Annotated in this window: 61 protein-coding genes (2 of these 61 only partly in view); 32 read left to right on the forward strand and 29 right to left on the reverse strand. The window is 60.2% G+C overall.

The window, feature by feature from the left end; all coding sequences use genetic code 11:
• The 3 genes from atpD to BM225_RS13190 form a co-directional block, all read left to right on the forward strand.
• Positions 1 to 1,411 carry the 3' portion of a F0F1 ATP synthase subunit beta gene (atpD, locus tag BM225_RS13180; protein WP_072704827.1) on the forward strand. Its footprint begins 11 nt before the window's first position, so the window shows 1,411 of its 1,422 coding nt (coding positions 12-1,422); the start codon falls outside the window, past its left edge; it ends in the stop codon at positions 1,409 to 1,411.
• 22 nt (positions 1,412 to 1,433) lie between these two features.
• A complete protein-coding gene (gene atpC / locus BM225_RS13185; RefSeq protein WP_072704830.1) occupies positions 1,434 to 1,832 on the forward strand; it encodes an ATP synthase F1 subunit epsilon in 399 nt (132 codons plus the stop codon).
• A 115-nt stretch (positions 1,833 to 1,947) separates the two neighbouring features.
• Positions 1,948 to 2,298 carry an H-type lectin domain-containing protein gene (locus BM225_RS13190; RefSeq protein ID WP_072704833.1) on the forward strand — a complete coding sequence of 117 codons (351 nt, stop codon included), beginning with the start codon at positions 1,948 to 1,950 and terminating at the stop codon, positions 2,296 to 2,298.
• Here BM225_RS13190 and BM225_RS13195 read toward each other — a convergent pair.
• Positions 2,295 to 3,317, reverse strand: coding sequence for a ribose-phosphate pyrophosphokinase (locus BM225_RS13195; RefSeq protein WP_072704836.1), 1,023 nt, complete (start codon positions 3,315 to 3,317; stop codon positions 2,295 to 2,297). The genes BM225_RS13190 and BM225_RS13195 overlap by 4 nt on opposite strands.
• Before the next feature lie 102 nt (positions 3,318 to 3,419).
• Between BM225_RS13195 and BM225_RS13200 the strand changes: the two genes are divergently transcribed.
• The 4 genes from BM225_RS13200 to BM225_RS13215 all read left to right on the forward strand — a co-directional run bounded on the left by BM225_RS13200 (position 3,420) and on the right by BM225_RS13215 (position 8,939).
• Positions 3,420 to 4,019 carry a 2-hydroxychromene-2-carboxylate isomerase gene (locus BM225_RS13200; RefSeq protein WP_072704839.1) on the forward strand — a complete coding sequence of 200 codons (600 nt, stop codon included), beginning with the start codon at positions 3,420 to 3,422 and terminating at the stop codon, positions 4,017 to 4,019.
• Positions 4,020 to 4,255: 236 nt separating this feature from the next.
• Positions 4,256 to 7,063: a DNA polymerase I gene (gene polA / locus BM225_RS13205; protein ID WP_072704842.1), complete on the forward strand. Its 2,808-nt coding sequence runs from the start codon at positions 4,256 to 4,258 to the stop codon at positions 7,061 to 7,063.
• Positions 7,064 to 7,159: 96 nt separating this feature from the next.
• Positions 7,160 to 7,924, forward strand: a complete 765-nt coding sequence (locus tag BM225_RS13210) for an alpha/beta hydrolase (protein ID WP_177218626.1) — start codon at positions 7,160 to 7,162, stop codon at positions 7,922 to 7,924.
• 82 nt (positions 7,925 to 8,006) lie between these two features.
• Positions 8,007 to 8,939 carry a cation diffusion facilitator family transporter gene (locus tag BM225_RS13215; RefSeq protein WP_072704854.1) on the forward strand — a complete coding sequence of 311 codons (933 nt, stop codon included), beginning with the start codon at positions 8,007 to 8,009 and terminating at the stop codon, positions 8,937 to 8,939.
• On the opposite strand, the gene BM225_RS13220 is transcribed toward BM225_RS13215, so the two are convergent.
• Together BM225_RS13220 and BM225_RS13225 are read right to left on the reverse strand one after the other, a co-directional pair.
• Complete coding sequence (locus tag BM225_RS13220) at positions 8,936 to 9,172, reverse strand: DUF2798 domain-containing protein (RefSeq protein WP_072704857.1); 237 nt, start codon at positions 9,170 to 9,172, stop codon at positions 8,936 to 8,938. The two genes, BM225_RS13215 and BM225_RS13220, sit on opposite strands and share 4 nt — an antisense overlap.
• A 92-nt stretch (positions 9,173 to 9,264) precedes the next feature.
• The gene (locus BM225_RS13225) at positions 9,265 to 9,840 is read right to left on the reverse strand and encodes a DUF1285 domain-containing protein (protein ID WP_072704860.1); all 576 of its coding nucleotides are present in this window, start codon (positions 9,838 to 9,840) and stop codon (positions 9,265 to 9,267) included.
• A gap of 82 nt (positions 9,841 to 9,922) precedes the next feature.
• On the opposite strand from BM225_RS13225, the gene BM225_RS13230 reads away from it, so the two are divergent.
• From BM225_RS13230 to BM225_RS13245, 4 genes are read left to right on the forward strand one after another with little or no spacing between them, the layout of a single operon-like run.
• Complete coding sequence (locus tag BM225_RS13230) at positions 9,923 to 10,930, forward strand: AAA family ATPase (protein WP_072704863.1); 1,008 nt, start codon at positions 9,923 to 9,925, stop codon at positions 10,928 to 10,930.
• A complete protein-coding gene (locus BM225_RS13235; RefSeq protein ID WP_072704866.1) occupies positions 10,927 to 11,796 on the forward strand; it encodes a DUF58 domain-containing protein in 870 nt (289 codons plus the stop codon). Before BM225_RS13230 ends, BM225_RS13235 begins: the two co-directional genes overlap by 4 nt.
• Positions 11,797 to 14,544 carry a DUF4159 domain-containing protein gene (locus BM225_RS13240; protein WP_072704869.1) on the forward strand — a complete coding sequence of 916 codons (2,748 nt, stop codon included), beginning with the start codon at positions 11,797 to 11,799 and terminating at the stop codon, positions 14,542 to 14,544.
• Positions 14,541 to 16,592, forward strand: coding sequence for a hypothetical protein (locus BM225_RS13245; protein WP_072704872.1), 2,052 nt, complete (start codon positions 14,541 to 14,543; stop codon positions 16,590 to 16,592). Before BM225_RS13240 ends, BM225_RS13245 begins: the two co-directional genes overlap by 4 nt.
• Positions 16,593 to 16,599: 7 nt before the next feature.
• Here BM225_RS13245 and BM225_RS13250 read toward each other — a convergent pair whose 3' ends face one another.
• The gene (locus tag BM225_RS13250) at positions 16,600 to 16,968 is read right to left on the reverse strand and encodes a hypothetical protein (RefSeq protein WP_072704875.1); all 369 of its coding nucleotides are present in this window, start codon (positions 16,966 to 16,968) and stop codon (positions 16,600 to 16,602) included.
• Positions 16,969 to 17,004: 36 nt separating this feature from the next.
• On the reverse strand, positions 17,005 to 17,724 hold the full coding sequence (locus BM225_RS13255; RefSeq protein ID WP_072704878.1) for a DUF599 domain-containing protein: 720 nt from the start codon (positions 17,722 to 17,724) through the stop codon (positions 17,005 to 17,007).
• Positions 17,725 to 17,817: 93 nt separating this feature from the next.
• Here BM225_RS13255 and BM225_RS13260 point away from each other — a divergent pair, with 93 nt between their 5' ends.
• The 5 genes from BM225_RS13260 to BM225_RS13280 all read left to right on the forward strand — a co-directional run bounded on the left by BM225_RS13260 (position 17,818) and on the right by BM225_RS13280 (position 23,255).
• A complete protein-coding gene (locus BM225_RS13260) occupies positions 17,818 to 19,266 on the forward strand; it encodes an FAD-linked oxidase C-terminal domain-containing protein (protein WP_072704881.1) in 1,449 nt (482 codons plus the stop codon).
• Positions 19,267 to 19,350: 84 nt separating this feature from the next.
• Positions 19,351 to 20,463: an FAD-binding protein gene (locus BM225_RS13265; protein ID WP_072704884.1), complete on the forward strand. Its 1,113-nt coding sequence runs from the start codon at positions 19,351 to 19,353 to the stop codon at positions 20,461 to 20,463.
• A complete protein-coding gene (glcF, locus tag BM225_RS13270) occupies positions 20,463 to 21,779 on the forward strand; it encodes a glycolate oxidase subunit GlcF (protein WP_072704887.1) in 1,317 nt (438 codons plus the stop codon). The genes BM225_RS13265 and glcF overlap by 1 nt, the downstream gene beginning before the upstream one ends.
• A gap of 102 nt (positions 21,780 to 21,881) precedes the next feature.
• Complete coding sequence (locus BM225_RS13275) at positions 21,882 to 22,661, forward strand: trypsin-like serine peptidase (RefSeq protein ID WP_083595603.1); 780 nt, start codon at positions 21,882 to 21,884, stop codon at positions 22,659 to 22,661.
• Positions 22,662 to 22,790: 129 nt separating this feature from the next.
• A complete protein-coding gene (locus BM225_RS13280) occupies positions 22,791 to 23,255 on the forward strand; it encodes an Hsp20 family protein (RefSeq protein WP_072704890.1) in 465 nt (154 codons plus the stop codon).
• A gap of 57 nt (positions 23,256 to 23,312) precedes the next feature.
• On the opposite strand, the gene BM225_RS13285 is transcribed toward BM225_RS13280, so the two are convergent.
• On the reverse strand, positions 23,313 to 24,281 hold the full coding sequence (locus tag BM225_RS13285; RefSeq protein WP_072704892.1) for an NAD(P)-dependent alcohol dehydrogenase: 969 nt from the start codon (positions 24,279 to 24,281) through the stop codon (positions 23,313 to 23,315).
• A gap of 98 nt (positions 24,282 to 24,379) precedes the next feature.
• Here BM225_RS13285 and BM225_RS13290 point away from each other — a divergent pair, with 98 nt between their 5' ends.
• Positions 24,380 to 25,276 carry a LysR family transcriptional regulator gene (locus BM225_RS13290; protein WP_177218627.1) on the forward strand — a complete coding sequence of 299 codons (897 nt, stop codon included), beginning with the start codon at positions 24,380 to 24,382 and terminating at the stop codon, positions 25,274 to 25,276.
• Here BM225_RS13290 and BM225_RS13295 read toward each other — a convergent pair.
• Positions 25,273 to 26,742, reverse strand: a complete 1,470-nt coding sequence (locus tag BM225_RS13295; RefSeq protein ID WP_072704898.1) for an NAD-dependent succinate-semialdehyde dehydrogenase — start codon at positions 26,740 to 26,742, stop codon at positions 25,273 to 25,275. The two genes, BM225_RS13290 and BM225_RS13295, sit on opposite strands and share 4 nt — an antisense overlap.
• 90 nt (positions 26,743 to 26,832) lie before the next feature.
• Here BM225_RS13295 and BM225_RS13300 point away from each other — a divergent pair, with 90 nt between their 5' ends.
• Positions 26,833 to 27,609, forward strand: a complete 777-nt coding sequence (locus BM225_RS13300) for an alpha/beta hydrolase (protein WP_072704900.1) — start codon at positions 26,833 to 26,835, stop codon at positions 27,607 to 27,609.
• Here the strand turns inward: BM225_RS13300 and BM225_RS13305 are convergent.
• From BM225_RS13305 to BM225_RS13320, 4 genes are all read right to left on the reverse strand, one after another.
• The gene (locus BM225_RS13305) at positions 27,606 to 28,364 is read right to left on the reverse strand and encodes an HTD2 family dehydratase (protein WP_072705380.1); all 759 of its coding nucleotides are present in this window, start codon (positions 28,362 to 28,364) and stop codon (positions 27,606 to 27,608) included. The genes BM225_RS13300 and BM225_RS13305 overlap by 4 nt on opposite strands.
• A 22-nt stretch (positions 28,365 to 28,386) precedes the next feature.
• Positions 28,387 to 28,932, reverse strand: a complete 546-nt coding sequence (locus tag BM225_RS13310) for an NADPH-dependent FMN reductase (RefSeq protein WP_072704903.1) — start codon at positions 28,930 to 28,932, stop codon at positions 28,387 to 28,389.
• A 172-nt stretch (positions 28,933 to 29,104) separates the two neighbouring features.
• Positions 29,105 to 29,785, reverse strand: coding sequence for a YiaD family glycine zipper/OmpA-like lipoprotein (locus tag BM225_RS13315; RefSeq protein WP_072704906.1), 681 nt, complete (start codon positions 29,783 to 29,785; stop codon positions 29,105 to 29,107).
• Between the two features lie 107 nt (positions 29,786 to 29,892).
• Complete coding sequence (locus tag BM225_RS13320) at positions 29,893 to 30,705, reverse strand: methylated-DNA--[protein]-cysteine S-methyltransferase (RefSeq protein ID WP_245780500.1); 813 nt, start codon at positions 30,703 to 30,705, stop codon at positions 29,893 to 29,895.
• Positions 30,706 to 30,832: 127 nt separating this feature from the next.
• Between BM225_RS13320 and nth the strand changes: the two genes are divergently transcribed.
• Positions 30,833 to 31,477 (forward strand): endonuclease III, encoded by a 645-nt coding sequence (gene nth / locus BM225_RS13325; protein ID WP_072704912.1) that lies wholly within the window; start codon positions 30,833 to 30,835, stop codon positions 31,475 to 31,477.
• Between the two features lie 17 nt (positions 31,478 to 31,494).
• Positions 31,495 to 32,484, forward strand: coding sequence for an adenosine kinase (locus BM225_RS13330; RefSeq protein ID WP_072704916.1), 990 nt, complete (start codon positions 31,495 to 31,497; stop codon positions 32,482 to 32,484).
• Between the two features lie 77 nt (positions 32,485 to 32,561).
• Here the strand turns inward: BM225_RS13330 and BM225_RS13335 are convergent, their stop codons facing one another.
• The 7 genes from BM225_RS13335 to BM225_RS13365 all read right to left on the reverse strand — a co-directional run bounded on the left by BM225_RS13335 (position 32,562) and on the right by BM225_RS13365 (position 38,087).
• Entirely contained in the window at positions 32,562 to 33,605 is a 1,044-nt protein-coding gene (locus BM225_RS13335; protein WP_072704921.1) for a threonine aldolase family protein, read from the reverse strand.
• Positions 33,605 to 34,075, reverse strand: coding sequence for a YcgN family cysteine cluster protein (locus BM225_RS13340; RefSeq protein WP_072704925.1), 471 nt, complete (start codon positions 34,073 to 34,075; stop codon positions 33,605 to 33,607). The genes BM225_RS13335 and BM225_RS13340 overlap by 1 nt, the downstream gene beginning before the upstream one ends.
• Positions 34,072 to 35,007, reverse strand: a complete 936-nt coding sequence (locus BM225_RS13345; RefSeq protein WP_072704928.1) for a bifunctional riboflavin kinase/FAD synthetase — start codon at positions 35,005 to 35,007, stop codon at positions 34,072 to 34,074. Before BM225_RS13345 ends, BM225_RS13340 begins: the two co-directional genes overlap by 4 nt.
• 38 nt (positions 35,008 to 35,045) lie before the next feature.
• The gene (locus tag BM225_RS13350) at positions 35,046 to 35,489 is read right to left on the reverse strand and encodes a MaoC family dehydratase (RefSeq protein WP_072704931.1); all 444 of its coding nucleotides are present in this window, start codon (positions 35,487 to 35,489) and stop codon (positions 35,046 to 35,048) included.
• Between the two features lie 122 nt (positions 35,490 to 35,611).
• Complete coding sequence (locus tag BM225_RS13355; RefSeq protein ID WP_072704934.1) at positions 35,612 to 36,487, reverse strand: TIGR01459 family HAD-type hydrolase; 876 nt, start codon at positions 36,485 to 36,487, stop codon at positions 35,612 to 35,614.
• A 98-nt stretch (positions 36,488 to 36,585) separates the two neighbouring features.
• Positions 36,586 to 37,074, reverse strand: a complete 489-nt coding sequence (locus tag BM225_RS13360) for a DUF2867 domain-containing protein (RefSeq protein WP_072704937.1) — start codon at positions 37,072 to 37,074, stop codon at positions 36,586 to 36,588.
• A gap of 68 nt (positions 37,075 to 37,142) precedes the next feature.
• On the reverse strand, positions 37,143 to 38,087 hold the full coding sequence (locus BM225_RS13365) for a LysR family transcriptional regulator (protein ID WP_338060994.1): 945 nt from the start codon (positions 38,085 to 38,087) through the stop codon (positions 37,143 to 37,145).
• A 116-nt stretch (positions 38,088 to 38,203) separates the two neighbouring features.
• On the opposite strand from BM225_RS13365, the gene BM225_RS22165 reads away from it, so the two are divergent.
• From BM225_RS22165 to BM225_RS13375, 3 genes are read left to right on the forward strand one after another with little or no spacing between them, the layout of a single operon-like run.
• Entirely contained in the window at positions 38,204 to 38,392 is a 189-nt protein-coding gene (locus tag BM225_RS22165) for a cupin domain-containing protein (protein ID WP_245780493.1), read from the forward strand.
• A 9-nt stretch (positions 38,393 to 38,401) separates the two neighbouring features.
• The gene (locus tag BM225_RS22170) at positions 38,402 to 38,680 is read left to right on the forward strand and encodes a cupin domain-containing protein (protein WP_245780494.1); all 279 of its coding nucleotides are present in this window, start codon (positions 38,402 to 38,404) and stop codon (positions 38,678 to 38,680) included.
• The gene (locus BM225_RS13375; RefSeq protein ID WP_072704940.1) at positions 38,677 to 39,048 is read left to right on the forward strand and encodes a hypothetical protein; all 372 of its coding nucleotides are present in this window, start codon (positions 38,677 to 38,679) and stop codon (positions 39,046 to 39,048) included. The genes BM225_RS22170 and BM225_RS13375 overlap by 4 nt, the downstream gene beginning before the upstream one ends.
• Before the next feature lie 65 nt (positions 39,049 to 39,113).
• Here the strand turns inward: BM225_RS13375 and BM225_RS13380 are convergent, their stop codons facing one another.
• Complete coding sequence (locus tag BM225_RS13380) at positions 39,114 to 40,034, reverse strand: manganese-dependent inorganic pyrophosphatase (protein WP_072704942.1); 921 nt, start codon at positions 40,032 to 40,034, stop codon at positions 39,114 to 39,116.
• Between the two features lie 85 nt (positions 40,035 to 40,119).
• Positions 40,120 to 41,121: a TraB/GumN family protein gene (locus BM225_RS13385; protein WP_092464801.1), complete on the reverse strand. Its 1,002-nt coding sequence runs from the start codon at positions 41,119 to 41,121 to the stop codon at positions 40,120 to 40,122.
• Between the two features lie 229 nt (positions 41,122 to 41,350).
• On the opposite strand from BM225_RS13385, the gene groES reads away from it, so the two are divergent.
• The 5 genes from groES (at position 41,351) to BM225_RS13405 (ending at position 44,990) form a co-directional block, all read left to right on the forward strand.
• Positions 41,351 to 41,638: a co-chaperone GroES gene (groES, locus tag BM225_RS13390; RefSeq protein ID WP_072704948.1), complete on the forward strand. Its 288-nt coding sequence runs from the start codon at positions 41,351 to 41,353 to the stop codon at positions 41,636 to 41,638.
• A 45-nt stretch (positions 41,639 to 41,683) separates the two neighbouring features.
• Positions 41,684 to 43,321: a chaperonin GroEL gene (groL, locus tag BM225_RS13395; protein WP_072704951.1), complete on the forward strand. Its 1,638-nt coding sequence runs from the start codon at positions 41,684 to 41,686 to the stop codon at positions 43,319 to 43,321.
• 127 nt (positions 43,322 to 43,448) lie between these two features.
• Positions 43,449 to 43,925, forward strand: coding sequence for a GNAT family N-acetyltransferase (locus BM225_RS13400; protein ID WP_072705384.1), 477 nt, complete (start codon positions 43,449 to 43,451; stop codon positions 43,923 to 43,925).
• A 3-nt stretch (positions 43,926 to 43,928) separates the two neighbouring features.
• A complete protein-coding gene (locus tag BM225_RS21610) occupies positions 43,929 to 44,144 on the forward strand; it encodes a hypothetical protein (protein ID WP_143095390.1) in 216 nt (71 codons plus the stop codon).
• Positions 44,145 to 44,153: 9 nt separating this feature from the next.
• On the forward strand, positions 44,154 to 44,990 hold the full coding sequence (locus tag BM225_RS13405; RefSeq protein WP_072704954.1) for a DMT family transporter: 837 nt from the start codon (positions 44,154 to 44,156) through the stop codon (positions 44,988 to 44,990).
• Here BM225_RS13405 and BM225_RS13410 read toward each other — a convergent pair.
• Positions 44,956 to 45,405, reverse strand: coding sequence for an NUDIX domain-containing protein (locus BM225_RS13410; protein ID WP_072704957.1), 450 nt, complete (start codon positions 45,403 to 45,405; stop codon positions 44,956 to 44,958). The genes BM225_RS13405 and BM225_RS13410 overlap by 35 nt on opposite strands.
• Positions 45,406 to 45,479: 74 nt before the next feature.
• Between BM225_RS13410 and BM225_RS13415 the strand changes: the two genes are divergently transcribed.
• Positions 45,480 to 46,664, forward strand: coding sequence for an alpha-D-ribose 1-methylphosphonate 5-triphosphate diphosphatase (locus BM225_RS13415; protein WP_072704960.1), 1,185 nt, complete (start codon positions 45,480 to 45,482; stop codon positions 46,662 to 46,664).
• On the opposite strand, the gene BM225_RS13420 is transcribed toward BM225_RS13415, so the two are convergent.
• Genes BM225_RS13420 through BM225_RS13430 form a run of 3 tightly spaced genes read right to left on the reverse strand, consistent with a single transcriptional unit; the run spans position 46,657 to position 48,484 of the window.
• Complete coding sequence (locus BM225_RS13420; RefSeq protein WP_072704963.1) at positions 46,657 to 47,730, reverse strand: 5-(carboxyamino)imidazole ribonucleotide synthase; 1,074 nt, start codon at positions 47,728 to 47,730, stop codon at positions 46,657 to 46,659. The genes BM225_RS13415 and BM225_RS13420 overlap by 8 nt on opposite strands.
• Positions 47,723 to 48,211, reverse strand: coding sequence for a 5-(carboxyamino)imidazole ribonucleotide mutase (purE, locus tag BM225_RS13425; protein ID WP_072704967.1), 489 nt, complete (start codon positions 48,209 to 48,211; stop codon positions 47,723 to 47,725). The genes BM225_RS13420 and purE overlap by 8 nt, the downstream gene beginning before the upstream one ends.
• 48 nt (positions 48,212 to 48,259) lie before the next feature.
• Positions 48,260 to 48,484, reverse strand: a complete 225-nt coding sequence (locus BM225_RS13430; RefSeq protein ID WP_072705386.1) for a YdcH family protein — start codon at positions 48,482 to 48,484, stop codon at positions 48,260 to 48,262.
• Between the two features lie 159 nt (positions 48,485 to 48,643).
• On the opposite strand from BM225_RS13430, the gene BM225_RS13435 reads away from it, so the two are divergent.
• Entirely contained in the window at positions 48,644 to 49,057 is a 414-nt protein-coding gene (locus BM225_RS13435) for an Hsp20 family protein (RefSeq protein ID WP_072704970.1), read from the forward strand.
• Positions 49,058 to 49,062: 5 nt separating this feature from the next.
• Complete coding sequence (locus BM225_RS13440; RefSeq protein ID WP_072704973.1) at positions 49,063 to 49,290, forward strand: DUF1150 family protein; 228 nt, start codon at positions 49,063 to 49,065, stop codon at positions 49,288 to 49,290.
• Positions 49,291 to 49,402: 112 nt separating this feature from the next.
• On the opposite strand, the gene trxB is transcribed toward BM225_RS13440, so the two are convergent.
• Positions 49,403 to 50,353: a thioredoxin-disulfide reductase gene (gene trxB, locus BM225_RS13445; RefSeq protein ID WP_072704977.1), complete on the reverse strand. Its 951-nt coding sequence runs from the start codon at positions 50,351 to 50,353 to the stop codon at positions 49,403 to 49,405.
• Between the two features lie 216 nt (positions 50,354 to 50,569).
• Between trxB and BM225_RS13450 the strand changes: the two genes are divergently transcribed.
• On the forward strand, positions 50,570 to 51,070 hold the full coding sequence (locus tag BM225_RS13450; RefSeq protein WP_072704980.1) for an Lrp/AsnC family transcriptional regulator: 501 nt from the start codon (positions 50,570 to 50,572) through the stop codon (positions 51,068 to 51,070).
• Positions 51,071 to 51,513: 443 nt separating this feature from the next.
• On the opposite strand, the gene BM225_RS21830 is transcribed toward BM225_RS13450, so the two are convergent.
• The 4 genes from BM225_RS21830 to lgt form a co-directional block, all read right to left on the reverse strand.
• Positions 51,514 to 51,654: a hypothetical protein gene (locus BM225_RS21830; RefSeq protein WP_177218628.1), complete on the reverse strand. Its 141-nt coding sequence runs from the start codon at positions 51,652 to 51,654 to the stop codon at positions 51,514 to 51,516.
• 132 nt (positions 51,655 to 51,786) lie between these two features.
• Positions 51,787 to 52,542: a peptidoglycan editing factor PgeF gene (pgeF, locus tag BM225_RS13455; RefSeq protein WP_072704983.1), complete on the reverse strand. Its 756-nt coding sequence runs from the start codon at positions 52,540 to 52,542 to the stop codon at positions 51,787 to 51,789.
• A 2-nt stretch (positions 52,543 to 52,544) separates the two neighbouring features.
• The gene (locus BM225_RS13460) at positions 52,545 to 53,612 is read right to left on the reverse strand and encodes a class I SAM-dependent methyltransferase (RefSeq protein WP_072704986.1); all 1,068 of its coding nucleotides are present in this window, start codon (positions 53,610 to 53,612) and stop codon (positions 52,545 to 52,547) included.
• Positions 53,609 to 53,938: the 3' end of a prolipoprotein diacylglyceryl transferase gene (gene lgt, locus BM225_RS13465; RefSeq protein ID WP_072704989.1), read on the reverse strand. The gene runs 540 nt beyond the window's last position; 330 of the gene's 870 nt are visible here — the last part of the coding sequence; the start codon falls outside the window, past its right edge — the gene reads right to left on this strand; its stop codon occupies positions 53,609 to 53,611. Before lgt ends, BM225_RS13460 begins: the two co-directional genes overlap by 4 nt.

The following is a 53,938-nucleotide window of genomic DNA, read 5'->3' on the forward strand; positions in this document are numbered from 1 at the left end:
AGTCGGCAAAATTACGCAGGTCATCGGCGCTGTCGTTGACGTGCAGTTCGAGGATGCCCTTCCGGCAATTCTGAACGCGCTCGAGACTGACAACAATGGTAAGCGTCTGATCCTGGAAGTTGCGCAGCACCTCGGTGAAAACACCGTGCGTACCATCGCAATGGACGGCAGCGAAGGTTTGGTTCGTGGTCAGGCAGTGACTGACCTTGGCCAGCCCATCTCGGTGCCTGTAGGCAACGCAACTCTGGGCCGCATCATCAACGTCGTGGGCGAGCCCATCGACGAAAAAGGTGAACTGGCCGCGACCGAAACCCGTGCGATCCACCAGCCCGCACCTGAATTCATTGAGCAGTCGACTGCTTCGGAAATTCTGGTGACCGGCATCAAGGTGATCGACCTTCTGGCGCCCTACTCGAAGGGTGGTAAGATTGGTCTGTTCGGCGGCGCCGGCGTGGGCAAAACCGTTCTGATCATGGAACTCATCAACAACATCGCAAAAGTGCACTCCGGTTTCTCGGTGTTCGCGGGTGTTGGCGAGCGTACTCGTGAAGGTAACGACCTGTACCACGAGATGATCGAATCGAACGTTATTAAGCCCGACAACCTGTCGGAATCGCAGGTTGCTCTGGTTTACGGCCAGATGAACGAACCTCCGGGAGCACGTGCACGAGTTGCTCTGACCGGTCTGACCCTGGCAGAACAGTTCCGTGACCAGTCCGGTACCGACGTTCTGTTCTTCGTCGACAACATCTTCCGCTTCACTCAGGCGGGTTCGGAAGTTTCGGCTCTGCTCGGCCGTATTCCTTCGGCGGTGGGCTACCAGCCGACCCTCGCGACCGACATGGGCGCGATGCAGGAACGCATCACCTCGACCAAGCAGGGTTCGATCACCTCGATCCAGGCCGTTTACGTTCCCGCGGACGACCTTACCGACCCCGCACCCGCGACCACCTTCGCACACCTCGACGCAACAACCGTTCTGTCGCGTGCGATTTCGGAACTCGGCATCTACCCCGCGGTTGACCCGCTGGACTCGTCGTCGCGTATCCTCGATCCGGGTATCGTCGGTGAAGAGCACTACCAGGTTGCTCGTGACGTTCAGGGTATCCTGCAGAAGTACAAGTCGCTGCAGGACATCATTGCCATCCTTGGCATGGACGAACTTAGCGAAGAAGATAAGCTGACCGTTCAGCGTGCGCGTAAAATCCAGCGCTTCCTGTCGCAGCCCTTCGACGTTGCGAAAGTCTTCACCGGTTCGGACGGTGTTCAGGTTCCGCTGGAAAAAACTATCGCGTCGTTCAAAGCGGTTGTTGCCGGCGAATACGATCACCTGCCCGAAGCAGCCTTCTACATGGTTGGCGACATCGACGAAGTGATCGCGAAAGCCGAGAAGCTGGCAGCTGCTGCCTAAACCCTGCGGAAGGAGGCCCTGAATGGCTGATATGGTTCAATTCGATCTGGTCTGCCCCGAGCGTAGCCTCGCATCGGGCAAAGCCAGCGAAGTACTGATCCCCGGCGCCGAGGGCGAACTGACCGCGGGCCCCGGCCACGAGCCGATGCTGACCACTCTCCGTCCCGGTTTCCTCCGGGCGGAGCTGGAAGGCGGAGCGAAAGACTTCGTTGTGACCCATGGGTTCGTCGAAGTTTCGGCTGAATCGGTTTCGGTGATTGCCGAGCGCGCTTTTGCAGCGGCCGACGTTGCCCGCCCCGATCTGGAAGCGATCCTCTCTGAGGCGCGTGAACGGATGGAGCAGGCGGCTGAGGACGAAGAGCGTCACGGTCTGGAACGCTTTGTTGCCGATCTGGTGCACTTGATCGACCAGATGGACTAACGTCCACCGACACAAACTATACGAAAGGCCCGCCTTGCATTCAGAAGGCGGGCCTTTTAGTTTTTCCGGCTAAGGTTAGTTTTATTTAAATAAGTTACGCGGTATCTGAAGTGGCATGAAGCGTCTCAACACCTTTCAGGTCGGAATCGACAGCGGCGATATTGTGCTCTTTTCGGATTTCGAAGAGGGCGGAGAGATGTGGCGTGGCTCTGGCCCGCGTGACCGCGTGAAAAAGATCAAATTTTCTGCGATCTACCAAGACCCACCGTCAGTGACGGTCGGTCTGTCCCTGTGGGATCTGGACTCGGACACCAACGTGCGCGTCGAGATCGCGGCCGAGAATATCACTGTTCGGGGATTTGATCTGGTGTTCCGCACGTGGGGGGACACCCGAATTGCCCGTGCTCGGGCGTCGTGGCAGGCCATTGGCAGCCTGCCACATGAAGATGACTGGCAGCTCTATTAAGCGCCGTTGCCGTTATACAGGCCTTCGTAGATCGGCACCAGCGTATCGGTTTCGAACAGCGACGAGACCGAAGTACCATTCCAGATGTTCAGGATACCCTGCGCAAACACGGGCGCGGTGGGGACGATCCGGATATTCGGGCAATCGAGGATTGCTTGGGTCGGCTCGATGGTGTCGGTGATAACGAGGCTCTTCATGACCGACTTGCTGACGCGCTCGACCGCAGGGCCGGACATAACGCCGTGGGTGATGTAGCTGTGTACCTCGGTCGCGCCTGCGTCCATCAGAACCTCAGCGGCTTTGCAGAGCGTGCCAGCAGTGTCGCAAAGGTCGTCGACGATGATACATTTCTTGCCAGTCACATCACCGATCACGGTCATTTCTGCGACTTCACCGGGCTTCTCGCGGCGTTTGTCCACAATCGCCAGCGGGGCGTTGATCCGCTTGGCCAGTTCGCGTGCACGGGCCACACCGCCAACGTCCGGCGAGATCACCATGACGTCTTCCATGCTGCCGAAGTGGTGCTGGATATCCAGTGCGAAGATCGGCGCCGCGTACAGGTTGTCGACGGGGATGTCGAAGAAACCCTGAATCTGCGCAGCGTGCAGGTCCATGGTCAGGATCCGCTCGATCCCGGCACGGGTCAGCATGTTGGCAACTAGCTTGGCGCTGATAGGGGTACGGGCCTTGGTGCGACGGTCCTGACGGGCATAGCCGAAGTAAGGGATCACTGCGGTGATGCGGCCGGCCGAGGAGCGGCGCAGGGCGTCAGCCATGATCAGAAGTTCCATCAGGTGGTCGTTCGCCGGCTTCGACGTCGACTGGATGATGAACATGTCTTCGCCACGGACGTTCTCGAAAACCTCGACAAAGATTTCGGCATCGTTAAAGCGTTCAACACGGGCATCGACCAGACCCACATTCATCCCGCGATGCATCGACATACGCCGTGCAATTGATTTCGCGAGGGTCATGTTGGCATTGCCAGAAATCAGCTTAGGTTCGGTGAGAGAGGGCATGAGCTGCGTCCTAGAAGGGGAGTTATGACGGATTCGTGACGTTGGCTTCGCTTAACACGCGGTAACCTTTACGCCAAGCAACGGAAGCATGGGAGGGCTCCAATGCCGCATATCGACTACTACTTTTCAACCCTGTCGCCCTACGCCTACCTCGCCGGACAACGTCTAGAAGAGATTGCGTCCAAACATGGGGCAGGGGTCACCTATAAACCGCTTGATATTATGTCGCTGTTCCCACGCACCGGCGGCGCCGCGCCCAAGGATCGGCACCCCGCGCGTCTGGACTACCGCGCCCAAGAATTGCCGCGACAAGCCAAGAAATCCGGTCTGCCCTTTAATCTGAAGCCGATGTTTTGGCCGACAAACGCCGCGCCTTCGAGCTATGCGATCATCGCTGCGCAAAAAGCAGGTGACGGGGATGTGGGCGCCTTGGTCCATACCATTCTGCGCGCCACATGGGCCGAGGAAAAGGATATCGCCCAAGACGAAGTGGTTCGCGACGCACTGCAGGCTTGCGGTTTTGATCCTAAGCTGGCCGACAGCGGCCTGCTCGTCGGGGCAGAGACCTATGCGGCTAATCTAGAAGAGGCCGTATCACTCGGGGTTTTTGGTTCTCCCTTCTATATTGTCGACGGGACTGAGAAGTTTTGGGGACAGGACCGACTTGATGATTTGGACGCTTTCATGGCAGGGGACCTCTAAGCTCCGATCTAGATGCTATAGTCCGAGGATCTGTATCCACCAAATGTAGTGTGCGAAGGGCAATGATTTGAAATTACAGGAAATAGAGAAATACTGTGTTTTGAGCGCAGGCCCGCTCGTTTCACTGCGCGCAGCACGCTGATCAGCCGCTCGAGTGGCGCCACCTGTTGATCGGCGCTGGAAGAGGCGTTCCGGACGTGGCATTACCTGACCCAACAGCAGGAAGGAGCGCATTCATGAGCACGACATTCGGCAAAGGCTGCCATCTGCACCTCATTGACGGGTCCGCTTTCATTTTTCGGGCCTACCATGCGCTGCCGCCTCTGACCCGCAAGTCAGACGGCCTGCCGATCGGTGCGGTCAGCGGGTTTTGCAACATGCTCCAGCGCTATGTTGAGGGCACGGCTGGGGCGGACGCGCCTACCCACATCGCCGTGATTTTCGACAAGGGCAGCCATACCTTCCGTAATGACATGTACGACCAGTACAAAGCCAACCGCGAGGCGATGCCCGAGGACCTGCGTCCACAGATCCCGCTGACCCGCGAGGCGACTCGCGCCTTCAACATCGCCTGCGAGGAGATGGAGGGCTACGAGGCCGACGACATTATCGCGACTCTCTGCCATCAGGCGCGGGATGCGGGCGGACGTGTCACCATCGTGTCCTCGGACAAGGATTTGATGCAGTTGGTGGGCGATGGCGTCGTGATGTTTGACGCCATGAAGAACAAGCTGATCGACCGCGAAGGCGTCGAAGAGAAATTCGGTGTGGGACCAGAACGCGTCGTGGACGTACAGGCTCTGGCCGGTGACAGCGTGGACAACGTGCCCGGCGCGCCTGGCATCGGGATCAAGACCGCAGCGCTCTTGATCAACGAATACGGAAGCCTTGAGGACTTGCTCGACCGTGCCGAAGAGATCAAGCAGCCGAAACGGCGCCAGACCCTGATCGAAAAGCGAGAACAGATCGAGCTGTCCAAGAGGCTTGTAGAGTTGGACTGCAAAACGCCTCTGGAATTCACGCTGGATGATCTGGAAATCCGCGACCCCGATCCAGAGGTGCTGCTTGGCTTCCTTGCCAAGATGGAATTCCGCACCCTGACTAAACGGATCGCCGACGCGCTGGACGCTGAAGCACCGGTGATCGAGGACAAAGCGCCGACCGCGCCTGACGCAGCCGACGCCGCTCAGGTCGAGGATATTCCTTTCGCGCCCGAGAATTACACCTGCCTGACCGATCCCGCGCAGCTGGAAGAGTGGATCGCAGTCATCCGCCAGCAGGGCTATGTGGCCATCGACACCGAAACCACCGCACTCGACGAGATGGTCGCTGATCTGGTTGGCGTGTCCCTGTCCACCGAGGCGGGCAAGGCCTGCTACATCCCCGTCGGGCACACCACCGGCGATGGCGATCTGTTCGGCGGCGCTGAAAAGGCCGAAGGGCAGATGGACTTCGACACCTGCCTGTCGCTGCTGAAACCAGTGCTGGAGGATGCTTCGGTGCTGAAGATTTTCCAGAACGCCAAGTACGACATCAAGATTTTCCAGAATTACGGGATCACGGTGCAGGGCATCGCGGACACTATGTTGATGTCCTATGCGCTTTATTCCGGTTTGCATGGGCACGGTATGGACGCCCTGTCTGAACGCTATCTGGGGCACAATCCGATCCCGATCAAAGAACTGATCGGCAGCGGCAAATCCATGATCACCTTTGACAAGGTCGATGTGGAAAAGGCGACCCGCTATGCAGCCGAGGATGCGGATATCACCCTGCGCCTCTGGCAGAAGTTCCAGCCCGAACTGCACCGCGAAAAGGTGACCCGCGTGTACGAACGTCTGGAACGCCCCTTGGTCCCCGTGCTGGCCCAGATGGAGCGTGAAGGCGTGCTGGTGGACCGCGACACCCTCAGCCGGATGTCAAACGCCTTTGCCCAGAAAATGGCGATGCTCGAGGAAGAGATCCACGAGCTTGCGGGCGAAAAGTTCAACGTGGGCAGCCCCAAACAGCTTGGCGAGATCATGTTCGACAAGCTCGGATACGAGGGCGGCAAGAAGGGCAAGACCGGCGCCTATGCCACAGGTGCCGATATTCTAGAGGACTTGTCGACCGAGCATGAACTGCCCGGCCGCGTTCTGGACTGGCGTCAACTGTCCAAGCTGAAATCGACCTACACCGACGCGCTGCAAGACCACATCAACCCCGACACGGGCCGCGTGCACACGAGCTATATGCAGACCGGCGCAGCAACGGGGCGTTTGTCCTCGACCGATCCGAACCTGCAGAACATCCCAATCCGGAGCGAAGAGGGGCGCCGCATCCGCGAGGCGTTCATTGCGCCCGAGGGCAAGGTTCTGGTCGCGCTCGACTATAGCCAGATCGAACTTCGGATTCTGGCCCACGTCGCGGGGATCGACAGCCTGAAAGAAGCATTCCGCGAGGGGCAGGACATTCACGCCGCCACCGCGTCCGAAATGTTCGGCGTGCCGCTGGATGAAATGACCCCCGAGGTGCGCCGTCAGGCCAAAGCGATCAACTTTGGCGTCATTTACGGCATTTCCGGCTTTGGTCTGGCCCGCAACCTGCGCATTCCACGCGCCGAAGCGCAGGGCTTTATCGACCGCTATTTCGAGCGTTTCCCCGGCATAAAGGACTACATGGATGACACCGTGACCTTTGCCAAAGAACACCTGTTCGTGGAAACAATGTTTGGCCGCAAAATCCACACGCCCGAGATCGCAGCCAAGGGGCCTCGGGCCGGTTTTGCCAAGCGTGCGGCGATCAACGCACCGATTCAGGGCACCGCTGCCGATATCATCCGCCGCGCCATGATCCGGATGCCTGACGCAATCGCTGATCTGCCTGCAAAAATGCTGCTACAGGTGCACGACGAATTGCTGTTCGAAGTGGAAGAAGGCGCGGTCGATGATTTGATCAAAACGGCCAAGGATGTGATGGAAAGCTCTGCAATGCCTGCTATCCATTTGGATGTGCCTTTGATCGTAGACGCGGGCCGTGGGCGAACTTGGGCCGAGGCGCATTAATCCCTGAAAACTCTGGAACAATCCCCCGAATTTTGTGTTATCTTGCAGGAGATTTGGGGGAGCAGTGTTTTGAAAGTTCCAAAGAATTTTGTATTTTTGCATCGCGGACTCACATTGCGGGCCAGCTTTTATCAGGTGCCTGCTCCGATAGATTACGTGGTCCTGAATCATGGCTTCTCGAGCAACCGGTATGGCACTGGCCGTTTGCTGGTTCAGATCGCCCGCGCCCTGCATGATGAGGGGTACGCAGTGCTGGCCTTTGACCGCTTGGGGCATGGTGAGAGTGATGGTGAATTCTCGGAAATCACAGCCTCGGACGAGGTGCGCCAACTGGAAACCGTTCTCGACACCATGAAGCAACGGGTTGGCCGCCCAATGCACGTCGTAGGACACTCTTTGGGTGGAATGGGTGCCGCTGTTCTGGCCGGTGAACGGCCGGATTTGATGAAATCCCTGAACCTATGGGCTCCGGCTGCAAGCTTTGTCGAGGATATCAATGCGGGCCATATTATGGGCGATCCGCTGCCTGAGAACCCCGAAGAAGAGCTATTCGATTTCGATGGCCAAGGCGTTGGTGCGCCGTTCATCAATGATGCGCGTGCGTTCGATCCCTACAGGGGGCTGGGTAATTACGACGGGCCCGTAAATCTGCACCACGCCGAAGATGATCCAATCGTGCCAATCCGCGCGTCAGAGAGGTACCTGTCGCTGTGGGGCGAACAAGCGCGCCTGCATCGTTACAGCATCGGCGGGCATGGGTGGACGCAGTTGGGAGCACGTAAGCGGCTGATCCAGCAGACTGTCGCCGATATCGAAGCCTGTTCTGACATGAGCGACACTGGCCTGCGCGCCGCCTCCTGATCTGCGTCGATTTTCTCGCAATCGTCTCTTGCGGCCCAAAGGCAAACGCGGGACCTTGGGGTGACAGAAAAAGGGGCACACCATGGGGCATTCCCACAGCCATCACGGCCAACACGGGCATCATCACCATCACATTGATCCCGAGGCTGGCGACCGTCAGGTAGCCTTTGCTGTCGCAATCAATTTGTTGCTGACTGTGGCGCAGATCGTCGGGGGTGTCATTTCGGGATCGATCGCGCTGATCGCGGACGCGGTCCATAACCTAAGCGATGCGATCTCTCTGCTCATCGCGTTCTTTGCGCGCAAGATCGCGCGACGTCCTGCTGACGCGCAGATGACCTTTGGTTATGGGCGGGCAGAGATGGTGGCCGCGCTCGTAAACTACACCACGCTGATCGTGATCAGCCTCTACCTCGCGTGGGAGGGGGTGCAGCGCCTGATTGACCCGCCCGCGATTCAAGGCTGGACCGTAGTAATCGTCGCGGGGATTGCGCTGGTGATTGATCTGGCGACCGCGCTCTTGACGCTCAAATTGTCCAAGGACAGCGCCAACATTCGCGCGGCCTTTGTGCACAATCTGTCTGATGCGCTGGGATCATTGGGTGTGATCATCGGCGGCGTATTGGTCATTCTGTACGACTGGCGGCTGATCGACCCGATCATCACGCTCCTGATCGCGGGTTATATTTTGTGGCTTGCGGCAACCGAAATCGGACCGGTGATCCGCAACCTGATGCTGGCCAGCCCGCCCGATCACAGCGCCGAAGATCTGTTGAACCACATACAGGGCGAAGAAGGCGTTGCCGCCGCGCATCATCTACACCTATGGCAGATGACAGAGCATGAGGCCGCGCTGCAGGTGCATGTGGTGGTGTCCGATCCGGACTGGTCCTCGGCCATGGTCATCCGCGACCGTGTGCGCGCGATGCTGACAGACAAGGGGATCAGCCACGTAACGCTGGAGATCGAGACGGCGTCAGAGGCGTGTCCAAACGCCCCTGCAATCGGTCATTAGGCCGCGTCGGGGGACCGCACCAAGAGCGCCACGAGGCGGCGTGCAATTGGCGCAACCACAAGAACGGCAGGGAAGGCGACCAGCCAGCTGGAGCCCCACGCACCCATCCATTCGGCGACAAAGTTGGGAACAAACCCGAGCGCACGATAAGTGGCAATGCCGGACACAAGGCAGGACATCATCCCCGACAGCAGCAGGCTAAAGAGGTAGGGGGCGAACTTGGGATGGATCATAATGTCGGTCCACTCTCAGAAAATATAGAGGAAACAGAATATCTGAGTGGGTCGTGATGTGAAGGCGTCATTCCCGCACACTCGAACCTGCGTTATTCCAATTCTGCCGATGGAATGATGGGAAAGAACTGGCCGCTAGACATGATCCCGAACCAGCTGACTCCGTTGTGATCCTGATGCTGGCCTAGGTCAATCAGACGGTAAAAGCTTTTGCGGTCGATCAGAGCCTCCAGGTCGTCACGGACATGGACATAGGGCGAGGGCTCGCCTGTCTCTGGGTCGCGGATCACACGGATTGGGTGCTCTGGCCCCGCAGCGGTCTGGTCTCCGACATTTGTTTGAAATGTCAGAACGGCGTTTTCCTCGGTCCCCGCCACCTCAAAATCAATGGCAACGAATGGCGCGTCATCGACCGTTATGCCCACCTTCTCGACCGGAGTGACAAGGAAGTACTTTCCGTCCTCGCGCTTGAGAATCGTGGAAAACAGTCGGACCAAGGGGGCGCGACCGATTGGCGTTCCGTTATAAAACCATGTGCCGTCCCGCGCGATGCGCATGTCCAGATCGCCGCAAAACGGCGGGTTCCATTTGTGGATCGGGGGGAGGCCGCCTTTGGAAGCAGCACGGGCTGCGGCAGCGATGTCATCTGCGGATGGCTTCACGGTCATGTGTTTTTAGTTCCCTTTTGCCATTTCGGATTCCTGAGATACCCTTAGTCCATATAGCATTCCCCAGAGCAGGAGCCACACCATGACCGAAACCGCCGATCTGGTGTCCGAAATCGAAACCTTCGAGGAAAAACTGGCTCTGGCCAGCGAGTCTATCACCAAACGGTTCATTGGTCAGACACGCGTTGTTGACCTGACCCTGACCTCGCTGCTTTGTGGCGGTCACGGTTTGCTGATTGGTTTGCCCGGTTTGGGCAAGACGCGACTGGTCGAAACCTTGTCCACGGTGATGGGTCTGAACGGGAAACGCGTGCAATTTACGCCCGACCTGATGCCTGCCGATATTCTGGGCTCCGAGGTGCTGGAAGCAGACCCCGACGGGCGTCGCGCATTTCGTTTTCTCGAAGGGCCAATTTTTTGTCAGCTGTTGATGGCGGACGAGATCAACCGTGCCAGCCCACGCACTCAGTCTGCACTGCTGCAAGCGATGCAAGAGCGTGAAGTGTCGATCGGCGGGGAAACCCGTCCCTTGCCCGCGCCGTTCCACGTTTTGGCAACCCAGAACCCAATCGACCAAGAGGGCACATACCCGCTGCCCGAAGCGCAGCTGGACCGTTTCCTTGTGCAGATCAATGTGCAGTACCCGGACCGCGACACCGAGAAGGCCATCTTGCTCGCTACCACCGGTGCCAGCGAAGAGGCATCGCGTCAGGTCTTTACCGCTGAAGAATTGATTGGTGCGCAGCAGCTTCTGCGCCGGATGCCTGTGGGTGACAGCGTCGTCGAGATGATCCTTGATCTGGTCCGTGCCTTCCGCCCCGAGGATCCAACTGCGCTATCCGAGGTCGTTCAGGACGTGTCTTGGGGCCCAGGTCCCCGTGCTGCACAGGCCCTGATGCTGGCGGTTCGCGCCGAGGCGATGCTGAATGGGCGCTTGGCCCCCAGCGCCGAAGATGTCGCCAGCATGGCCGACCCCGTTCTACGTCACCGGATGCAACTGACTTTCGCCGCCCGTGCCCGTGGCCAGCGGATCGAAGACGTCATTGCCAAAGGGGTGGCCCAGATCACCGGACACGAGGCCGCCGCGTGACCCAAGCCTCCCACTTGCGCAGCCGCGCAGAGGCCTTGGCCGCTGCGTATCCCCCTCTGCTTGCCAGCGCTGAACGCTTGGCCGCAAACGTGCAGCTTGGGGATCATGGGCGGAAACGGTCTGGCGCGGGCGAGGCATTCTGGCAGTATCGGCAATTACAAACCGGCGACGATGCACGCTTGATCGATTGGCGGCGGTCCGCACGTGGGGACGAACAGTATATCAAGCAGCGCGAATGGCAGATTGCGCAGAGTGCTTTGCTTTGGGTGGATCAGGCCAGTTCTATGAATTTCGCAAGCAGCGAAGGGCAACCGACCAAAGCCGAACGCGCCCGTGTGATCGGCATGGCGGCGGCTGTGCTGCTGGTGCGGGGCGGAGAACGCGTTGCCTTGGGTGCAGTTTTGCCGCCGCGCCGTGGGACGGGGCAGCTGGAACGGATCGCTGTGGCTCTGACCGAAGACAGGCCAGACGATTACGGTGTGCCAGACCTATCACCCATGGTGCCGAACAGCCGTGCCCTGATTGTATCGGATTTTCTAGGGGATCTAGAGCCCCTGAAACGCGTCCTGACCCGCGCTGCCGGTCGCGGCATTCGCGGGGCCTTGTTGCAGGTGCTAGACCCTGCCGAAGAAGAGTTCCCCTTCCGCGGTCGCACCATTTTCGAGAGCATCACTGGTGGCGTCCGTCATGAAACCCTGCGCGCCGACACGCTGCGCGAGCGGTATCTGGCGCGCTTGGCCGAGCGGAAAGCGGAACTGGCTGACCTTGCCCTGAGCACCGGATGGATGCTGGGACACCATCACACCTCTGAAAATGCGCAATCGGCGCTGCTCTGGGTGTATCAGGCCGTACAAGGAGCGCGCTAAATGACCGTTTTCGGAGCCCTTGGATTTTCGGCGCCTTGGTTGCTGGTGGGGCTAATTGCTCTGCCTGTTCTCTGGTTTTTGCTGCGCGCGGTGCCGCCCGCACCCATTCGCCGTAAATTCCCTGCGGTTTCCCTTTTGCTCGGACTTCAAGATGACGAACATCAGAGCGACAAGACGCCTTGGTGGCTGCTTCTGTTGCGGATGCTTGCGGTTGCTGCGGTGATCATCGGTTTGGCGGGCCCCGTCCTGAATCCTGATGCGCGGCAGAGCGGGCGCGGGCCGATTCTGGTTGTGCTAGATGCAAGTTGGGCCAGCGCGACCGATTGGCGAGCACGGGTGGCACGGCTGGAGCCGATGCTGGCCGAAGCGGGCCGCAATGGCCGCCCCGTCGCCATTTTGCCGTTAACAGCGCCTGCACCCGTGACCTTCGCTGATGCCGACGCTGTGATCGAGGGCTTGCCCGGTCTGGCCCCAGCGCCTTGGGAACCGCGATTTGACGTGACGCTGCCGGAGGGTGATTTCGACACATGGTGGCTTAGCGATGGTCTAGATTACGATGGACGAGCGGAATTGGTCGCGGCGCTATCCGAGCGCGGTAACCTGACTGTCTTTGATACCGCGACCACGCCCACTGTCCTGATGCCGCCCGTCGCAGATGGCGCGGAACTGACTTTGTCCGCGATGCGCTTGACCGCGGGCCCCGCTCAAGAGTTCACCATTTCCGCGCTTGGTCCTGATCCGTCCGGTGTCGAGCGCATTCTTGGAACTGGGGCGATCACCTTTGAAGCAGGCGAGGCAGAGGCCAGTACGACCATTGAGCTGCCTTCGGAGATTCGGGCCCGCGTGACCCGCTTTTCGCTAGACGGTGTGCGCAGTTCAGGCGCTGTGACCCTGACGGACGATCGACTGCAACGCCGCGAAGTGGCCTTGATCGATGGTGGCCGCGACCGCGAGGCTTTGGATCTGTTGTCTCCGCTGCACTATCTGCGTCAAGCGCTGGAGCCAACGGCTGACCTGCTGGATGGTGGGCTCGAGGATATTCTTCTGGCGAACCCTGATACGATCATACTTGCTGATGTTGCGCGTCTGGCGCCGCAAGAAGAGGCGGAGTTGCTGGAGTGGATTGATGGGGGCGGACAACTCGTGCGTTTTGCCGGTCCGCGCCTCGCGGCCAGCGACGTGTCCCGCGATAGCGAAGACCCGTTGCTACCTGTGCGGCTGCGTGTCGGTGGTCGCAGCGTGGGTGGGGCGATGAGTTGGGGCGACCCCAAGACACTGGCGCCGTTTCCCGAGGACAGCCCTTTTGCCGGACTTCCGTTGCCAGATGATGTGGATGTGACCTCTCAGGTGGTCGCGCAGCCTGATCCCACTCTGACGGATCGCGTCATTGCCAGTCTGAGCGACGGCACTCCTCTGGTCACGCGCAAGGCGCACGGGGCAGGGCAGATCGTTTTGTTCCACGTGACCGCTAACGCGGAATGGAGCACGTTGCCCCTGTCCGGTCTGTTTGTGCAGATGCTCGAGCGGTTGTCGATCTCGTCCCACACCAGCCGCCCCGAGGCCGCGCAATTGGCGGGCACCACGTGGCAACCGATGCAGGTGCTGGATGGGTTCGGCCGCTTGACCAGCGGCGACGCGCTGCCCGGTGTGGCAGGAGAGGACCTGTTTGACCGACCGCTGGGCCCCGATCTTCGCCCCGGTCTGTATGAATCCGAGGACCGCCGTTTGTCCCGCAACTTGATCGAAGAGGACAGCGTTTTGACACCTGCCGTCTGGCCCGCCTCTGTGTCCGTTCAGCCCTTGGTTGCGCCCGATGCACAGCCGTTGGGTGGTGTATTTCTGACACTTGCCGCGCTGCTCTTGGCGGCTGATCTGATCGCGTCCTTGATTGTTGGTGGTCGTTTGCGCGGGGGGGCAATTGCAGCCATTGCTGCCTGTGCTTTGGCTTTTCAGCCGGACGTCTCTCGCGCCCAAGAGGACTTGCTACCCGTGGCGGAAGAGGAAATCTTGGCAGCAGGCGAGGTGACTTTTGCCAATGTTCTGACCGGAAATCAGAGCTTGGATACGTTGTCTCTGGCGGCAATGCGCGGACTCGCGCGAACGCTTTTTGAGCGCACGTCGGTGGAACCGAGCGACCCGCGTTCTGTTGATTTGGAAGAGGATGAGCTGTCCTTTTATCCGCTGCTCTACTGGCCGATCACACCGGATCAAACCCGCCCGTCTGATGCGGCGTATGCGCGACTGAACGAATATCTTCGGGGCGGCGGAATGATCCTGTTCGACACCCGTGATGCGGACACCGCCCGCCTTGGGGCGAACTCGCCCGAGGGCGCCAAACTCCGCGAACTGGCTGCGCCGCTGGACATTCCCCCGCTAGAGCGCATCCCACAGGACCATGTTCTAACTCGCGCGTTTTACCTGCTTCAGGATTTTCCAGGCCGTTACAATAGTCGTGACGTCTGGGTCGAAGCCGCCCCCGAAGACGCCATCCAGATTGAGGGCATGCCGTTTCGGGATCTGAACGATGGGGTCACGCCCGTGATCGTCGGCGGCAATGACTGGGCCAGCGCATGGGCGATTGACGATTCAGGCTACGCGATGCGTACGGTCGGTCGCGGGTATACCGGCGAACGCCAGCGCGAAATGGCGCTACGCTTTGGTGTGAACCTTGTGATGCACGTGCTCACGGGCAACTACAAATCGGATCAGGTGCACGTGCCTGCACTGCTGGATAGGTTGGGCCAATGAGTTACGAAATTGCTTTTGCGCCCTTGGTGCCGCTGTGGATCGTCTATGGGGTTGCTGCGCTGGCAATCGCGATTACAGCTTTGGCTTTTTTCCGGCGTTTGTCGGGGTGGGCGTTGCGGGGCCTTGCTGTTGCAGTGATCGCGTTGGCGCTCGCTGGACCTGCGTTGCAAGAAGAGGCCAGTGCCCCCCTCAGTGATATCGTTCTGCTGGTTGAAGATCGCAGCGCGAGCCAACGTCTTTCGGACCGCGCCGTCCAGACTGCCGAAGCGGCCGAAGCTTTGGCCCAACGCCTAGCAGAGCGTCCCAACACCGAGGTGCGCCGGATCACCGTTGGCGATGGTGCGGACAACGCGGGTACACAGTTGATGACCGCCCTGACCGAGGCGATTGCCGAAGAGCCCAAGGCCCGCATCGCTGGCGCGATCTTGCTGTCGGACGGCCGCCTGCATGATCTGCCCGCCGCGCCCGATCTGCCTGCGCCCCTGCAACTCTTGCTGTCGGGCGAAGAGACGGATTGGGATCGCAGGCTGATCGTCAGTAACGCCCCCGCCTTTGCCATACTTGACGAAGAGATCACGCTGACTCTACGGGTCGAAGATCAAGGCGCTGTGCCCACAGGTCTGGGTCCGGCTGAGCTGTCGGTGTCGGTCGATGGCGCACCGGCGCGGACGGTCCGCGTCCCGGTCGAGCAGGATATGGAACTGCCGCTGACGCTGCCCCACGGGGGGCGCAACGTGATTGAGTTTAAGGTCACGGCTGTGGAGGGCGAGCTAACGGATCGCAACAACAGCGCTTTGGTTCAGATGAATGGCGTGCGCGACCGTTTGTCGGTTCTTCTGGTCTCTGGTGTGCCCCACGCGGGCGAGCGGACGTGGCGAAACTTGCTGAAATCCGACAGCTCGGTCGATCTAGTGCATTTCACCATTCTGCGCCCGCCGGAAAAACAAGACGGCGTGCCCGTTACCGAATTGTCCCTGATCGCGTTTCCAACGCGAGAGCTGTTTCTGGACAAGATTGACGACTTCGACCTGATTATTTTCGACCGTTACAAGCGGCGGGGCATCCTGCCCGCGCTCTACTTGGATAACGTGCGGAACTATATCGAAAATGGCGGGGCTGTGCTGGTCTCGGCTGGACCGGACTATGCGAACGTCGACAGCCTGTATCGCTCGCCCTTGGGCGAAGTGTTGCCCGGCGAACCAACCGCCCGTGTCGTCGAAGAAGCCTATTTGCCCCGCGTGACCGAGCAGGGCCAGCGCCATCCCGTAACCGAAGGCCTTGCACCAATCGAAGGGGATCCGAACTGGGGCCGTTGGCTGCGTCAGATCGAGGTGGACCCCAAGGAGTCAGACGTCGTCATGACTGGCATTGACGATCTGCCTCTTTTGTTACTGAACCGCGTGGGGGAGGGGCGCGTCGCGCTTCTGGCGTCGGATCAGGCGTGGCTCTGGGGGCGCGGTTTCGAAGGCGGCGGCCCACAGCTCGAACTACTGCGCCGCTTGGCGCACTGGATGATGGGCGAGCCCGAGTTGGAAGAGGAATCGCTGACCGCCGAAGCTGTGGGACAGCAAATCCGGATCATCCGTCGCTCGTTGGATGGGGACGTTGGGGCTGTAACGATCACTGCGCCTGACGGAACCGAGTCCGAAGTAACTTTGGAAGAGGTCTCGCCAGGTCGCTACGAAGCGCTGTTTGCGGGCAATGACATGGGCCTGTACCGTCTGGCCGAGGGGGACCACGAGATTGTCATTGGCTTGGGGCCCGCAGCGCCGCGCGAGTTTGAACAGACTATCGCCAGCGGCGACGATCTTGGGCCTCTGCTGGCGTCGACTGGTGGCGGTGTCTGGAACATGACCGACGGCGTGCCCGCAATCCGTGATGTGCGGCCCGGCCGCCCCGCGATCGGGCGAGGATGGATCGGCCTGACCCCACGCGATGCGACCGAGGCAAGGGACATCAGCCGTGTTCCGCTGTTGCCCGCATGGGCCGTGCTGCTTGTGGTATCGATGCTCATTATCGGAGCGTGGCTCAGAGAGGGGCGCAGCTGACGCACCCTTACTTTTTGAGTTTGACCATGTAGCGAGTCTTGCTGAGCCCGTCGCGCTTGCAGTGTAGGCGGATGTAGACCTTGTGAACGCCGTCTGGCACGGTCAAACTCGTCAGCGACCGCGTAAAAGGCTGTTCGTTGACATGGGGATGCAGCAGTTTGCGGCGCGCAATTTCATCGCCTGCGTGCGTCTCGACGATCCAGTAATTGATGTAGTGGTCCCAACCTGAGTCGGGGTGGCGTACGGTGACTTCAACACGCCAGCCCATGCCCTTGCGGGTAGTCTTGGTTGCTTCTACGACGCCCTCATCTGCGTGGGCAGGCGTGCCTAGAAGAAGGCCGATAAGGCAGGGGTAAAGCAATGAACTGATCCGCATGAGCGTTACCGTACCATGCGCTTTGACCAAGTGGTGTCACAAGCCCGTGGGCGGGGGCATTCCGTCGCTCGTGTCCATCAGGACTTGGCGCGACTTCGAGGCAAACTCGCGCCGCCATAGCACACTGACTGTAAAAATCGTCGCCGCGAACAGAGCCCAAGGGCCGAGCAACCACGCGCTGGCGCCAAGTGCAAAGTAGACCGACCGTAGGCCGCGATTGAACGCGCGCGCGGCGCTGATGTTTAAAGACGCTGACTTGTCCGCGCGAACATAAGCTGCGGGGTCATTCGGGTCGTTGGGCACGGCGGCCATTAGAACGGCGCAATAGCCAAAGAGCCGGTTGGACCACACGAACTTCAGGAACGCGTTGGTCAAGAAGACCATGATGAACAGGATTTTGATTTCCCACACCACCGCAGGCGAGGTGTCGAGCGTCAGGTCTTCTGCCACGCCTTGCAACTGCTCGGAGTTGCCAATCGCCGCGAACCCACCGCCAAGGGCAATCATACTGGCGGACGCAAAGAAACTGGTCGCCTGTCGCAAACCGCTCAGGACCGTTGCGTCAAAGATACGCGGCTGGCGTGTCACCATGTGCTTCAGCCATTCGCGCCGGTACTGGGCCATAAGTACCGAAACACTCGGGTTTTTCCCGGGGTTCTCGATGCGCAGGCCGATGAGCAGCCAGGCGATCACCATCAAGGTGACAGCACAGAAATCTGCGATTTCAAACAGAGTGATACGGTCAAGCCAGGTCATGCCTGCACTCTAGTTTGGACGCTTGGTTCTTGCCAGATGGAAAAATTGGTTATATTTTTTGACCAGACACGCCATGTCGAGAAGGAGCCCGCGATGGAAATGCCAGCACCAAACCCCACCATTCTGGCAAAGAAAGCCGAATTGGTCAGGCGACTGTCCGAGGTTTTGCCAGAAGATGCGGTCATCCACGAAGAGACCGAGACCCGCGCCTATGAATGCGACGCGCTGACGGCGTACCGCTGTCCGCCCTTGGCGGCGGTTTTGCCCGCCTCGACGCAAGAGGTCTCTGACGTGCTGCGGATTTGTCATGATCTGGGGGTGCCTGTGGTGCCGCGTGGGTCGGGAACCTCGCTCGCGGGTGGGGCGCTGCCAACGGCGGATTCGGTGATCCTTGGCGTGGCGCGCATGAACGAGGTGCTGGAGACCGACTACGACAACCGCTTTATCCGTGTGCAAACCGGACGCACGAACCTGAGCGTCACAGGCGCGGTGGAGGCAGACGGTTTCTTCTACGCGCCTGACCCGTCTTCGCAGTTGGCCTGTGCGATCGCGGGGAACATCGCGATGAATTCGGGTGGGGCGCACTGCTTGAAGTACGGCGTGACCACGAACAACCTGATGGGCGTGACCATGGTGCTGATGGACGGCACCGTAACCGAGATCGGAGGTGCGCATCTGGACGCGGCGGGCTTGGACTTGCTGGGGGTGATCTGTGGGTCCGAAGGGCAGCTCGGTGTCGTGACCGAGGCGACCCTGCGCATTCTGGCAAAACCCGAAGGGGCCCTGCCAGTGCTCATGGGGTTCGACACGAACGAGGGCGCGGGCGCCTGTGTGTCGGATATCATCAAGGCTGGAGTGTTGCCCGTCGCGATCGAATTCATGGACCGCCCTTGCATCGAAGCCTGCGAGGCCTTTGCCAAGGCGGGATACCCCATGTGTGAAGCGCTGCTGATTATCGAGGTCGAGGGCAGCCCCGAGGAAATTCAGCACCAGTTGGGGCTGATCAAAGAAATCGCCGCCGCCCACAACCCCGTGGACTATCGAGAGGCAGCGGACGCAGACGAGGCCTATCGGATTTGGCTGGGGCGCAAGTCAGCATTCGGCGCGATGGGGCAGATCAACGACTACATGTGCTTGGACGGGACAATCCCCGTTTCGGCCCTGCCCGAAGTTCTGCGGCGTATTGGTGAGCTGTCGAAGCAATACGGGCTCGGTGTGGCAAACGTCTTCCATGCGGGTGACGGCAATATGCATCCGTTGATCCTGTACAATGCGAACCAGCCTGGTCAGTTGGAGCTATGCGAAGCCTTTGGCGCGGACATTTTGCGACTGTGCGTCGAAGTGGGCGGCTGTCTGACTGGCGAGCATGGGGTCGGCATCGAGAAGCGCGATCTGATGGTGGACCAGTTCGATCCGGTTGATCTGGAGGCTCAGATGGCAGTGAAGGACGTGTTTGATCCGGCGTGGCTCTTGAACCCCGCCAAGGTCTTTCCGCTGGCGTCGTCGGAGGCGCGCCGCGCTGTAAAGATCGCCGCCGAGTGAACAGAAGCTGGGTAAGGGGGCTGTCTGCCCCCTCTTGGGCCTAGGGCCCAATTCACCCCCGAGAGTATTTGGACAAAGATGAATATGCGACCTGAGACAGAGGCCGAGTTGGCCGAACTGATTGCAGGGCGGGATGCGCCCGTGTGGATTCGCGGAGGCGGGACTGCTGGGATCGTGCCGCAGGGCACGGATGTCATTGAGACTTCTGGACTGAATGGCATCTCGCTATACGAACCAGGCGCGCTGACGCTGGTGGTGAAGGCGGGCACGGCGCTCGGTGAGATTGAAGCGACACTTGCCGCCGAAGGGCAGCGGTTGGCTTTCGAGCCTGCGGATTTACGCGCTGTGCTCGGCACTGATGGGGCGCCCACGATTGGCGGTGTGGTTGCGATGAACGTGAGTGGGCCGCGCCGCATCCAAGCGGGCGCCTGCCGCGATTTTCTGCTGGGTGTGCGCTATGTGGATGGCCTTGGCACCGCAGTTAAAAATGGTGGTCGCGTGATGAAGAACGTGACCGGCTATGATCTGGTCAAACTGATGGCGGGCGCGCACGGCACATTGGGTGTAATGACTGAAGTGTCGATGAAGGTTCTGCCTTTGCCAGAAGCGCAGGGCTGCGTTCTGATTGATGGTCTGTCGCCTGATGACGCCGTTGCTGCGATGTCGGCGGCGCTGGGGTCGCCCTATGACGTGACCGGCGCGGCGCATTTGACCGAAGGAATGGACGGCACGCCAGTGACCATGGTGCGGGTCGAGGGCTTCGGCGCGCAAGTGGACTACCGGACCGGCAAGCTGAAGGAGATGCTCGGCCGGTTCGGAGATGTGCGCGTCGAAACAAATACAGACCGTGTGACCGTCGGTTGGGGCTATGTGCGCGATCTGACGGGGTTTGTCGGGGCCAAGGGCGATCTATGGCGAATCTCAGTGAAGCCGTCTGACGGGCCCGAGGTTTTAAGGGCGATCAACGCGACCAAAGCTCAGATGGATTGGGGGGGCGGCTTGATCTGGGCTGTGGTGCCCGAGGGATCGGATGTGAGATCGCAGTTGGGTGTGGCTGGTCACGCGACTTTGGTACGGGGGGTAGGGCAAGCGCGCTTTCATCCGGAAACGCCCGTCAATGCGCGATTGGCCGAAGGCTTGCGCGCGAAATTTGATCCCAAGGGGATTTTCAACCCTGGATTGATGGGAGCCAACTGATGCAGACTTTTTTCACCGACGAACAGCTTCAGGACCCAGGCACCAAGCGCGCAAACGAGGTCCTGCGGACCTGCGTACACTGTGGGTTTTGTACAGCAACCTGCCCGACCTATCAGGTGCTGGGGGACGAACTGGATAGCCCCCGTGGCCGCATCTATCTGATCAAGGATATGCTGGAAAACAACCGCGTGCCGGACGAAAAAACCGTGCGCCACGTGGACCGCTGCCTGAGTTGTCTCGCTTGCATGACCACATGTCCGTCGGGCGTGCACTACATGCATCTGGTCGACCATGCGCGTGCGTACATCGAAAAGAACTACACACGCCCGTGGCACGACCGCGCCCTGCGCTGGATGCTGGCGCAGATCCTGCCGTACCCTTCGCGATTCCGGTTCGCGCTGTGGCTGGCGAAGATGGGACGCCCATTCAAGGGGTTGGTGCCAGACCCGCGCCTGAAGGCGATGTTGGAGATGGCGCCGAAACAGGTCCCCCCCGTCAGTGCCAATGATCGTCCGCAGACCTTTGCACCAGCTGCGCCCAAGCGGATGCGTGTTGCACTTATGACCGGCTGCGCGCAGAAAGCGCTGAACACAGACATCAATGATGCAACTATACGTTTGCTCAGACGCTTCGGATGTGAGGTTGTGATCGCCGAAGGTGCAGGCTGCTGCGGCGCTCTCACGCATCACATGGGGCGTGAAAACGACAGCCACGATGCGGCAGCGGCGAATATCCGCGCATGGACGCGCGAGATTCAGCAAGGCGGTCTAGACGCAATTGTGATCAATACCAGCGGGTGTGGCACCACTGTCAAAGACTATTGGCACATGTTCAGAAACAGTGAACTTTCCGCCGACGCCGAGCAGATTTCCGCCTTGGCGATGGATGTTAGCGAACTCCTGCTCAAGCTGGATATCCCCGCTGGAGAAGACAAGGGCTTAACAGTCGCCTACCACGCCGCATGCTCTTTGCAGCATGGGCAACAAATCAAGGCTGCGCCCAAGGATCTGCTGAAAAAGGTTGGTTTCCAAATCGTTGAACCTGCAGACCCGTATCTGTGCTGCGGTAGTGCAGGGACGTACAATCTGATGCAGCCCGAAATCTCTGGTAAGCTGAAGGAAAGAAAGGTCCGGACGCTTGAAGCCAAGAATCCCGATGTCATTGCGGCGGGCAATATCGGGTGCATGATGCAGATTGGCTCCGGCACAAAGACGCCGATTGTTCACAGTGTCGAGCTTCTGGATTGGGCAACCGGCGGACCCATGCCACGTGCCATGGGTGGGGTGCGCCCCGGAGAAGTCCCGATTTTGGTTTAATCCGCCCTACTTTTGCCTCATCCTGAGATTATTGCGAGGCATGAGTGTAAGTGGAGGTTCGGTTTGCGCTTCATACTGGCAGCAATCGCACTGTGTTTGGGAATGTCCGCTGCGTCGGCAGAGGAATCTGAACTCAGACGTCTAGACACGGGCGTCGACAGCCGTGGCTGGGAGGGGGTCGGTCGTCTGGATATTGGCGGCAAGGGCTTCTGTACCGGTGCCTTGGTTGCGCCCGATCTCGTGCTCACTGCTGCGCATTGCTTGTTCGACAAGGAAACCGGCCAACGGGTCGAGTTGGACCAGATCGAATTTCTGGCAGGCTGGCGCAATGGACGCGCCTTGGCCTACCGTGGGATCCGCCGTGCCGTGACCCATCCGTCCTATCGCTATGACCGCTCCGAAGGGGCAGAGCGTGTGCGTCTGGATCTGGCTTTGCTGGAGTTGGTACAGCCGATCCGCAACACGCAGGTGACGCCGTTCCCAACCGGCCCTCTGCCCCACCGCGGCGCAGAAGTCGGAGTGGTGTCCTATGCCTATGACCGCGCCGAGGCGCCGTCGCTGCAAGAGATCTGCAATGTCCTGTCTGTGCAGGATGGTGTGATCGTCCTGTCATGCCAAGTCGACTTTGGGTCCTCTGGCGCGCCGATTTTCCAGATCACTCCCTATGGCGCTAAAATCGTGTCTGTAGTGGCGGCCAAGGCCGAGGTAAACGGCGAACCCGTTGCGCTGGGATCGGACCTGTCGCTGGCCTACCGCGAGTTGCGGGCAGAGCTAGAGATGGACAACGTCCGCAACACTATGGGGGCCAAGGGGCCGCGCCATGTGATTGTCGGACAGAACTCGCACACCAATGGGACAGGCGCGAAATTCATTCGCCCCTGACCCTCTTGAAAGCCTGATCAGGCCTCCCCAAATTGTGTTTTGTGAATGCCCATGATGGGGTTCACGCCCACCCCTGCCTGTCCATGACGGAAGGCACAGCAACACAGTTATCGCTTTACGGAGGATGACATGCGTAACTTTGATCTGGCCCCCCTATATCGGGCCACTGTCGGTTTTGACCAAATTGCGGACCTGATGGACCGGGTTCTGGCGAATGACGCCCCGCAGCCGACCTACCCCCCATATAACATCGAAAAAACTGCCGACGATGCCTACCGCATCTCGATCGCTGTTGCCGGTTTTGGCGCAGAGGATCTGAGCGTCGAGGTCAAGGAAAAGGCGCTGGTCGTCTCGGCTCGCAAGAGCGACGAAGAGACCCCGCGCACCTACCTGCATCGCGGTATCGCAACCCGTGCGTTCGAGCGCCGCTTCCATCTGGCGGATCATGTCCGCGTCGTTGGCGCGACCCACACCGACGGGATGCTGCACATCGACCTGAAGCGGGAAATCCCCGAGGCGCTGAAACCGCGCCGCATCGAGATCGCATCGACCAAGCCCGCTGGCCAGTCGATCGAAGGTCACGCCAACGCGTGACCGCTCCTTCAGGGTGAATGACAGAGGGCTCGGCGCACTGCCGGGCCCTTTTGCTGTTTAGCCCAGTGACAACACTACAGTCCCGCGCGCGTGGCGCGTCTGGACGCGGCTATGGGCCTCGAACACGTCGATCAGGTCGTAGACCCTGTCTACCACGGGCTTGAGCGTTCCCTCGGACATCATCGTGGTGAGCTCCTGCAAGTTCTCTGGTTTGTCACCGTTAACGTGCAGCTTCATCCGCTTGCCGCCTGTTTTCGATTGCATGGCCAGTTGCCACACCTCCCTGATGCCAAAATTCAAGGGGATATACAGCCCCGTTGGCTTCAGAACCTTGCGCGCCTTGGGGAACGAACTGGCGCCCACACAGTCGAAAACCACGTCGTAGGTGTCTTTGCCAGTCAGGGGATCTGTGTCGTGGTAGTTCACCACCGCGTCTGCCCCCAAAGTCTGGGCCAACTCTTCGCTGGTGCCGCCGCACACGGCCGTGACATGGGCGCCCTTGGCCTTGGCGATCTGGATTGCATATGCCCCCACGCCGCCTGTGGCCCCGATGATCAGGATGCGCTGCCCCTGCTTCAGGTCTGCCACATCGCGCAGGAATTCCAATGCGCAGAGCCCCCCAAACGGGACGGCTGCCGCGTCCGAGTATTCCAGCGATTCCGGCATCTCGGCGACGGCGCGGTCTTCGGCAATGGTCAGGTACTCGGCGTGGGCCCCGCCGCCCGACGATCCATAGACCCGCTGGCCAACTTTGAATTTGGTCACGCCTGCGCCGACTTCGGTGACTTCGCCGGCAAAGGTCATCCCGAGGATAGGCTTGCGAGGACGGAATAGACCGAACATCAATCTTCCGATGATCCACAGCCCACCGGGGAAATCCGACGCGCGCAGACGCCAATCGGCAGTGGTCACAGCGCTGGCATGGACGCGGATCTGAAGCTCTTTGGCCTTGGGTTTGGGGGTCGGACGCAGCTCTAGCCGCAATACATCCGGCGCCCCGTACGATTTGTACGAAACTGATTTCATCTGAGAATGTCCTGAATGGTGTGATCTTTAGTCGAAATTAACCAGAATCGGTCCATTAAAAAATTATCGAAATTCAGACCGGACATATACAGATTCGCATGGATTGGACCCGCGTAAAATTTGACTGGAACCACGCAAGGGCGTTTTTGGTCACCGCAGAAGAGGGCTCTTTGTCTGCTGCCGCCCGCGCTTTGGGGATGACGCAGCCGACTTTGGGCCGTCAGGTGGCTGCGCTCGAGGACGAGTTGGGGATTGCCTTGTTCGACCGTGTCGGGCGTGGGCTGGAGTTAACCGAATCGGGTGACAGCCTGCTGGCCCATGTCCGCGCGATGGCCGAAGCTGCGGGCAGTCTGTCCTTGACCGCCACGGGCAAATCCCAGTCCATTGAGGGCACAATCCGCATCACCGCCAGCGAGATTTACGCGGCTTATCTGCTGCCGCCCATCTTGCCGCTGATCCGCCAAAAAGCGCCTGATTTGACGGTCGAGATCGTGGCCAAGAACGACATTTCGGATCTGCAACGCCGCGAGGCGGACATCGCCCTTCGAAATGCGCCGCCGGAGGGCGACACGCTGATCGCTCGCAAAATTGCCGAGGATTACGGATACCTCTTCTCGACCGAGGATTACGCGGAAAAGCTGGGGGACCTGCGGGACGAAGGCAACCTGCAGCGCGCCAACTTCATCGGGATGGAGCATAACGACCGGTTGATCGGTGGCCTGAACGAAATGGGGCTGGGGGTGACAGCGCAGAACTTCCCGTATCAAACCAGCGATCATCTGGTGCATTGGGAAATGGCCAAGCAAGGGCTCGGCGTGGGGATCGTTCCGGTGTGGCTTGGGGACTCAACGCGAGACATGGCGCGGGTGGATTGCGGACTGGAGCCGATCGCCTATCCCGTCTGGCTAGTCGCTCACAAAGAGCTGCAGACCAGCCGAAAGATCCGGCTGGTCTTTGATCTATTGGCCTCAGAGGTGCCGCGCCTGCTGGGTTAGACCGACAGGCAGACGTATTTCAGCTCGAGATATTCCTCGATGCCGTGGTGGCTGCCCTCGCGGCCCAGACCAGACTGTTTGACGCCGCCAAAGGGGGCTTGCTCGGTCGAGATAATGCCTGTGTTCACGCCCACGATGCCATATTCCAACGCCTCGGAAACCTTGTGCACGCGGCTCAGGTCCTTGGCGTAGAAATACGCGGCGAGGCCAAAGACGGTGTCGTTCGCCATTTCGATCACGTCATCCACATCGCCAAAGCGGAAGAGGGGTGCGAAGGGGCCAAAGGTTTCCTCTTTCGAGACCTTCATGTCCTGAGTCACGCCAGTCACGATGGTCGGCTCGTAGAAGGTGCCACCCTTTTCGTGGGGCTTGCCCCCAAGGATCACGGTCGCGCCCTTGGACACTGCGTCCTGCAGGTGGTCTTCGACCTTTTCCACGGCCTTCTCGGTAATCAGTGGGCCCAGATCAGTGCCGTCTTCTAGGCCATTGCCAACTTTCATCGCGGCGACCTTGGCGCGCAGCTTCTCGGCAAAGGCGTCGTACACGCCGTCCTGCACATAGATGCGGTTCGCGCAGACGCAGGTCTGGCCGTTGTTGCGGAACTTGCAGGCGATCGCGCCCTCGACTGCGGCATCCAGATCGGCGTCGTCAAAGACGATAAAGGGCGCGTTGCCCCCAAGCTCCATGCTGCACTTCATGACCTGATCGGCGGCCTGACGCAGCAGAATACGGCCCACGCCGGTCGAGCCAGTAAAGGTCAGCTTGCGTACGCTCGGGTTCTCGCAGAATTCCTGACCGATGCCAGCGGCGTCCGAGGCTGGCAGAATCGACAGGATGCCCTTGGGCAGGCCCGCACGTTCGGCCAATACCGCCAGAGCCAGCGCCGACAGCGGGGTTTCCGAGGCGGGGCGCGCAACGAACGAACAGCCCGCTGCGATGGCGGGGCCGCACTTGCGGGTGATCATCGCAGTGGGGAAATTCCAAGGGGTGATCGAGCCGACGACACCGATGGGCTGCTTGAGCACGTGGATGCGCTTGTCCGGCTGGTGGCCGGGAATGATCTCACCCAGAATGCGCTTGGCCTCTTCGGCGTAGAATTCGATGAAGCTGGCACCATAACTGATTTCGCCGCGCGCCTCGGCCAAGGGCTTACCCTGTTCGGCGGTCATGATCTTGGCCAAGTCTTCTTGGTTTTCCATGATCAGATTGAACCACGCGCGCATGACGTTCGAGCGGTCCTTTGCGGTGCGGGCGGCCCATTCCTTTTGGGCGAGGCGGCCTTTTTCGACGGCTTCGGCGGTTTGTTCGCGGGTCACGTCGGCGACCATCGCCAGCACTTCGCCGGTGGCGGGGTTGGTCACTTCGAATTGACCGCCTGCGCCGTCCACCCAGTCACCGGCCAGATAGGCTTGGGTGGCAATCAGGCTGGGATCCGCCAGAAGTTCGGAGAGGGGCGATGTGGTCATAAGAGCCTCCGTTGGCATTCATTTTCATTTTCCGCTGGCATAGAAGAAGCAGGCCTCGCTACAGTTGTCCAGCGAACAGGAGTGTCAGGTATGAACTTGGATCGTGCATACGAGAACACAGCGTTTATTCCGGACGGAAGTTCCTTTCCCGCGCGATGGAATGCGCAGGCAGAGGCGTTTCGGATTTCACATTCGGGTTTGTCGCGGCTGGATCGGCCCTATGGCGCGGGCGCGCGTCAGAAGTACGATCTGTTTTTGCCCGACGGTCCGGTGCAGGGCACGCTGATTTTTGTCCACGGCGGCTATTGGAAGGCCTTCGACAAATCCACGTGGTCGCATCTGGCGTCTGGCGCTGTAGCGCGGGGGTGGGCCGTGGTGATGCCAAGCTACACCCTATGTCCCGAAGCGCGCATTGCCGAGATCGGGGCGGAGATTGCATCAGTCATCACCCAAATAGCCGAGACGTCAAAAGGACCGCTGGTTCTGACAGGACATAGTGCGGGCGGGCATCTGGTGGCGCGCGCCGCAGCGGGTTTGCTACCTGCGAGTGTCATGCACCGTATCCGGCGGGTCGTTCCGATTTCGCCCGTGGCGGATCTAGAGCCACTGATGCATACCTCAATGAACGAGATCCTACGGGTTGATGCGGATGAAGCTCTGCGAGAGAGTCCCGTCGCCTTGGCCAAGCCGGATGTGCCTGTCACTGTCTGGGTTGGCGGAGCAGAGCGCCCTGCGTTTATCGAACAAGCGGCCAAGCTCGCGCGGGTTTGGGACTGTGGGCTCGAGATTGCGGATGGGCGGCACCATTTTGACGTGATTGATGCGCTGGACCGCAATGGCAAGCTTTTGAACTTCTTGCTGGCCTAGATGCGGGCTACGGCTTGCATGCATTGGCGTCCGTCTGGTCCGCTTACCCACATTGCGCCGTCGGTCCCAAGGCAAAAGGCGATGTGTTCACCATGCAGGGCAGGGGCCGTGGCGCGGAACTCAAATGATGTCAGGGGACCAAGAGCGCGCTCGGCCAGCAGCATCAGCATTTGCGCCAACAGCGGGCCGTGAACCACAAGCCCATCGTAGCCCTCCACCTCTCGGCAGTAGTCGAGATCATAGTGAATACGGTGGCCGTTGAAGGTCAGCGCCGAATAGCGAAACAGATCGGTGCTAGAGAAACTGCGTTCAAGCAGGATCTCGCCGTCATTGCGCGCCATCGGCGGTGTCGCCGGACGCGCGTCCGGCGCAGGGTCATTCAGGTAGACGATATCCTGATACTCTGTGACACAAATCTTGTTATTCTGGTGGATGTCGTGTCGGAGGGTGACAAACCCTAAAGGTCCAGAGCGCCCCTCTTTATGCGCGGTCTTGTCTACCGCTGATGTTTTCTCGGCTATCTGCCCAAGACGTACCGGCGTGTGGAACTCGAGCCGCCCGCCTGCCCACATCCGACGCGGCAGTCCCATGTCAGGCATAATGCCCTGTCCGACTTTGGGATGCCCATCACGCCCAAGCCCCGCGTTCTCAACCGGATCCCAGAAGTAGATCTGGTGAAAGAAGGGCGGCATGGTGTCCGCAATGTCGGGCATCCCCAGACTCACCGCCAGCGCCTGAGCGCGGGCGGGGTCCATAATATCGGTCAGGGTGGTGGCGTTAGCCAAGGGCGATTTCCTTTTTCAGGCGATCAATCAGCCCCGACAGCATCTTCTGTGACATCTCGTTCTTCAAGTGCCCATCGTCGTCGAACGCTTCATGCGCTTGGGCGATGGTCAGCAGGGGACCAGGGATGACGCGGGCTTGGTGGGGAACCAAGCAGGTGCGGGTCATCAGTTGGCCAGACTCGCCGCCCGTGCGGCCCATGTTCGCGGACATCACCAGCACCGGTTTATCGGCAAGCGGATTTGTCTTGGTGCGGCTCAGCCAGTCGAGCGCGTTCTTCAGTACGCCAGTGATCCCTTTGTTGTATTCGGGCGAGGACAGGATGACCGCATCGGCCTGTGCGATCTGATCAGCCAGCGTCGTGACGGCGCCTGGCACGCCGTTCGCCTCTTCGTCGTCCCCATCATAGAGGGGCAGCTTCAGGTCACCTTCAAGGAAGGTCGCATCGCCATAAACGCGCTTGGCCTCGGCCAAAAGCATACGGTTGTAAGAGCCCTTGCGCAGAGAGCCGGACAGCAAAAGAATTGTGGAATCGGACATTGGGAAGCCTCTGAATTAAAATACGTTTCTCCCTATACATAGGCCGAGTGACGCGCCGCTCCAGATCAATTTTCGCAGGGGTTCGGCGCACTGATGCACAGGCGGAGATCAACGCAAAAACGCCCGACCAAATTGGCCGGGCGCTTTGAAATTCGACAGGCGAAGTAGCCTATCAGTTGTTCGGGATGATGACGATTTCGACGCGGCGGTTCGCTGAGCGGCCCTCGGGGGTGAGGTTGGTTGCGATCGGTGCATCTTCGCCACGGCCAATGGTCGACACGCGGCTGTAGGACACGCCGTTTTGGAACAGGACGTCCGCGACGGCCGAGGCGCGGCGCTGCGACAGGTCTTGGTTGTAGCCTGCGTCACCCACGTTGTCGGTGTGACCGATGACCTGCACGCGCGAGTTGGGGTAGCTGTTCAGGTTGTTCGCCAGAGCGGCCAGATCGCCACGCAGTGCGCCGCTGACGGCAGTGCTGTCGGTTGCGAACAGGATGCTCTGGGGCATGGTCACAACTAGACGGTCACCGGTGTTGGTCACGTCAATCGCGCTGTTGTTCATGCTGTTGCGCAGTTCAGCCGCCTGCTTGTCCAGCTGGTTGCCGATGATGGCACCCGCGCCGGCACCCAGTGCCGCGCCGATGGCTGCACCGCGCAGTTTGTCCGAACGGTCGTCGCCGCCGGTGATCGCACCCGCCAGACCACCGATCGCCGCGCCCGCCAGCGCGCCTTGCTTGGCACGGGCATTGGGGTCCTGATAGCCGCCACCGCTGTTCAGGTAGGCGGGATCGGTACATGCCGACAAGCCCATCAGAGCGGTCATTGCGGTTGCGATAATAATGCGGTTCTTCATGGCAGTGCCTCTTCCTTCACGGGCGATACGCCCTTTTGATCTGTCTATATCCTAATGCCAGAGCCGCAGGAAAGTTTCATGAAGGTGTTTAGGCAAGCCTTTGCCCGTCACTTTTCCGCTATATTTGCGTCAGTCCGCGCGGACTCGTAAGCCAACATGGCGCGTTTGACGGGCAGGCCCCAGTGATAGCCCCCCAGCTCGCCGCTTTTGCGCAGGGCGCGGTGGCAAGGGATCAGATAGCTGACAGGGTTCCGGCCCACGGCGGTGCCCACAGCGCGGACGGCTTTGGGTGATCCAACGCGGGTGGCGATTTCCGAGTAGGTGGTGACGTGGCCTTCGGGGATGTTTAGCAAAGCCTCCCAGACCTTGATCTGAAAAGGCGCGCCGATCATGTGCAGCCGCGTCTCTCCTCTGCCTGCCATGGCGGCTTCGAATAATGGGGCGATGCGTTCGCCTGATTGGACAAACTGCGCCTTTGGCCAGCGTTTCGCCAAGTCGTCAAATGCCACGTCGCGCCCCATCTCGGACCCGAAAGCCAGCCCGCAAATACCGCGCTCTGTCGCCATGACCAGCGCGGCGCCAAAGGGGCTGTCGAACCAGTCCCATTCAATCACCAGCCCCTCGCCACCACGGGCGAAATCACCGGGGCTCATGGCCTCCCACCGGACGAAGAGATCATGCAGACGGCTGGACCCGGACAGGCCGATCTCGTCCGCGACCGCCAGTGTCGTCATGCGCTCTGACAGCATCCGTTTGGCCTGACCCAGTTGCAGGTACTGCTGATAGCGTTTGGGCGATATGCCGACCCACGCTGAAAACAGCCGCTGGAAGTGTGCGGGGCTCATGTCCATCCGCTCGGCCAGTCCCTCTAGGGTCAAGGGGCCGTCGGCGCTGTCGATCAGATCAATCGCCCTGCGCATGGCGTCGTAGTGATAAGAGCTGTCCACCAAGTTGCCTCCTGTCGATCTCAGGCCATCTGTGCCATGAATGTGCATCAGCGGGCGACCCGAATGTTGCGCAAACGAAATTCTCGGGGCATGAGGAAGCATGGCCAAACAACTCGATTACATGACAATGCGCGAGATATTCTCGCGCTTTCAGGCAGCCGAAGCTGAACCCAAGGGCGAGCTGAACCACGTTAACGCTTACACGTTGGTGGTGGCCGTTGCGCTGTCGGCGCAGGCCACGGACGCTGGCGTGAACAAAGCGACGGCCAAATTGTTCGAAATCGCCGACACCCCGCAAAAGATGCTGGATTTAGGCGAAGAGGCCCTGATCGACCACATCAAGACCATCGGTCTGTTCCGCAACAAGGCCAAAAACGTCATCAAGCTCAGCCGCATTCTGGTGGACCAGTACGGCGGCGAGGTTCCCAATTCCCGCGCCGCGCTGGAGAGCCTGCCGGGCGTGGGGCGCAAGACTGCAAACGTGGTGCTGAACATGTGGTGGCATTATCCGGCTCAGGCGGTGGACACGCACATCTACCGTTTGGGCAACCGTAGCGGCATCGCCCCGGGCAAGGATGTGGTCGCCGTAGAGCGCGCGATCGAGGATAACGTGCCCGTCGATTTCCAGCAGCACGCCCATCACTGGATGATCCTGCACGGCCGCTACGTCTGCGTGGCGCGCAAGCCCAAATGCGGCAACTGCATCATCCGAGACCTCTGCCAATTCGAGGACAAGGTCCTCTGACCCAAAGGAACTGACCCGTGAAAAAATACCAGATTGTCGGCATCGGCAACGCGATCGTCGATGTGCTGACCCAGTCCGACGACACCTTCCTCGAGATGATGGACATCGAAAAGGGCATCATGACCCTGGTCGAGCGCGAGCGCGCCGAACTGCTGTACGCCTCCATGAAAGAGCGCACTCAGGCCCCCGGGGGCTCGGTCGCAAATACCATCGCAGGGGCGGGTAAACTGGGCCTGCGGGCGGCCTTTATCGGCCGTGTGCGCGATGACGCTCTGGGCCGGTTCTATGCGCAGGAAATGGAAACGGGCGGCACCGATTTCGTCAACGCCCCGGTCGAAGGTGGCGAGCTGCCTACCTCGCGCAGCATGATCTTTGTCTCGCCCGATGGTGAGCGGTCGATGAACACCTATCTCGGCATCTCTGCCGAAGTCGGCCCCGAGGACGTAGACGAAGCGATTGTCTCGGACACCGAATACCTGTTCCTCGAAGGCTACCTGTTCGACAAACCCAAGGGCAAAGAAGCGTTCCAGCGCGCGGCCAAACTCTGTCAGGCAGCGGGCGGCAAAGCGGGCATCGCGATCTCTGACCCCTTCTGCGTGAACCGCCACCGCGAGGATTTCCAGCGCCTGATCGGCGAGCTCGACTTCGTGATCGGCAACGAAGCGGAAATCAAAGCTCTGTACGAAGACGAAGAACTGGACACCGCGCTCCAGCGCGTCGCGGCCAAGAACCCACTGGTGGTCTGCACCCGCTCTGGCGATGGCGTTAGCATTCTGCAGGGCGACACCCGTGTGGATGTCCCGGTGGAAAAGGTCACCCCGGTCGATGCAACCGGAGCAGGCGATCAGTTCGCCGCAGGCTTCCTGTTCGGCCTTGCTACAGGCGCGACGCTGGCCACCTCTGGCCGCATGGGCTGTATCGCCGCCCGCGAAGTCATCGGCCACATGGGACCGCGCCCCAAAGCCGACCTCCGCGCTCTATTCCGCCGCGAGGGTGTCCTGAGCTGACGCTCTTCATCTTGGCATAAATACCCCCGCCGGAGCTTTGGCACATCGACGCCAAACCATCGGCGGGGAAACGTGCTTTAGCTGGCTTTCAGCACAGCCAGAAACTTGTCCAGCTCTTCATAGGGCACGGACCAGTCGCACACAAAGCGGGTTAGCAGCATCTCGTCCGGAGCCCCGTGGTCTCGGTTGCCCCAGTGGTTAAAGGCGACACCCGCCGCGCCAAGCCCCTGCAACACGCTTCGCGGCAGTTTGGGGAACAGCATGTTGGCGCGCGGGGCATAGGGCCATTGGATGCGGGCATCCATGCAAAGCGCTTCGGCCAGATATTGACCGCGTGCATTCGCGGCGGCCCCCAGCTGCAGCCACAAGTCGTTGCGCACAAAACCCAGCATTTGCGCTGCCAAAAAGCGGTTCTTCGAGAACAGATGTCCCGCGCGCTTGCGCCGTGCGGCAAAGCCTCGGGCGCGATCGGGGTTAAAGAAGATGACAGCCTCGACGCCCATGCAGCCCGCTTTGGTCCCGCCAAAGGTCACAACGTCCACGCCCGACTGCCACGTCATTTCCGCCGCGGACACCTCCAGCGCTGCGCAGGCGTTAGCGAAGCGTGCGCCGTCCAGATGCAAGGGCAGGCCCGCTGCATGCGCGATGGTGGCCAGCGACTCGATCCGGTCCAGTTCATAGAGCTGTCCCCGCTCGGTGACCGAGGTGATGCTGACTGCGCCGGGTTGGGCCGAGTGGACGCCGCCTTCGTTCAGGTCGGTTATCAACGCGCCAAGGGCGTCAGGGTCCATCAGATCGCCTTCGCCCACCAGATAGGTCTTGCCCACGCCGTAGAACTCTGGCGCGCCGCATTCATCCTCGTGGATATGGGCGGCAGCGGTACAGAGCACGGACTCGTAGGGTTGGCACAGGGTCGACAGGGCCAGTGCGTTGCCAGAGGTGCCGGTGGGCACAAAGAAAATTTCGGCCTGCGGGGCTTCGAACAGCTCTCTGATCGCGGTGATCGCGCGGGCGGTGTAAGGGTCGTTGCCGTAGGGAAGCGCGTAGCCCTGATTGGCCTCTGCCAGCGCCTCCATGATTTGGGGATGGATGGGGCCGGTGTTGTCAGAGGCTAGGTACATCAGGTGGGCTCCTCGATAATATAGTCTTCCCAGTCCTCTTCATCGATCTCGAATTCGGGGACTGTCCAGCCCTGCACCGACACACCTGCGTCGTGAACCGATTGCGGTGTTCCGGTCAGCAAGGGGTGCCATTCGGGCAAGGGCTTCTTTTGCCAGAGCAGGCGGTATGCGCAGGTCTCGGGCATCCAGTAGGCGTGCTGGTCCAGCGTGTCCGGTTTCAGCACTATGCATTCGGGCACGAACTGGTGGCGGATCGGGTACTGACTGCAGCGGCAGGTCTGATCGTCCAGAAGGCGGCAGGCAACCTTCGTCAGGGCCACTTCACCTGTGTCCGGATCTTCGAGCTTGTTCAGGCAGCACTTGCCGCAGCCGTCGCACAGGGCTTCCCATTCCGTGTCGGTCAGCTTGTCCAGTGCAAAGCGTTCCCAAAAGCGGGAGCGGATTTTCTTGCGGTCGATCGGATCTTTCATAGGGCGGCCAGGATTTCGCGCGCCTTGGCGCTGTCCGCATCCATTTGGGTGATCAGGGCTTCGAGCCCGTCGAACTTCAACTCTGGTCGCAGGTAGTCCACGAGCCCGACCGACAGGTGCGTGCCGTAGAGATCCCCTTGGAAATCAAAGATAAAAGTCTCGAGGTTGGGGGTGTTTTCCCCGAACATCGGACGCACGCCAAGGGACGCAACCCCATGGTAGTTGCCCTTGTGGGGGCCTTCTTTGACCTCGACCAGCACGGCATAAACGCCGAGTTTGGGCAGGTGCAGGCCATCCACGGACATATTCGCGGTGGGATAGCCCAGATCGCGGCCACGCTGTTCGCCGCTGATCACGGGGCCGTCGATACGGTGCCAGTGCCCCAGCATTTCAGCGGCGTGGCGGGGATCACCGTCGGCCAGAGCCTGACGGATTGCGGTCGAGGACACACGGCCCTGAGAGCCTTGGATCATATCGGCGATTGTCACGTCGAACCCCATTTCAGCGCCCATGCGGGCCAAGTCTGCGGCGGTGCCACTACGGCCCTTGCCGAATTGGAAATCGTTGCCCACGACCACATGGCACAGGCCCAGCCCCTTGATCACGTCATGGGCAAAGGCTTCGGCGCTCAGGCCGGCAAGCGGGCCGTTGAAGGGCAACTCATACAGGACCTCGACCCCCAGTTTGTCCAAGCGTGCCGCGCGCGCCTCGGCGCTCATCAGGCGGAACGGGGCGCTGTCGGGCGCAAAGAACTGTCGGGGGTGGGGTTCAAAGGTCATGACGCCCAAGGGGGCGTTCAGACGCTGTGCACCGGCGCGGGCCAAGTCGATAACCGCTTGGTGCCCCAAATGAACGCCATCGAAATTCCCGATGGCGACGCTGGCACCTTTGTTTTCCGGTGCGATGTACTGATGATCGCGAATGATGCGCATAAAGGGCAGTTAGCGCCCCTTATGCGGGGACGCAAGGCTCAGTCGAACTTGCGGCTGGGTGCGAGCACTTTTGCCTCGCCCTTGAGCACAGGCTTGCCGTCGATTTCGCACACACAATCCAAGGTCACGCGGCGCTTGGCGTGGTCAATTCCGGTGACGGTGACCTGCGCTTTGACCATGTCGCCGGGGCGGACAGGGCCCAAGAATTTAAGGGTCTGGCCCAAATAAACGGTGCCGTGTCCGGGCAGCTGTTCGCCAATCACGGCAGACACCAGACCGGCGGTCAGCATCCCGTGGGCGATGCGCCCTTCGAAGATGGTGTCGTTGGCGTATTCATCATCAAGGTGCACGGGGTTCCGGTCGGTGGACACCTCGGCAAAGAGTTCGATGTCACGGTCCGTCACCACTTTGTGCAGGTGACGGGTCATGCCCATCTCGATGTCTTCGATGCAGATGGTTCCACGGGGCAGGTTATCCAACATTCGGGTCCTCCGATCTGGATGCCAAGGTTGAAGGGGTAATTTTCTGGCACCAGTAAGCTACGACTTGGCAACTTTATTACTTTGCGTGCGCAGAAAATCAAGCCCCGTGACACCTGTTTGCCTTAGCGTAAGAACCCGATTGCGTAGGTTGGGTTCGATTTTTCCTCGTTAAGATAAGAGGTTAGGGCTTCTTCGTCGGGCTGATGCGACGTTTTGGTAATATCGCGGGCCAAACCGCCTGTGATGAATAGCGAATCGATGCCTTCGCCGATGGCGCCTTGGATGTCGGTGTGGATGCCATCACCCACTGCCAGAATCGCGTTGTCATTGATGCTGGCGTCGACTTCGGACAGACGGCGGCGGGCCAGATCGTAGATCGGCGGATGGGGTTTGCCGAAGTACAGACTTTCACCACCCATTTCTGTATAAAGCTTTGCCACCGCGCCCGCGCACCATTCGCGGACCTCGCCGCGGTCCACAACGATGTCGGGGTTCGCGCAGAGCAGCTTCAGGCCCTTTTGCTTGGCCAGCAGAAGTTGGGGGCGCAACGTGTCGGGGTCGGCCTTGGCATCAAAGGGGCCGGTGCAGATGATGCCCTCGGCCTCGTCTAGTTCAACCCTTTGAATTTCCACGGGATCTTTGATCAAGTGCAATGGCTCGAAGAAGGGCTCATCGGCGGGGGTGCCGATATGGTAGACCTTTTCCCCGACGGCGCCGGTCAGCATGGCGGCACGGGCGCTGTCGCCGCTGGTCGCGATGGTGTCCCAACAGTCAGCGGGCACGTCAAACTGCTCAAGAAGCTGTTTTTCAACGCCTTTTCGGGGGCGCGGGCTGTTGGTCAGCAGAACGACCTTGCCGCCATTGGCGCGGAAGGCACGCAGGGCTTCGATCGCGTCTGGCAGGCCTTTGACCCCGTCATGAACGCAGCCCCACAGGTCGCAGAACAGGGCGTCGTAGTTGTTTGAGATCTCGGCGAGGGACTCGATGATGCGGGTCATTGGGGCACCTTATTCAGGGTCTGGTTTACGTCTGGTTTGCGTATGGCAAACGTCATGACGTGGGTAATCCGTTCCCAACTAAGGTCAAAGTGCTTTCTTTATGTGACGAATTTGTCCGGAGCGGGCATGCGGTTCAGCATTGCGCGCACAATGATCCGGTGCGCGACCGCGACGGGCAGCATATACGCACGGCCAAACAAATTGTGGGTGACGACCGAACTTACGATCCAGAGGCGGCGATTGTGGACCGCGACGCAGGTCAGGACGTCCAGATGGCGATCCCGCTCGGTCAGGAGCAGGCGGTCGGGACGAGCGTCCTCGACCAGAAAGAAGTCCAGATGGTCGCCGGTCTGAACGGTGTCTTTGCGGTCGCCGGAAAAGCCGCCGATCTGTTTGACGCCGAAGAGGCTGGAAATCTTGTCTCGGATTTTGAAAGCGAGTCCCATCAGCGGCAGGGGTCGCGCCATCAGGGCATTCCACGCCTGAAGCGCGGTCATGTCTTGGGGCAGGGCTCGGGACTGGGCGTCGAAGTAGTTCAGCCGATCACGCGGGGCCAGCAGTTCGGCATTCGGGGGCAGGGTGGCCATGGCAAAGTCCTTTGGGGTCAATGAGGCGACCCTAGGCAGACGGTGCCCTGCGGGCGATGCGACAAACCCTACCAGTGCATGGCGTCCAAGGGAGCCAGCAGTTCGGCGATCAGATCGCGCACCCACACATGGGCAGGGGAATTGCTGTAGCGCCTGTGCCAGATCATGACGATCTGGACGGTGGGAATCTCGATCGGCGCTTTGTAGACGGTCAGGCCCGCGTAGGGCGCGACGGCTTGGGCCAGTTGGATCGGCAGGATCGCAATCAGTTCGGATTCGCTGACCGCGCGGTAGACGCCCGAGAAGACGGGCATGGTCATCACAACACGGCGCTCGCGGCCGACCTTGGACAAGGCGGCATCGCCCATGGCGCGCAGGTTGCCTTCGGGGGAAAAGAGTACGTGGCCCATGTCGCAGAAGGTGTCGATGGGGATGGTATCGCCCGATTGCAGGCCCAGCGAGGCCAGCCGCCGATTGCCCGTGCGGGCCACCACAGCCCAGCCCGACAGAAAGAGGGGTCGCTTTTCGATCCAGTCGGGGACATCGGTGTCGGGGATCAGCGCGGCGTCGACGCTATAGCGCTCTAGGGTGTCGACGTAGCTGTCGGGGACCAGATCCACCAGTTGGACCCGCATATAGGGCGCGCGGCGATAGACCGTGTCCGCGAGGCGGGGCATCAGCATTTCGGCAAAGAAGTCGCTGCCCGACAGTTTGAAGGTGTCGGTGGCCACAGTCGGGTCGAATTGCAGGGGGCCCGTCAGGGCGCTTTCAAGTTGTTCGAGGGCAAGGCGCAGGGGCTCTTCGATCTGGCGGGCATATTCGGTCGGGTCCAGCCGGTTCCCGCGCCGCAGGAAGAGATCATCGTTCAAGGCGTGGCGCAACCGCCCGAGGGCGGCAGAGATCGCGGGTTGGGACAGGCCGACGCGCTGTCCGGCGCGGGTGGTGGAGCCTTCGATCAACAGGGCGTCCAGAATCCGCAAAAGGTTCAGGTCCAAGGTTGCAAAATTGATCACGCAAATAGTCCGTATATGAACAATCGATTATAGATATACGCACGATACCTGTAATCTATGTTCAACGAGAGCGCTTTCGTTTCCCTTTGAAATCCAGACCTTTTGGAGGAGGAGCGATGACCCATCCTGAATTGGGAGAGGGGGCCATCGAATGGATGGGCACCTATTACAAAACCATTTTATCCAAGGCGGCGTCGGGCGGCGCCATGTCGATTGTCGACAGTGTGTCCCCTGTGGACTCTGGCCCGCCCCTGCATGTGCACGAAGATGCGGACGAGACTTTTGTCATGCTGACGGGCGAGTGAGATTTTATTTTGAACGGCCAGATTACGCGAGCAGGGCCCGGTGAGACGGTGTTCGTGCCACGTGGCGCGCCGCACACGTTCCGCGTGGTTGGCGACCGGCCGAGCCGCCATCTGGTGATCCTGACGCCTGGTGGGTTCGAAGGGTTCTTTGCCGAGATGGCAGAGGGGCAGTTCGCGATCCCTGCGCAGATCGAACAGGTGATCGAGGCGGGCGCGCGGTATCACATGACGTTCACGGGGCCGCCCTTGGCCGCGATACAGGCAGAGATGGAAGGAGCCAGCGCATGAAAGGCATCGCAACACTTTTTGTCGGCACAGGCGCAATCTTTGCGGTGATCGGGATGGTCTGGGGCATTCAGATGTCCGCCACGCAGGACCATAGCCTGTCGCCCGCCCATGGGCACCTGAACCTGATCGGGTTCGTGATCATGACGGTCTACGGGCTGTATTACGCGGTGACACCCGCGGCGCGCACGGGATTGGCCAAGGTGCACTATCTGCTGACGCTGGCGGCTGTTGTGGTGCTGATCCCGGGTATTGTGATGGCGCTGACCCAGTCGGGCGAGGTGCTGGCCAAGTTGGGGTCGGTGCTGACGCTGCTGTCGATGCTGACCTTTGTCTACACCGTGTTTCGCAAGGGCGTGGGCGCGGCCTAAGGTCAAAGCAAAAGGGCAAACCGGATGGCCTGCCCTTTGTGGTGTTCGGATGCCGGAGCGGCAGATCAGAGCTTGAGGTTCGGGATGATCTGTTTTTTGCGGCTCATGATGCCGGGCAGGACAACGGTGTCGCCGTCCACGGTCGCGCCAAAGCTTTTCTCGGCGACGGTTTTGACCAGATCGTTGGGGACCAGCAGGGTGGCTTCTTCTTTGATGATGTCCACGACGAACAGCAGAACCTGATCAACGCCATCTTCGGCTTCGACGGTCTTGAAGGATTCCATCAGGCTGTCCTTGCGGTCCAGCGGGATCTGGGGCGCGGTGGTTTCCAGAACCGAGACGCGGAATTTCTTGCCCTCGACTTCGTACTCTTTGGAGTCCATGCGGATCAGTTCCGCGTCGGAGAAGGCCGAGACGTCCGATTTCGCAGCAAACATTTCCGCCGCGTATTCGGTGATGTCCACACCCAGATCTTTGGCCAGCGCATAGGCGATGGCTTTGTCCTCTTGGGTGGTGGTGGGCGAACGGAATTCCAGCGTGTCGGACAGGATGCACGACAGCATCGCGCCTTTGATGCCGGTGGGGGCCTGAGCCAGATCGTCGCCGATCATCTTGTACATGATGGTCGCGGTGCAGGCGACAGGCTCGATGCGGATGTCGATCGGGCCTTTGGTTTCCAGACCGCCAACCAGCTTGTGGTGGTCGATGATCGCACGAATGTCAGCCGCATTAATGTCGGCTGGCAGCTCGGCGGGGTTGTTGGTGTCGACGATCACAACAGGGGTGTCAGCCGCAACGTCCGAGATGATCTCGGGCTTCTCGAGGCTCCAGCGTTCCAGAACGAATGCCGCTTCGGTGTTGGGCTCGCCAAGGAGGACGGGCTTGGCGGGGGTGCCTTTGATTTCGTTCAGGTACCAAGACCAGATGATCGGGGAGCCGGTCGAGTCGGTGTCAGGTGCCTTGTGGCCGAAAACGAGTGTGGTCATTGAAATGTCCCTTGGCGGATTGAACTGTAGCGCGCCTTATAAAAAGCATCTGCCCCCGTGTCACGCAGGCCGAAAGGACAGGATGTCACAAGGGCAGGCGTGTTAGCGCGAAACCAGCGTTTTCCAGCAAAGCAACAAGGCCGTTTTCCCCGATCAGATGCGCAGCGCCCACGGCGACAAGGATATCCTCGTCTTGAACCGCGTCGAGAATCACCGGCAGCCAGTTCTGGTTGCGGCGGTCGAGCAGCAGATCCTGCATGCGGGCGGACTCGGCCTCGATCTGTTCGGCGGTCAGGCCGGGGATGCGGTGGCTCAGGACTTCGGACAGGCCCCATGACCGCGCGTGGCGTTCGTCAAAATAGGCGTCGAGGGTAGCGGTAAAGGCGGCCTCTGACACCTCGTCCGGCATGATCGACAGGGCCATGATATCCAGCTGCTCTTGGTAGGGGATTTCGGAAAAGGTCGAGAAGATGGTTTGCCAGTCCTCTAGGCTGCGGACGGGTTTGTCCAAGGCGAGCGCCGCGCGTTCGACCATTTTGTCCAGACCGCCAACGACAGAGGTCATGGTGTCCATGGCGCAGGGCGGGATCGACAGCATCATCGACACATACCACGGGCGCATCTTGGCGGTCAGCGGGGCAGGGAAGCCGCGCGCGGCCATCGCGTCGCGCAGTTGCTGCCATGTGGCGTCGTCCAGAAGCTCTGGCAGGGTGGGGGTGCCCGCATCGGCGGCAAAGATCATGCTGGGATCGCTGGCGATCTGGCTCTGCATCTGGGCTGCACCGTCCGAGGCGGTCTCTAGATACAGAGCGTCGACCTCGCGCAGAATCGGGCGCAGGGCGGCCATGGCGACGCTGTGACGGGGATCAGGCAAGTGCATGGTGCCGACGATATAGACGCTGCGCCCGTCCCGCGTGGCCTGCCAGAGTGTGCCCGTGCTGTTAGCGGTCTCATCCTCGATTGCTGCGATTGCATCCTTTTCCGCGGGGGTCAGGAACTGCTCTAGGTCGGGGCCAGCGCCGCAAGCGGCAAGTGCCGGAAAAGCATGAAGAAGACTCAGAAAGACAAAGGCAATCAGGCGTAACATGGGATCTCCGGTCCGGGTTGCGGCTGCGTAACATATGGCAAAATAATGGATATTTGTCCCGTCTTCCGCGGCGAAATTTTTCCGAAAAAATCTGCACACAGAATGCTTGACACTCAAAGAGGCGATACCTAGCTTCGCGTCGTTAGCACTCGACACGACAGAGTGATAACGCCCTCGGTCCTGCCGAGGAACCAACAGGAATTTAACTTTGAGCCAAGGAGCCTCAGAGATGGCATTTACCCCGCTTCACGACCGTGTTCTGGTCCGTCGCGTAGAGAGCGAAGAAAAAACCGCTGGCGGCCTGATCATTCCCGATAGCGCGAAAGAGAAGCCCGCAGAGGGTGAAGTTGTCGCAGTTGGCGCAGGCGCCCGTGATGACAAAGGCGCACGCGTCGAGCTGGACGTGAAATCCGGCGACCGCGTTCTGTTCGGCAAGTGGTCCGGCACCGAAGTGACCGTCGACGGTCAAGAGCTGCTGATCATGAAAGAAAGCGACATTCTCGGCGTTATCGCCTGAGACCGTCTTTCTTAACGCAACCCAATTCAGACGAGGAAAAGCACAATGGCTGCTAAAGACGTCAAGTTTGATACCGACGCCCGTAACCGTATGCTCAAGGGTGTGAACATCCTGGCAGACGCTGTAAAAGTAACTCTGGGCCCCAAAGGCCGTAACGTCGTACTGGAGAAATCCTTCGGCGCGCCCCGCATCACCAAAGACGGTGTTTCGGTTGCCAAAGAGATCGAGCTGGAAGACAAGTTCGAGAACATGGGCGCCCAGATGGTGAAAGAAGTTGCTTCGCGCACCAACGACGAAGCAGGCGACGGCACCACCACCGCGACCGTTCTGGCTCAGGCCATCGTCAAAGAGGGCATGAAAGCTGTTGCAGCGGGCATGAACCCCATGGACCTGAAGCGCGGCATCGACCTGGCAACCGCCAAAGTCGTCGAAGCGATCAAAGCAGCGGCACGCCCTGTTGAAGGCACCGACGAAGTTGCTCAGGTTGGCACCATCTCGGCCAACGGCGAAGCAGAAATCGGCCGTCAGATCGCAGACGCGATGCAGAAAGTCGGCAACGAAGGCGTGATCACCGTCGAAGAGAACAAAGGTCTGGAAACCGAGACCGATGTCGTCGAAGGCATGCAGTTCGACCGCGGCTACCTGTCGCCCTACTTTGTCACCAACTCGGACAAGATGATTGCCGAGCTGGAAGACTGCCTCATCCTGCTGCACGAGAAGAAACTGTCGTCGCTGCAGCCGATGGTTCCCCTGCTCGAGCAGGTCATCCAGTCGCAGAAGCCCCTGCTGATCATCGCAGAGGACGTCGAAGGCGAAGCGCTGGCAACTCTGGTTGTCAACAAACTGCGCGGCGGCCTGAAAATTGCTGCTGTTAAAGCACCTGGCTTCGGCGATCGCCGCAAGGCCATGCTGCAGGACATCGCTATCCTGACCGGCGGTCAGGTCATCAGCGAAGACCTGGGCATGAAGCTGGAAGGCGTCACCATGGACATGCTTGGCACCGCCAAGAAAGTCTCGATCTCCAAAGACGAGACCACCATCGTTGACGGCGCAGGCGACAAAGCCGAGATCGAAGCCCGCGTTGGCCAGATCCGCAACCAGATCGAAGAAACCTCGTCGGACTACGACCGTGAGAAGCTGCAAGAGCGCGTTGCCAAACTGGCAGGCGGTGTTGCTGTGATCCGCGTCGGCGGCATGACCGAAGTCGAAGTGAAAGAGCGTAAGGACCGCGTGGATGACGCACTGAACGCAACTCGCGCGGCTGTTCAGGAAGGCATCGTTGTTGGCGGTGGTGTTGCTCTGGTTCAGGGCGGCAAGTCGCTGGCAGGTCTGGAAGGCGCAAACGCTGACCAGAACGCTGGTATCGCAATCGTACGCAAGGCTCTGGAAGCACCCCTGCGCCAGATCGCTGAGAACGCAGGCGTCGACGGTTCGGTTGTTGCTGGCAAGATCCGCGAAAGCGAAGATCTGAAGTTCGGCTACAACGCGCAGACCGACGAATACGGCGACATGTTCGGCTTTGGTGTCATTGACCCCGCGAAAGTCACCCGTACCGCTCTGGAAGATGCGGCATCGGTTGCTGGTCTGCTGGTCACCACCGAAGCAATGGTTGCAGACAAGCCCGCCAAAGAAGGCGCAGCACCTGCAATGCCCGACATGGGCGGCATGGGCGGCATGATGTAATCTGCCGATCCAATTGGATTGAGGGAAGGGCGTCCTGCGGGGCGCCCTTTTCTTTTGCGGTGTGCCTGTGGTTATCGTGGTGCCGTGAGTATTTTTGCAAAAAGAAGAGGGCAGGCCTGTGCTGAAGATGCCGGAATTTGTGCGCGAGATGCGGCGCGGAGAAGAAGAGGCTGTAGATGGGCTGCTGCGACGCGCCTTTGGCGGTGCAGACGAGGCGCAACTGGTATTGGCATTGCGCAAGTCGGGGGCAATGGCCGGCGAGATGGTGCTGCCGTTCGAGGGCGGTGTCGTCGGATACTATGCGCTGAGCGCGATGAAGGGGCCCAAAGGCTGGCTTTGTTTGGCGCCTGTGGCCATTGATCCCGACTGGCAGGGGCGCGGGCACGGACGGCGGATGGTGAAGCAGCTGGTCGCGTGGGCCGAGGCGTCCAAGTCGTCGATTTGTGTGTTGGGTGACGTCGATTTTTATAAAAACTGTGGCTTTTCACCTGTAACAGACGTCGAATTAACAACCCCCTATAGCGCTGATCATACGTTGGTGGCGGGGACGGGCCCCTTGAAAGGGGCCGTGGCGCTGGAATATCCGAAGGCCTTTGGAAGCTAAGGTGTGCTGAACAGATCCGCGCTGCGTGATGTGGTGCCGCCCAATGCAAAGGCCGTACTCTATCAACGGCGCGGTGCGGGCCACAGTTTAGCGGATATGAAGGGCCGTGCGGTTGGACATCGGGGGATTGTGCGGGTCGCGTGTACCTTGGCGGCGGATGGGCGGGATCGCGCCATATTGATCCAAAGTGTCATGTCGGTCGGCCTGAAACTTGCATAGGGTGTTTCTATGCAGCTGATTGTTTTGACAACCCTCACCATGATCGCCTTTGCCGCGAACTCGATCCTGAACCGCATGGCGGTGGATGGGGCGGGTATGGCGCCGATGGCCTTTGCCGCCGTTCGGCTGGTGTCAGGTGCTGCGGTGCTGGTGCTTTTGACCCGCGCGCCCCTTGTTTTTAAGGGGCGAAGGCGGGGGATCGGGGTTCTGGCGCTGTTGGCCTATGCGGTCGGGTTTTCGTTGGCCTATGGCGCGTTGGATGCGGGGCTTGGGGCCTTGATCCTGTTCGGGATGGTCCAGATCACCATGTTTGCGGCGGCCGTTGCGGCCAAAGAGCAGATGCCCGTGCAACGTTGGGTTGGCGGGCTTTTGGCGTTCGGCGGCTTGGTTTGGCTGCTGAGCCCAGGCGAGGGGGCCGTACCCCTGTGGCCAGCGGCCTCTATGGCAATCGCGGGCGTGGCATGGGGCTTTTATTCTCTGGCAGGCAAGTCTGAACCGGATGCGGTCGCTGGCACGGCTGCGAATTTCTTGTTGGCTGCGCCGCTCGGTGTGCTGGCTTGGGCCGTCATAGGCGGCGGGTTGACCCCGATGGGCACTGTTCTGGCGGTGATTTCGGGGGCTGTGACCTCTGGCATGGGGTATGCGCTGTGGTATCGGTTGGTGCCGCAGCTTGGGGCCAGCCGCGCGGCTGTGGCGCAACTGACTGTGCCTGTGATTGCCGCTGGCATGGGGGCGTTGCTGCTGGCCGAGGTACCGAGCCTGCGGCTGATCCTGTCAGGGGCGCTGGTTTTGGGCGGTGTGGCCCTGTCGCTTAGTTCCGGATGGGCTCGAGCGGGTCGTAGCTGAGCCCCGTCTCGCCCCAAGCCACAGCGGCAAGACTGCTGGGTTTGACCTCTAGATCATTGATTTCTTCGCGTGTGACCCAGCGGCGCTGGGTGACGACGCCCTCTGGATCCTGCCACGCGGGGTCCAGTGTCGCGTCCTCAATTGTGCAGCGAAAGAACACCTCGACCTGATGAAAGCCCGAGTTCGGATCGTGGAACTCGTTGATCAGGCAGGGCTCTAGGACTGTCACATCCAATCCCGTTTCTTCCTTCATCTCTCGCATCAGGGCGCAGGGCAGGCTTTGGCCTGCGTTCACGCCACCGCCCGGCGCGCACATGAGGGCGCTGCGCCCGTTGGGCCACGCATTCACCAGCAGCAGTTTGTCATCATGCAGGATCACGGCGCGGACGGCCACGCGGGGGGATTTGGGCTTCATGGTCTTTATGCGATTTGAGGGCTATAGCGAGGGCGAGTCTGGACGTTGTACTAGGGGAAGGGCAAAGGACGCCCATGTCAAATCAAGCTTTGATCCTTGAAAACGGGGATGTTCTGAGGCGCGATGCCTTGGGGCGTGGTACCTTGTTGATCGCAGATGGTCAAATCGCCGAGGTCTATTGTGGAAACGCAGGGGCTACTGGTGGAAATGCCAACTTAGACGGGCGAAAAGTCGATCTGAGCGGCTGGACTGTCGCGCCCGGCATCGTGGATGTGCATGGCGATGGGTTCGAACGCCATGTGGCCGTTCGGCGCGGAGCACTGACCGCGATGGAGCATGGATTGTTCAGCGTGGAGGCTGAATTGGCCGCAAATGGCATCACCACAGCCGTTTTGGCCCAGTTTTACAGCTGGGAAGGTGGGATGCGGGGCCCTGAGTTCGCGGATCGTCTGTTTTCTGCATGGGAGCAGGCCGCGCCACAGGTGAAAACGGATCTTCGGCTGCAGCTGCGGCTGGAAACCCACATGTTCGAGCAATTCGACGATGTGCTTCGGCTAATCGACAGAACGGGGCTGCGATACGCCGTTTTCAATGATCATTTGCCACATGAGCGTTTGGCGGCCGGAAAAACGCCGCCGCGGCTGACGGGGCAGGCTTTGAAGTCCGGACGGAGTCCGGAAAAGCATCTGGAGAACATGAAACGGCTGCACGGTCTAAGTGACCGTGTCTTTGGCGAATTGCAGGCGTTTTCTGCTGAATTGACGAAACGGGGCGTGCAAATTGGCAGCCACGACGATGACACTGCCGAGAAACGCGCAAAGTTCCGGAGTTTGGGCGCGACTGTCAGCGAATTCCCCGAAACGATTGAAGCCGCGCAGGCAGCGCGGGACTCGGGCGATCTGGTTGTGATGGGTTCACCAAATATCGTGCGTGGGGCCAGCCATGCGGGCAAGGTCAGCGCACGAGAGATTGTGGCGATGGGGCTGTGTGATGCCTTGGCCTCCGATTACCACTACCCAAGCCCGCGCTATGCGGCGCTGGAACTGGTGAAAAAGGGCATCTGCGATCTGCCCGCCGCGTGGCGGCTGGTGTCAGAGGGGCCTGCCAAGGTGCTGGGTCTGACGGATCGCGGTGTGATTGAAGCTGGAAAGCGCGCCGATCTGGTGATTTTCGACCGCGACACGGGCCGTGTGGGCGCGACGATGGCGGGCGGAAAGATCACCTATATGACCTCTCCGCTCGCGGAGCGTTTTATTTAGCGCGGATCACGCGGTTGACGTGGCCCATTTTGCGGCCCTCGCGGGCCTCGGCCTTGCCGTAGAGGTGGATCTGGGTGTCCGCCTCTTTGGCCAGTTCGGGCCAAGTGTGCGCGTCGTCGCCGATCAGGTTGGTCATGACCACATCAGCGTGGCGTGCGCCATCACCAAGGGGCCAGCCCGCGACGGCGCGGATGTGCTGTTCGAACTGGTCCACGGCGCAGCCCGCTTGGGTCCAGTGGCCCGAGTTGTGTACGCGCGGCGCGATCTCGTTCACCACAAGTCCTTGGGGTGTCACGAAAAGTTCCACGCCCATCACGCCAACATAGCCCAGACGGTTCAGGATCTGACCCGCCAGCAGAACGGCGTCGGTGCGCTGCTTGCCGGTCAGGTTCGCGGGCACGGTGGTGGTGTGCAGGATGCCGTTGACGTGGACGTTCTCGCCGGGATCAAAGCACGCGACTTCGCCGGTGGTGCCACGGGCGGCAATCACGGACACCTCGTGGGTGAAGTTCACGAAGCCCTCATAGATCGCAGGGGCGCCGTTCATGTCGGCAAGCGCCTGTTCCGCGTCTTCGGGGGCCATGATGCGGGCCTGACCCTTGCCGTCGTAGCCGAAGCGGCGGGTTTTCAGGATCGCGGGGGCGCCGATTTCGTCCAGCGCCTCGGTCATGTCGTCCATGTCGTCGATCGCGGCGAAGGGCGCGGTTTTCAGACCCAGATCGGATAGAAATGCCTTTTCGGTCAGGCGGTCCTGAGAGACAGCCAGCGCCTTGCGGTTCGGATGGATCGGCTTGGCCGATTCCAGAATGTCCAGCGCCTCGGTCGGGATATTCTCGAACTCGTAGGTGACGACATCTACGGTTTCCACCCATGATTTCAGGGCGTTAGAATCGGTGTAGGCGGCGGTGGTCAGGCTGTCGCTGACTTGGCCAGCAGGGGCGTTCGGATCGGGGTCAAAGATCGCGGTACGCAGACCCAGACGGGCCGCAGCCAGAGCGAGCATCCGGCCAAGCTGACCGCCGCCCAAAATGCCAATGGTGCTACCGGGGGCGAGGGGCTCAGTCACGGACGGGCTCCTCTGCGATGGAGGCGGACAGGTCCGCGCGCCATTTATCAAGGCGTGCAGCCAGATCGGGGTCATTGACCGCCAGAATGCCAGCGGCCATCAGGCCAGCGTTTGCAGCGCCTGCGCCGCCGATGGCCATGGTGGCCACGGGGAAACCGCGGGGCATCTGCAGGATCGAATAGAGGCTATCGACGCCAGACAGCGCCTTGGTCTGCACGGGCACACCGATCACGGGGATACGGGTTTTTGAGGCCATCATGCCGGGCAAATGCGCTGCACCGCCAGCGCCCGCGATGATCACGTGCAATCCACGGTCCGCGGCAGTTTTACCGTAATCCCAAAGGCGGTCGGGGGTGCGGTGGGCGGATACGATCTTGACCTCGTGTTCAATCCCGAGGGCATCAAGCATATCGGCGGCTTCTTTCATGGTGGGCCAGTCCGACTGGCTGCCCATGATGATCCCTACGCGCGGCTGGGTCATTGGCAATCCTCTAGCAAATTGAGTGCGCCTTATAGCGCACACACTAGATTACGCAATAATGTCAGGGGTCAGTTGGTCGCGGATGCGTTCGATCCGGTCCTTGAGATGAAGTTTCTCGCGTTTCAGTCGCTGCAGGGTCAGCGCGTCAGCCGTGCCCTTTTCCTGCAGGGCTGTGATTGCCTCGTCCAGATCGCGGTGCTTGACCTTGAACACCTCCAGCTCATAGCGGAGCACTTCTTCTTCGGTCATGGAAATTTCGCTGCGTGCGTTCATTTTGGACACCGGATGTAAAAACAGAGCTCCATAGTACCAAGTCGTTAGGCTTTTCGCAAAGGTCTTGCGCACCGATTGTTGCGCTACCATATTTGGGGGGACAAGGCGGGTTGCCATAGCGGGGCCTGCCAGACGGTCGCTTGATATAAGGACATGTCGATGACGAAACTCACTCTTGGTGCGCACCCCTATTTGCTGGGGTTCGAACAACTGGAACGCCTGGTCGAACGAACCGCCAAAAGCGGCAACGAAGGCTATCCGCCCTATAATATCGAACAAACCTCTGACCGATCCTACCGGATTACGCTCGCCTTAGCGGGCTTCCGAGAGGAAGATTTGTCCATAACTGTCGAAGATCGCCAACTTGTTGTGCGTGGAAGGCAGCAAGATGACAGTGCAGAGCGGGTTTTTCTGCATAGGGGCATTGCCGCGCGGCAGTTCCAGCGTAGCTTTGTATTAGCGGACGGAGTCGACGTCGGCGAGGCCTCTATGGAAAACGGCCTGCTTCACATCGATCTGAACCGCACCGTGCCTGACGCGGTGGTACAGGAAATCAAAATCCGAAAGGGGTGAAGACTATGGACACCAAAGTCGATTTCATCAGCGGCGCCGAACGCAAGATCGTCTATGTTCGTTCCGTCGAGGTTGCTGACCTTCCCGAGGACGTTCAAGAGCAAGCAGAGGGGCTGACAACCTTGTACGCGTTGCACGACACAGACGGAGAGCGTCTTGCGCTGGTCCGTGACCGAGAGATGGCATTTGCTCTCGCTTGGGACAACGATATGGCACCGGTCGCGGTGCACTGAACCATTCGCCCGCTAAAGGGGCAAACAAGGCGGCCTGATGGGCCGCCTTTGTTATTTCATGAAGTAGTGAAAAAGGCTGCCATCGTGGGCAGCCTTTGTTGTTTTTGTAGGATTATTCCGCGTCGCCCTGTTCAGCAAGGAAGCGTTCCGCTTCCAGAGCAGCCATACAGCCCATGCCAGCCGAGGTGATCGCCTGACGGTATTTATCGTCGGTCAGGTCGCCTGCCGCGAACACACCGGGGATCGAGGTTGCGGTGCTGTCAGGCTTGGTGACCACGTAGCCGCCCGAATGGGTTTCCAGCACATCTTTGACCAACTCGTTCGCGGGCGCGTGGCCGATCGCCACAAAGAAACCGTCACACGCGATTTCGGTGATCTCGCCGGTGTCCACGTGCTTGGCTTTGACGCCAGTGACGCCAAGGGGCGCTTCGGTGCCGACGACTTCTTCGATCGCGTGGTTCCACAGAACCTCGATCTTCTCGTGCTTGAAGAGGCGGTCCTGTAGGATTTTCTCGGCGCGCAGCGAGTCGCGGCGGTGGATCAGGGTCACTTTGGAGGCGAAGTTGGTCAGGAACAGCGCCTCTTCGACGGCTGTGTTGCCGCCGCCGATGACCACGATCTCTTTGCCGCGGTAGAAGAAGCCGTCACAGGTCGCGCAGGCAGATACGCCGAAACCTTTGAACTTCTCTTCCGACGGCAGGCCCAGCCACTTGGCGCGGGCGCCGGTGGCTAGAATAACCGCGTCGGCGGTGTAGGTGGTGCCGCTGTCGCCGTGGGCCACAAAGGGGCGCACCTCTAGGTCCAGCTTGGTGATGTAGTCGCCGATGATTTCGGTGCCCATGGCGCGCGCGTGCGCTTCCATGTTGGTCATCAGTTCGGGGCCTTGAATTTCGGTGTGACCGGGCCAGTTTTCGACCTCGGTGGTGGTGGTCAGCTGACCGCCGGGCTCGATGCCCTGAACCAGCAGGGGCTCCAGCATTGCACGGCTGGCATAGACACCTGCGGTGTAACCTGCAGGGCCGGAGCCGATGATCAGAACCTTGGTGTGACGGGTCTCGGCCATAGGGCACCTTTCTGTCTTGCGTCTTTGTCTCAGGCGCAGGATATAGACGCCCCGCCGCGGTGGTTAAAGGGGCTGCTTGCACAAGTGATACGGCGCGAAAAGCAGCGCTGCCTTGCGCCTTGCGAAAGTCCGCTTAACTTTCTTGCGCTTTGTTGAAATATTGTTGCGCAGACTGTGGTAGGATGTATAAGGTTCGGAAAAAAGCAGGAAAGCCCAATGCCCGGAACACGACTTGATCCCATCGATCGAAGAATCCTGGCCGAGTTGCAAGCCGATGGCCGAATGACCAACGTTGAACTCGCAAAGCGCGTCGGAATCTCTGCACCTCCTTGTTTGCGCCGTGTCCGGACCTTGGAAGATGCCGGATACATCAAAGGGTATCACGCCGAAGTCGATGCCCGCGCGCTCGGCTTTGAGGTCAAAGTTTTCGCCAATGTCGGTCTGATCAGTCAGGCCGAAGCAGATCTGAGCGCGTTTGAGGCGCGCTGCCGTGCGTGGCCGCTGGTCCGCGAGTGCCATATGCTGAATGGCGAGGTCGATTTCCTGCTGAAGTGCGTGGCGCCTGACCTGTCGACGTTCCAGTCGTTCTTGACCGAAGAGCTGCTGAAGGCGGACAATGTGGCCAGCGTAAAGACTTCTCTGGTCATTCGCGGCGAAAAGGACGAGCCCGGCGTGCCGTTTGATGTCCTAGAGGAACGTCTGAGTCGCAGCGCCTGATCCGCGACGGAACCTGCGGGTTCGCGCGTATAGATATGGCAAAGGATGTCGCCCCGTGTCTGATGCGCGGGGCGTTTTCATTTGGGCTAGGGGGCTGATCGGGCAAAGAAAAAAGCGACCCCATATGACGGTTGAGGCTCCGTCGGGATCGCTCTTTGCTTTCAACACGCCGTTTCCGGCATAAACCGCGAGGCCTGCGGTCTGGAAGGACTGCCTCAGCGAGGCAGCGGCCCGCCATGAGCGGGGTTGCCTCATTGATGCCGTAATCTGACCGACGTGTCAAAGATTTGACGCAAGATTTTAGAAATTTCCCGATGTTGCACACGCATGGGAAACCAAAGCGCGTGCTGGGTGGGATTGTCTCTGTCTGCGTACCGAATGTGATGCCGTTCCTTGCAAAACCATGAGCTGGGTCTGGCACATATTGAGTCGATTGAAAGTGTTTAGGCGGACTTTCGAATCGGCTCTTCGCGCTTGGCGATTGATGCCTTGCGAGACTTGCCGCGTGTCCACGGCATAGGGGTTGCGCCTTGTTCCGATGCTGTTTTGAGCACCGATTGGATAAACCGGGTCTTGGTCTTCATGGTTGCCGCTCACATCTATTTATTTTTGCTTACGCTTAATGTGACGTTTGAATGCGGCGAACCTGTGGCAGATTGTTGGATTAAAGGCGGTGATCCTATGTTTTTGCAAAGGAAGCGCGCCCGCCTTGCACGTCAGAGGCGAATTGCTGAAATGAGGCGCCCGTAATCCGCTTCTCCAGCGTGGCAGGTGCGGCGGTAGGAATAGAATCGTTCAGGGTCCGAGTAGGTGCAATGTCCGGTCCACTGCGCGTCGCCCACGCCTGCGCTGCGCAGGCGGTGCAAGCCATAGGACGGGAGGTCGAACATCATGCGGTCGCCGGTCCCTTGGGCAAAAAAGCGGCTGTTTTCCATGTCCTCGGCGATGAAGTCTTCGAAGAATTCGGGGCCAACCTCGTAGGCGCGCTGGCTGATTGTCGGGCCGATCAGGGCGCGCGTGTTGGCGCGCTGCGCGCCAATCTGCTCCATCGCGTCGAGAGTGGCATCCAGAATGCCGCCGACGGCGCCCTTCCACCCCGCATGGGCCGCGCCGATGACGCCAGCTTCGGGGTCATGAAACAGGACGGGTTGGCAATCGGCCGTCAGAATCGCGATGGCGATCTCTGGGTTCTTGGTGACGATGCCGTCCGCCTCGACCGGGGCGTCCAGTGGGCCATCGACTGCAACAGCGGTGGCCGAGTGTGTCTGATGGACGGTGACCAAGTTCGGCGGGGTGACGCCCATCGCTTCGGCCACGCGGGCGCGGTTGATCGACACAATTTCCTTGAGGTCAGACGACCCTGCTCCGCAGTTCAGTCCGGCAAAGATCCCCGAGGATGCGCCGCCCTTGCGACCGAAAAAACCGTGCTGGGTGGGGGCAAGGAGGGGATCGGAAATGATGTCGAGCGTCATGATTATTCGCTGAGTCCTGCGGGAATTGGGGCGCCCTCGGGGTAGATCCCGAGCACTTTGAAGAGCGTTCCCATTTCTTCGGGGTGGGTCAAGCGGCGATGCGCGGCGATATGGTTTTCCAGAGGTGTTCCGGTCAGTTGCTTGGCCAGCGCCTGAGCGCGCGCAGTGATGCCGAGCCGTTCCAGAAACAGGCCCTGTCCCGTCAGTCGGGTATATTTTGCGGGGCTGGTGGCGGTTGCGATAGCCTCGAAATCAACGTGGGCGGTCAGGTCGGCGTGGCCGGGCATCTCCAGCGGGTCGGCGTATTTGTGCCGACGCAGCGCCTGAAACGTGTCCCCCTGAGAGCGCCAGTCGCCGTAGTCGATAATTAGCGCGACACCGCCATTCTTGGCGATCCGGCTGCCGATCTCTGCGGCCATGGCGTGGGCGGGGGCGCAGGTCTCTACCAAGTCACCCTCGACCGTGTCATCAAGCCGGTGGGCGAGCGCGTCCAAAGGCGCGGGCGTTGCACGGGCACGGGTCAGCCGCCCTTCGGCCGCGGTCACCAGAATTTCGCTCCAGCCATCCTGAGCGCGCTGGAACTGGCGGATCGGCAGAGCGTCAAAGAATTCGTTGGCCACGAGGTAGAGCGGCACATCGTCGGGCAGGTCTGCGCAGTGGTCGTGCCACGTGGGCATGTAGCCGGCCAAGCGCGCCGATTGCGCCTGACGCAGGGCGGGCGACGCCTCGACCAAATGCACCTCGGCGGCGGCATGAAACCCCGGCACGCGGCGCGTGGCGCGCAGGATGTCGGCCATCAAAGAGCCGCGACCGGGGCCAAGCTCTGCCATGACAAAGCGCTCTGGCGTGCCTTGATCCATCCACGCTTGGGCCAGCCCGAGGCCGATGACTTCGCCGAACATCTGGCTGATCTCTGGCGCGGTGGTGAAATCCCCCCGTGCACCCAACGGGTCACGGTTGGTGTAATACCCCAGTTCCGGATGTAGCAGGCACGTGCTCATGTAGTCAGCCAAGGAGATCGGGCCTTGGGCGGAAATCCGGCTCAGGAAATGGTCAAGCAACTCTGTCATGGGCGAATGCTATGTTTGCGGCGCGCGTAGGCAGCGATAAAAAGTCCGATCAGCAGCATGGGTAGGGACAAAAGCTGTCCCATACTTAGCCCGTAGTCCCCAACCCAGAGTGCGTAGCCATAAGGGTTGGATTCATAGAACTGCGGATCACTCTCGCGGAAGTATTCGACGATAAAGCGCGACAATCCATAGCCCGCAACGAATGTTCCGGTCACAATTCCCGGCGTGCGCAGGCATTTGCGGCCCCATACCATCCAGAGGATAAGCGCGCCAAGGATCAGGCCCTCGAGCGCGGCTTCATACAGCTGGCTGGGGTGGCGGGGCAG

The organism is Donghicola eburneus (genome assembly GCF_900115865.1).
Lineage (GTDB): Bacteria > Pseudomonadota > Alphaproteobacteria > Rhodobacterales > Rhodobacteraceae > Donghicola > Donghicola eburneus.

What these genes read in the sequence shown, in the direction of transcription:
- atpC (WP_072704830.1), top strand. Translation starts at nt 1,434, where the DNA reads ATGGCTGATATGGTTCAATTCGATCTGGTCTGCCCCGAGCGTAGCCTC.
- BM225_RS13190 (WP_072704833.1), top strand. Translation starts at nt 1,948, where the DNA reads ATGAAGCGTCTCAACACCTTTCAGGTCGGAATCGACAGCGGCGATATT.
- BM225_RS13195 (WP_072704836.1), bottom strand. Translation starts at nt 3,317, where the DNA reads ATGCCCTCTCTCACCGAACCTAAGCTGATTTCTGGCAATGCCAACATG.
- BM225_RS13200 (WP_072704839.1), top strand. Translation starts at nt 3,420, where the DNA reads ATGCCGCATATCGACTACTACTTTTCAACCCTGTCGCCCTACGCCTAC.
- polA (WP_072704842.1), top strand. Translation starts at nt 4,256, where the DNA reads ATGAGCACGACATTCGGCAAAGGCTGCCATCTGCACCTCATTGACGGG.
- BM225_RS13215 (WP_072704854.1), top strand. Translation starts at nt 8,007, where the DNA reads ATGGGGCATTCCCACAGCCATCACGGCCAACACGGGCATCATCACCAT.
- BM225_RS13220 (WP_072704857.1), bottom strand. Translation starts at nt 9,172, where the DNA reads ATGATCCATCCCAAGTTCGCCCCCTACCTCTTTAGCCTGCTGCTGTCG.
- BM225_RS13225 (WP_072704860.1), bottom strand. Translation starts at nt 9,840, where the DNA reads ATGACCGTGAAGCCATCCGCAGATGACATCGCTGCCGCAGCCCGTGCT.
- BM225_RS13230 (WP_072704863.1), top strand. Translation starts at nt 9,923, where the DNA reads ATGACCGAAACCGCCGATCTGGTGTCCGAAATCGAAACCTTCGAGGAA.
- BM225_RS13240 (WP_072704869.1), top strand. Translation starts at nt 11,797, where the DNA reads ATGACCGTTTTCGGAGCCCTTGGATTTTCGGCGCCTTGGTTGCTGGTG.
- BM225_RS13245 (WP_072704872.1), top strand. Translation starts at nt 14,541, where the DNA reads ATGAGTTACGAAATTGCTTTTGCGCCCTTGGTGCCGCTGTGGATCGTC.
- BM225_RS13250 (WP_072704875.1), bottom strand. Translation starts at nt 16,968, where the DNA reads ATGCGGATCAGTTCATTGCTTTACCCCTGCCTTATCGGCCTTCTTCTA.
- BM225_RS13255 (WP_072704878.1), bottom strand. Translation starts at nt 17,724, where the DNA reads ATGACCTGGCTTGACCGTATCACTCTGTTTGAAATCGCAGATTTCTGT.
- BM225_RS13260 (WP_072704881.1), top strand. Translation starts at nt 17,818, where the DNA reads ATGGAAATGCCAGCACCAAACCCCACCATTCTGGCAAAGAAAGCCGAA.
- BM225_RS13265 (WP_072704884.1), top strand. Translation starts at nt 19,351, where the DNA reads ATGCGACCTGAGACAGAGGCCGAGTTGGCCGAACTGATTGCAGGGCGG.
- glcF (WP_072704887.1), top strand. Translation starts at nt 20,463, where the DNA reads ATGCAGACTTTTTTCACCGACGAACAGCTTCAGGACCCAGGCACCAAG.
- BM225_RS13275 (WP_083595603.1), top strand. Translation starts at nt 21,882, where the DNA reads ATGTCCGCTGCGTCGGCAGAGGAATCTGAACTCAGACGTCTAGACACG.
- BM225_RS13280 (WP_072704890.1), top strand. Translation starts at nt 22,791, where the DNA reads ATGCGTAACTTTGATCTGGCCCCCCTATATCGGGCCACTGTCGGTTTT.
- BM225_RS13285 (WP_072704892.1), bottom strand. Translation starts at nt 24,281, where the DNA reads ATGAAATCAGTTTCGTACAAATCGTACGGGGCGCCGGATGTATTGCGG.
- BM225_RS13290 (WP_177218627.1), top strand. Translation starts at nt 24,380, where the DNA reads ATGGATTGGACCCGCGTAAAATTTGACTGGAACCACGCAAGGGCGTTT.
- BM225_RS13295 (WP_072704898.1), bottom strand. Translation starts at nt 26,742, where the DNA reads ATGACCACATCGCCCCTCTCCGAACTTCTGGCGGATCCCAGCCTGATT.
- BM225_RS13300 (WP_072704900.1), top strand. Translation starts at nt 26,833, where the DNA reads ATGAACTTGGATCGTGCATACGAGAACACAGCGTTTATTCCGGACGGA.
- BM225_RS13305 (WP_072705380.1), bottom strand. Translation starts at nt 28,364, where the DNA reads ATGGACCCCGCCCGCGCTCAGGCGCTGGCGGTGAGTCTGGGGATGCCC.
- BM225_RS13310 (WP_072704903.1), bottom strand. Translation starts at nt 28,932, where the DNA reads ATGTCCGATTCCACAATTCTTTTGCTGTCCGGCTCTCTGCGCAAGGGC.
- BM225_RS13315 (WP_072704906.1), bottom strand. Translation starts at nt 29,785, where the DNA reads ATGAAGAACCGCATTATTATCGCAACCGCAATGACCGCTCTGATGGGC.
- BM225_RS13320 (WP_245780500.1), bottom strand. Translation starts at nt 30,705, where the DNA reads ATGCGCAGGGCGATTGATCTGATCGACAGCGCCGACGGCCCCTTGACC.
- nth (WP_072704912.1), top strand. Translation starts at nt 30,833, where the DNA reads ATGGCCAAACAACTCGATTACATGACAATGCGCGAGATATTCTCGCGC.
- BM225_RS13335 (WP_072704921.1), bottom strand. Translation starts at nt 33,605, where the DNA reads ATGTACCTAGCCTCTGACAACACCGGCCCCATCCATCCCCAAATCATG.
- BM225_RS13340 (WP_072704925.1), bottom strand. Translation starts at nt 34,075, where the DNA reads ATGAAAGATCCGATCGACCGCAAGAAAATCCGCTCCCGCTTTTGGGAA.
- BM225_RS13345 (WP_072704928.1), bottom strand. Translation starts at nt 35,007, where the DNA reads ATGCGCATCATTCGCGATCATCAGTACATCGCACCGGAAAACAAAGGT.
- BM225_RS13350 (WP_072704931.1), bottom strand. Translation starts at nt 35,489, where the DNA reads ATGTTGGATAACCTGCCCCGTGGAACCATCTGCATCGAAGACATCGAG.
- BM225_RS13355 (WP_072704934.1), bottom strand. Translation starts at nt 36,487, where the DNA reads ATGACCCGCATCATCGAGTCCCTCGCCGAGATCTCAAACAACTACGAC.
- BM225_RS13360 (WP_072704937.1), bottom strand. Translation starts at nt 37,074, where the DNA reads ATGGCCACCCTGCCCCCGAATGCCGAACTGCTGGCCCCGCGTGATCGG.
- BM225_RS22165 (WP_245780493.1), top strand. Translation starts at nt 38,204, where the DNA reads ATGACCCATCCTGAATTGGGAGAGGGGGCCATCGAATGGATGGGCACC.
- BM225_RS13375 (WP_072704940.1), top strand. Translation starts at nt 38,677, where the DNA reads ATGAAAGGCATCGCAACACTTTTTGTCGGCACAGGCGCAATCTTTGCG.
- BM225_RS13380 (WP_072704942.1), bottom strand. Translation starts at nt 40,034, where the DNA reads ATGACCACACTCGTTTTCGGCCACAAGGCACCTGACACCGACTCGACC.
- BM225_RS13385 (WP_092464801.1), bottom strand. Translation starts at nt 41,121, where the DNA reads ATGTTACGCCTGATTGCCTTTGTCTTTCTGAGTCTTCTTCATGCTTTT.
- groES (WP_072704948.1), top strand. Translation starts at nt 41,351, where the DNA reads ATGGCATTTACCCCGCTTCACGACCGTGTTCTGGTCCGTCGCGTAGAG.
- groL (WP_072704951.1), top strand. Translation starts at nt 41,684, where the DNA reads ATGGCTGCTAAAGACGTCAAGTTTGATACCGACGCCCGTAACCGTATG.
- BM225_RS13400 (WP_072705384.1), top strand. Translation starts at nt 43,449, where the DNA reads ATGCCGGAATTTGTGCGCGAGATGCGGCGCGGAGAAGAAGAGGCTGTA.
- BM225_RS13405 (WP_072704954.1), top strand. Translation starts at nt 44,154, where the DNA reads ATGCAGCTGATTGTTTTGACAACCCTCACCATGATCGCCTTTGCCGCG.
- BM225_RS13410 (WP_072704957.1), bottom strand. Translation starts at nt 45,405, where the DNA reads ATGAAGCCCAAATCCCCCCGCGTGGCCGTCCGCGCCGTGATCCTGCAT.
- BM225_RS13415 (WP_072704960.1), top strand. Translation starts at nt 45,480, where the DNA reads ATGTCAAATCAAGCTTTGATCCTTGAAAACGGGGATGTTCTGAGGCGC.
- purE (WP_072704967.1), bottom strand. Translation starts at nt 48,211, where the DNA reads ATGACCCAGCCGCGCGTAGGGATCATCATGGGCAGCCAGTCGGACTGG.
- BM225_RS13430 (WP_072705386.1), bottom strand. Translation starts at nt 48,484, where the DNA reads ATGAACGCACGCAGCGAAATTTCCATGACCGAAGAAGAAGTGCTCCGC.
- BM225_RS13435 (WP_072704970.1), top strand. Translation starts at nt 48,644, where the DNA reads ATGACGAAACTCACTCTTGGTGCGCACCCCTATTTGCTGGGGTTCGAA.
- BM225_RS13440 (WP_072704973.1), top strand. Translation starts at nt 49,063, where the DNA reads ATGGACACCAAAGTCGATTTCATCAGCGGCGCCGAACGCAAGATCGTC.
- trxB (WP_072704977.1), bottom strand. Translation starts at nt 50,353, where the DNA reads ATGGCCGAGACCCGTCACACCAAGGTTCTGATCATCGGCTCCGGCCCT.
- BM225_RS13450 (WP_072704980.1), top strand. Translation starts at nt 50,570, where the DNA reads ATGCCCGGAACACGACTTGATCCCATCGATCGAAGAATCCTGGCCGAG.
- BM225_RS21830 (WP_177218628.1), bottom strand. Translation starts at nt 51,654, where the DNA reads ATGAAGACCAAGACCCGGTTTATCCAATCGGTGCTCAAAACAGCATCG.
- pgeF (WP_072704983.1), bottom strand. Translation starts at nt 52,542, where the DNA reads ATGACGCTCGACATCATTTCCGATCCCCTCCTTGCCCCCACCCAGCAC.
- BM225_RS13460 (WP_072704986.1), bottom strand. Translation starts at nt 53,612, where the DNA reads ATGACAGAGTTGCTTGACCATTTCCTGAGCCGGATTTCCGCCCAAGGC.